The sequence below is a fragment of the Streptomyces sp. NPDC001941 genome (assembly GCF_040296945.1).
In the GTDB taxonomy this organism is placed as follows: Bacteria; Actinomycetota; Actinomycetes; order Streptomycetales; family Streptomycetaceae; genus Streptomyces.
Map to the genome: position 1 here is coordinate 1 of NZ_JBEOYE010000057.1, position 56681 is coordinate 56681.

Here is a 56681-nt window from a genome sequence, read left to right on the forward strand (position 1 = left end):
GGGCGGCCCGCAGGGATCTGCGGGCCGCCCCCTCCTCGTACGTCACGCGGGCGCGGGGCCGTACGGGAGGACGACTCCCGTACGGCCCCGCAGCCTTCGTGCCGTGCCGGCTACGCCGGGACGCTCGCCACGCCCGGAGCCAGGAACGGCTTGCCGTTCACGCGCTCCGAGACGCCCTCGCGGTCCAGGTACGGCGTGATGCCGCCCAGGTGGAAGGGCCAGCCCGCACCGGTGATCAGGCAGAGGTCGACGTCCTGCGCCTCGGCGACGACGCCCTCGTCCAGCATCAGGCCGATCTCCTGCGCCACCGCGTCGAGCACGCGGTCGCGCACCTGCTCCTCGGTCAGGACGGTGTCGCCCTGCTGGAGGAGCGCGGCGACCTCCGGGTCCAGCTCCGGCTTGCCGGAGTCGTAGACGTAGAAGCCGCGCTTGCCCGCCTTCACGACGGCCGCCAGGTTCGGGGAGACCGTGAAGCGGTCCGGGAAGGCCCGGTTGAGGGTCTCCGAGACGTGCAGGCCGATGGCCGGGCCGACCAGCTCGAGGAGCACCAGCGGCGACATCGGCAGGCCCAGCGGCTCGACGGCCTTCTCGGCCGTGGCGACCGGGGTGCCCTCGTCGATGACGTTCTGGATCTCGCCCATGAAGCGGGTCAGGATGCGGTTCACGACGAACGCCGGGGCGTCCTTGACCAGCACCGCGGTCTTCTTCAGCTTCTTGGCGACGCCGAACGCCGTGGCCAGCGCCGCGTCGTCGGTCTTCTCGCCGCGCACGATCTCCAGCAGCGGCAGGATCGCGACCGGGTTGAAGAAGTGGAAGCCGACGACCCGCTCGGGGTGCTTCAGCTTCGACGCCATCTCGGACACCGAGAGCGAGGAGGTGTTGGTGGCGAGGATCGCGTGCGCCGGGGCGACCGCCTCGACCTCGGCGAACACCTGCTGCTTGACGCCGATCTCCTCGAAGACGGCCTCGATGATGAAGTCGGCGTCGGAGAAGCCCTCGGCCTTGTCGAGGACGCCGGAGACCAGGGCCTTGAGGCGGTTGGCCTTGTCCTGGTTGACGCGGCCCTTGGCGAGCAGCTTCTCGATCTCGGCGTGCACGTAGCCCACGCCCTTGTCCACGCGCTCCTGGTCGATGTCGGTCAGCACGACCGGCACCTCGAGGCGGCGCAGGAACAGCAGGGCCAGCTGCGAGGCCATCAGGCCCGCGCCGACCACGCCGACCTTGGTGACCGGGCGCGCCAGGTTCTTGTCCGGGGCGCCGGCCGGGCGCTTGGCGCGCTTCTGCACCAGGTTGAAGGCGTAGATGCCGGAGCGCAGTTCGCCGCCCATGATCAGATCGGCGAGCGCGGTGTCCTCGGCGTCGAAGCCCTTCTGCAGGTCGCCGTCCTTGGCCGCGGCGATGATGTCCAGGGCGCGGTAGGCGGCCGGGGCCGCGCCGTGCACCTTGGAGTCCGCGACGAAGCGGCCCTTGGCGACGGCCTGGTCCCAGGCCTCGCCGCGGTCCACCTCGGGGCGCTCGACGGTGACGTCGCCGTTGAGGACCTTCGCGGTCCACAGCAGCGACTGCTCCAGGAAGTCCGCGCCCTCGAAGAGCGCGTCGGCGATGCCGAGCTCGAACACCTGGGCGCCCTTGAGCTGGCGGTTCTGGTTGAGCGAGTTCTCGATGATGACCTGGACGGCCTTCTCGGCGCCGATCAGGTTGGGCAGCACGGTGCAGCCGCCCCAGCCCGGTACCAGGCCGAGGAAGACCTCGGGCAGCGAGAAGGCGGGCAGCGCCTTGGAGACGGTGCGGTACGAGCAGTGCAGGCCGACCTCGACGCCGCCGCCCATCGCCGCGCCGTTGTAGTACGCGAAGGTGGGCACCGCGAGCGCGGAGAGGCGCTTGAAGACGTCGTGGCCGCCCTTGCCGATGGCCAGCGCGTCCTCGTGGCGGCCCAGGAGCTCCACGCCCTTGAGGTCGGCGCCGACGGCGAAGATGAACGGCTTGCCGGTGATGCCGACGCCGACGACCTTGCCGTCCGCGGCCTCCTTCTCCACCTGGTCGATCGCGGCGTTGAGGTTCGCGAGCGACTGGGGGCCGAAGGTGGTCGGCTTCGTGTGGTCGAAGCCGTTGTCCAGCGTGATCAGCGCGAACGTGCCCGCGCCGTACGGCAGGTCGAGGTGGCGGACGTGGGCGGTGGTGACGACCTCGTCCGGGAAGAGCGCGGCGGCGCCCTTCAACAGCTCGGCGGTGGTGCTCACTTGCCCTCCCAGTGGGGGTTCTCCCAGATGACCGTGGCGCCCATGCCGAAGCCGACGCACATGGTGGTGAGGCCGTAGCGGACCTCGGGCTGCTCCTCGAACTGCCGCGCCAGCTGCGTCATCAGGCGGACGCCGGACGAGGCGAGCGGGTGGCCGTAGGCGATGGCGCCGCCGTACTGGTTGACGCGCGCGTCGTCGTCGGCGATGCCGTAGTGCTCCAGGAACGCCAGCACCTGGACCGCGAAGGCCTCGTTGACCTCGAACAGACCGATGTCGCCGATGCCGAGGCCGGCCTTGGCGAGCGCCTTCTCGGTGGCCGGGATCGGGCCGTAGCCCATGACCTCCGGCTCGACGCCCGCGAAGGCGTAGGAGACGAGGCGCATCTTGACCGGGAGGTTGTTCTCCCGGGCGAACTCCTCGGAGGCGATGATCGAGGCGGTGGCGCCGTCGTTCAGGCCGGCCGCGTTGCCCGCGGTGACCCGGCCGTGCACGCGGAACGGCGTCTTGAGGTTCGCCAGGTTCTCCAGCGTGGTGCCCGGGCGCATCGGCTCGTCGGCGGTGACCAGGCCCCAGCCGGTCTCGCCGGCCTCGGGGTTGGTGCGGCGCACCGAGATCGGCACCAGGTCCTGCTGGATCTTGCCGTCGGCGTACGCCTTGGCGGCCTTCTCCTGCGAGCGCACGGCGTACTCGTCGGCGCGCTGCTTGGTGATCGTCGGGTAGCGGTCGTGCAGGTTCTCCGCCGTCATGCCCATGAACAGGGCCGACTCGTCGACCAGCTTCTCGGACACGAACCGCGGGTTGGGGTCGACGCCCTCGCCCATCGGGTGGCGGCCCATGTGCTCGACGCCGCCCGCGATGACGGCGTCGTAGGCGCCGAAGCCGATGGAGCCGGCCGCGGTGGTCACGGCGGTCAGCGCGCCGGCGCACATGCGGTCGATGGAGTAGCCCGGCACGGACTGGGGCAGGCCCGCCAGGATGCCCGCGGTGCGGCCCAGGGTCAGGCCCTGGTCGCCGATCTGCGTGGTCGCGGCGATGGCGACCTCGTCGATCTTCTTGGGGTCCAGGTCCGGGTTGCGGCGCAGCAGCTCCCGGATCGCCTTCACGACGAGGTCGTCGGCCCGGGTCTCGTGGTAGATGCCCTTCGGGCCCGCCTTGCCGAACGGGGTGCGGACGCCGTCGACGAAGACGACGTCCCTGACGGTACGAGGCACGATGGCTCTCCTCCAGGGTGCGGGATGGCACTGCTGCGAGCACGGGCGGCCGACACGGCTAAGCGCGCGCTCGGTCCCCATGCTACTTACGGGTAACCAGACTGCCCAGTCCCTACGCCGGGAGCGGCGAAGGTCACACCGCGAAACGGCCCGGAAAACCGCGAGAACCCCCGGCCACGACCGTGACCGGGGGTTCCGCGCCGGGTGTGTCACCCGGAGGTGGCGTACGAAGGTGTCGTACGGGCGTGTCGTACGGGCGTCAGGCCCGGGCCTCCAGGGCGCGGGTCAGCAGCGGGGTCACCTGCTCCACCTGCCAGGGGCGGGCGCCCAGCGCGGTCAGCGCCGCGGCCACCGCATCGGGCGTCCGCTCGGCCGGCGGCTCCCAGCACACCCGGCGCACCGAGTCCGGCGTGACCAGGTTCTCCTGGGGCAGGTTCAGCCGCTCCGCCAGCTCCGAGACCGCCGTGCGCGCGGCCGCGAGCCGGGCCGCCGCCTCGGGGTCCTTGTCCGCCCAGGCGCGCGGCGGCGGCGGGCCCTGCACCTGCTGGCCGGGCTGCGGCAGCTCCGCGTCGGACAGCGCCCTGGCCCGGTCCACGGCGGCCTGCCACTGCTCCAGCTGGCGCCGCCCCATGCGGTGCCCGAAGCCGGGCAGGGCGGTCAGCGCGTGCACGTTCGCCGGGACCGCGAGCGCGGCCTCCACGATCGCGGCGTCGCTGAGCACCTTGCCGGGGGAGACGTCGCGGCGCTGCGCCACCTTGTCGCGGGCCGTCCACAGCTCCCGTACGACCGCCATCTGACGGCGGCGGCGCACCTTGTGCATCCCGGAGGTGCGGCGCCAGGGGTCCTTGCGCGGCGGCGCGGGCGGGGCGGCGGCGATGGCGTCGAACTCCTGGTGGGCCCAGTCCAGTTTGCCCTGGCGGTCCAGCTCCTTCTCCAGCGCGTCGCGCAGGTCGACGAGGAGCTCGACGTCCAGCGCGGCGTAGCGCAGCCACGGCTCGGGCAGCGGGCGGGTGGACCAGTCCACCGCGGAGTGGCCCTTCTCCAGGGCGTAGCCGAGCACGGACTCGACCATGGCGCCCAGGCCCACGCGCGGGAAGCCCGCCAGCCGGCCGGCCAGCTCCGTGTCGAAGAGCCGGGACGGCACCATGCCTATCTCGCGCAGGCAGGGCAGGTCCTGGGTGGCGGCGTGCAGGATCCACTCGGTGTCGGCCAGCACCTCGCCCAGCGCGCTCAGGTCGGGGCAGCCGACCGGGTCGACCAGCGCCGTGCCCGCGCCGGCCCTGCGCAGCTGCACCAGGTAGGCGCGCTGGCCGTAGCGGTAGCCGGAGGCGCGCTCGGCGTCCACCGCGACGGGTCCGGTGCCGGCCGCGAACGCGGCCACGACGGAGGCGAGGGACTCCGCGTCGGCGACCACCGGCGGGATGCCCTCGCGGGGCTCCAGCAGGGGGATCGGCGCCGAAACGACGTCGTCCGGGGGAGCGCCCCCGGTGGTTCGCAGTGCTGTCTCTGCTGCGGTCTCTTGGGCGTCGGTCACATGTCAAGGGTATCTGTGAACGGCGGGGGCCCGCCGACGGAACGTTCCGTCGACGGGCCCCCGTGTTCCGTCAATCTTCTAGTGGATGATTCCCGTCCGCAGCGCGACGGCCACCATCCCGGCGCGGTCGCCCGTGCCGAGCTTGCGGGCGATGCGTGCGAGGTGGCTCTTCACGGTGAGCGCGGAGAGCCCCATCGAGACGCCGATGGCCTTGTTGGACTGGCCTTCGGCGACCAGCCGGAGCACCTCGACCTCACGGCCGGAGAGCTCGCGGTAGCCGCCCGGGTGGCTCGGGGCGCCGGGGGGACGGCGGTGCAGCCGGGCGGCCGCGGCGCCGATGGGGGCGGCGCCGGGACGGGTGGGGTGGCCGATGTTGGTACGGGTACCGGTGACGACGTAGCCCTTGACGCCTCCGGCGAGGGCGTTGCGTACCGCGCCGATGTCGTCGGCCGCCGACAGCGCCAGCCCGTTGGGCCAGCCCGCCGCGCGGGTCTCGGACAGAAGGGTCAGGCCACTGCCGTCGGGCAGGTGGACATCGGCCACGCAGATGTCGCGCGGGTTGCCGATGCGGGGACGCGCCTCCGCGACGGACGACGCCTCGATCACGTCACGCACTCCGAGGGCCCACAGGTGGCGGGTGACGGTGGAGCGGACGCGTGGGTCGGCCACGACGACCATGGCCGTCGGCTTGTTCGGGCGGTAGGCGACCAGGCTTGCGGGCTGCTCGAGGAGAACGGACACCAGGCCTCCTGGGAAGGTGCTGGACGGACCGGCTCGGGGGGAAGTAGCCGGGGCGAACCGTGCTGGACAGGTCACTGACCTCTTCGGCAGCTACCGCGTCCGCCTTTAGGGGAAGATCACGATTTGGTGAGTAACAATTCCGGCAATTCGGACACGCGATCGATCATCCTACGAGCGGGCTGATCGGCCGACGGCCATCCGGCCCCGGGATTGAGCCGATCCGGCCGCACCCGTACGGAGCCGCCGTCCGACCGTACGGCCGCCGCACCACGGCACCCGTACGGACCAACGCGGAACGGCCCGGGCTACACCTGCTGCGGCCCCCGGCGCTGCGGGAGCGACACCACGCCGCTCCCGGAGGCCTCCGGCGGCGACGGCGGCAGCCCCGCGACCTGGCACAGCAGGTCGCACCAGGCCGCCAGGTGCGCCCCGGTGTCCGGCACCCCGCCGAGGCCCTCGCGCGGTGTCCACGACGCCCTGATCTCGATCTGGGTCGCCGGACGCCGCTGGGAGAGTCCACCGAAGTAGTGAGAACCCGCGCGGGTGACGGTGCCGCTCGCCTCGCCGTACGTCAGTCCCCGTGCCTCCAGCGCCCCGGTCAGCCAGGACCAGCAGACCTCCGGCAGCAGCGGGTCCGCCGCCATCTCCGGCTCCAGCTCCGCGCGCACCAGCGTCACCAGCCGGAACGTGCCCTGCCAGGCGTCGTGCCCCGCCGGGTCGTGCAGCAGCACGAGCCGACCGTCCGCCAGATCCTCCTCGCCGTCCACCACTGCCGCCTCCAGCGCGTACGCGTGCGGCGCGAGGCGCTGCGGCGGGCGCGCCGGATCCACCTCGATCTCCGGGCGCAGCCGCGCCGCCCGCAGGGCGTCGACGGCCGACCGGAAGGCGCGCGGCACGTTGTCCCCCTGCGCGCTGCCGGTGCCGTCAGCGCCGTTGGAATGATCGGAAAAGTGTCCCTGAGCCGCAGCCATGCGGGGAAGAGTAGGCGCAACCGGGGCCGCGCGCGGGGAGGGACACCCGGGCCGGGCAAGCCGCTTTCCCGTACGTGCGAAGATTCAGGGCGTGAGTGCCAACGACAGCCCGCGCGGCCAGCAGACGAAGACGTACGAATCGGCCTTCCTCAAGGCCTGCAGGCGCGAGCCCGTGCCCCACACCCCGGTGTGGTTCATGCGGCAGGCGGGGCGCTCGCTGCCCGAGTACCTGAAGGTCCGCGAGGGCATCCCCATGCTCGAGTCGTGCATGCGGCCCGAACTGGTCACCGAGATCACCCTCCAGCCGGTCCGCCGCCACAAGGTCGACGCCGCCATCTACTTCAGCGACATCGTCGTCCCGCTCAAGGCCATCGGCATCGACCTCGACATCAAGCCCGGCGTCGGCCCCGTCGTCGCCGAGCCCATCCGCACCCGCGCCGACCTGGCCCGGCTGCGCGAGCTGACCCCCGAGGACGTCTCCTACGTCACCGAGGCCATCGGCATGCTCACCGGCGAGCTGGGCGAGACCCCGCTCATCGGCTTCGCCGGCGCCCCCTTCACCCTCGCCAGCTACCTGGTCGAGGGCGGCCCGTCGCGCAACCACGAGCACACCAAGGCCCTGATGTACGGCGACCCGCAGCTCTGGGCCGACCTGCTCGACCGCCTCGCCGACATCACCGCCGCCTTCCTCAAGGTGCAGATCGAGGCCGGCGCCTCCGCCGTCCAGCTCTTCGACTCCTGGGTCGGCGCGCTGGCCCCCGCGGACTACCGCCGCTCGGTGATGCCCGCCTCCACCAAGGTCTTCGACGCCGTCGCCTCCTACGGCGTGCCCCGCATCCACTTCGGCGTCGGCACCGGCGAACTCCTCGGCCTGATGGGCGAGGCGGGCGCGGACGTCGTCGGCGTCGACTGGCGCGTCCCGCTCGACGAGGCCGCCCGCCGCGTCGGCCCGGGCAAGGCCCTGCAGGGCAACCTCGACCCGGCCGTCCTCTTCTCCACCCCCGAGGCCGTCGCCGCCAAGACCGACGAGGTGCTGGACGCGGCGCGGGGCCTGGAGGGCCACGTCTTCAACCTGGGCCACGGCGTGCTGCCGACCACGGACCCCGACGCGCTCACCCGCCTCGTGGAGCACGTCCACACCCGCACCGCGCGCTGACGGCAGCGTCCGTACCCGGACGGCCCCCGCACCCGGCGACACCGGGGCGGGGGCCGTCCGCGTCCACCGGCCGGCCGCGCTACCAGCCCGCCTCGCGCACCTTCGACGTCGCCTTGCGGGCCGCCACCAGCACCGGGTCCCACACCGGCGAGAACGGCGGCGCGTACCCCAGGTCCAGCGCCGTCATCCGCTCCACCGTCATCCCCGCCGTCAGCGCCACCGCCGCCACGTCCACGCGCTTGGCCGCGCCGTCGCGGCCCACGATCTGCACCCCCAGCAGCCGGCCCGTGCGCCGCTCGGCCAGCATCTTCACCGTCATCGCGGCCGCCCCCGGGTAGTAGCCGGCCCGGCCGGTGGACTCGACCGTCGCCGTCACGTACCGCAGGCCCGCCTCCCGGGCGTCCCGCTCCAGCAGTCCCGTGCGCCCGATCTCCAGGTCGCACACCTTGCTGACCGCCGTGCCCACCACGCCGGGGAACGTCGCGTAGCCGCCGGCCGCGTTCGTACCGATCACCTGGCCGTGCTTGTTCGCGTGGGTGCCCAGCGGCACGTACCGCTCCCGGCCCGACACCAGGTCGAGGACCTCCACGCAGTCACCGCCCGCCCACACGTCCGTCAGCCCGCGCACCCGCATCGCCGTGTCGGTCAGCAGGCCGCCGGACGCGCCCAGCGGCAGCCCGGCGGCCCGCGCCAGCTCCGTGCGCGGCCGCACCCCGATGCCCAGGACCACCACGTCCGCCGGGAACTCCGCGTCCCCGGTCGCCACCGCCCGCACCCGCCCGTCCGCGCCGGTCAGGACCTTCGTCACCTCGGCGCCGACGACCACCTCGATGCCCATGCCCCGCATGCCCTCGCGCACCAGCCGGCCCATGTCCGGGTCGAGCGTGGACATCGGCTCCTCGCCCCGGGTCACCACGGTCACCTCGTAGCCGAGGCCGAGCAGCGCCTCGGCCATCTCCACGCCGATGTAGCCGCCGCCCACCACCACCGCCCGGCGCCCGGACGCGCTCCCCAGGCTCTCCAGCAGCGCCCGGCCGTCGTCCAGCGTGTGCACCCCGTGCACGCCCGGCGCGTCGATCCCCGGCAGCGCCGGGCGCACCGGCACCGCGCCGGTGGCCAGCACCAGCTTGTCGTAGCCGGTCCAGTACTCCCCGCCCGACTCCAGGTCGCGGGCGCGCACTCGCCGCCCCGCGACGTCCAGCTCCACCACCTCGGTGCGCATCCGCAGGTCGATCTCCCGCGCGCGGTGCTCCTCGGGCGTGCGGGCGATCAGCTTCTCGGGCCCGGCGACGTCGCCGCCCACCCAGTACGGGATGCCGCACGCCGAGTACGAGGTGTAGCCGCCCCGTTCGAAGGCCACGATCTCCAGCTCGTCGGGCCCCCGCGTCCTGCGGGCCTGCGACGCGGCGGACATGCCCGCCGCATCGCCCCCGATGACCACCAGTCGTTCTCTCATGCTCATGCGAACACGCTAAGCGGCCCGGGTGTTTCGCTCCCGCTCAGTCGTGCTCTCCCGGCGGGTTCCCCGGCGCGCCCGGCGCGCTTCCCCGAGGGTTCCCCGGCGCGCCCGGCGCGGGCCGCCGTGCCGCCACCCGGGGCCGTACCGCCCACCGCCACACCGCCCACACCAGCGCGGCCACGGCCAGCCACGGCGCGGCGGCCGCGAGGACGATCACCAGCCAGCGCAGGGCGTTCACCAGCGCGTGCCAGCCCCCGCCCAGCGCGTCCAGCACACCGGGACCGTCGTCCCCGGCGCGCGCCGGCGCGCCCTCCCGCTGGGTCAGTTCCAGCGTGATCGTCGCCAGGCCCGTCCGGTCCCGCAGCGCGGCCTGCTGGGCCAGCAGCGACTCCAGGTCCGCCTGACGGGTGCTCAACTGCCCCTCCAGGGTGACCACGTCACCGATCTCGGTGGCCCGCTCCATCAGCTTGCGCACCCGCTCCACGCTGGCCCGCTGGGTGGCGACCCGCGACTGGACGTCCACCACCTGGTCGGTGACGTCCTTGGCGTCCGCCTTGCGCGACAGCAGCCTGCCCGTGCCCGACAGCCGCGCCAGGGCCGTGTCGTACGACTCCTGGGGCACCCGCAGCACCAGGCGCGAGGTCACGTGCGAGGCGTCCAGGCGCTCCGTGGTCTCGTTCTCCACGCGCCCGCCCGCCCCCTCGGCCACCGAACGGGCCGTCGCCACCGCCCCGGTGACGTCCGCGACCTCCACCGAGAGCTCGGCGGTACGGATCACCTGCTGCGGCAGCCCCGGCTTCTTCGCCGCGCCGCCCGCCCCGCCCTTCGCGGCCCCCTCCGAGGCCGCCCCGGGAGCCGCCGCCCCCGCCGCGCCCCGGTCGTCCGCCTTCGCGGCGCCCTTGTCCGAGCCCCCCGTGCTGTCGTCCGCGCCGCCCGCCGCGCAGCCGCCCAGTGCCAGTGCGGCGGCCAGCAGCACCGCCGCCGCGCCCGTGTGTCCTCGTGCCCGCATAACCGTTCCCCCCGAGGTCGGTGACATGTGGTGCCTGTAGGACGCGGCGGCCCGCCGGGCGGGTCCCGGGCCCGGGTACCGAACCGATCACGGTCCGGACTCGTTCCGGCACCCCGGGCCCGATACGGGAGTTCCGGTGCGGTTTGAGAGAGTGGGCGCATGCACACACGCACCGGACACGTCGTCGTCATCGGGGGCGGCATCGCCGGCCTCGCCGCCGCGCACCGGCTCGTCGGCGCCGGACTGCGCGTGACCGTCCTGGAGGCCTCAGGACGGCTCGGCGGCAAGCTGCGCGCCGGGGAGATCGCCGGCGCCCCCGTCGACCTCGGCGCCGAGTCGATGCTGGCCCGCCGCCCCGAGGCCGTCGACCTCGCCCGCGCCGTCGGCCTCGGCGAGCGGCTCCAGGCCCCCGCCACCGCCACCGCGTCCGTGTGGACCCGCGGCGCCCTGCGCCCCATGCCCAAGGGCCACGTCATGGGCGTCCCCGGCGACCCCGCCGCGCTGGCCGGGCTGCTCTCCGAAGAGGGCCTCGCCCGCATCGCCCGCGAGCGCGAGCTGCCCCCCGGCGACCCCGGCGAGGACGTCGCCGTCGGCGCGTACGTCGCCGAACGCCTGGGCCGCGAGGTCGTCGACCGGCTCGTCGAACCGCTCCTCGGCGGCGTCTACGCGGGCGACGCCTACACGATCTCGATGCGCGCCGCCGTACCCCAGCTCCACGAGGCCGCCCGCACCCACGCCTCGCTCCTGGACGGCGTGCGCGACCTCCAGGAACGGGCCGCCGCCCGGCAGCAGACCGGCCCCGTCTTCATGGGCCTGGACGGCGGCGTCGGCACCCTGCCCGGCGCCGTCGCCGACGCCGTGCGCGCCGCGGGCGGCGAGATCCTCACCCGTACCCCCGTACGGGAGCTCACCCGCGCCGCCGACGGCTGGCGGGTGCGCACCGCCGAGCGCGTCATCGAGGCCGACGGCGTCGTCGTCGCCACCCCCGCCGGACCCGCCGCGCACCTGCTCGCCGCCGACGCCCCGGCCGCCGCCGCCGAACTCGGCCGCGTCGAGTACGCCTCCATGGCCCTGGTCACCCTCGCCTTCCGCCGCGAGGACACCGCAGCCCTGCCCGCCGGATCGGGCTTCCTGGTGCCGCCCGTCGACGGCCGCACCATCAAGGCGTCCACCTTCTCCGCCCAGAAGTGGGGCTGGGTCGCCGACCGCGCCCCCGGCCTGTTCCTGCTGCGCACCTCGGTGGGACGGCACGGCGAGACCGAGCAGCTCGGCCGCGACGACGCCGACCTCGTCGCCGTCTCCCTCGCCGACCTCCAGGACGCCACCGGCCTGTCCGCGCGGCCCGTCGCCACCGAGGTCACCCGCTGGGACGACGGCCTGCCGCAGTACCCCGTCGGCCACCTCGACCGCGTCACCCGCGTCCGCGACGCCGTCGGCAAGCTCCCCGGACTGCGCGTCTGCGGCGCCGCCTACGACGGCGTCGGCATCCCCGCGGTGGTCGCCAGCGCCCACCGCGCGGCCGACGAGATCATCGCCACGTCGAAAACCCCCCACCCTGGTGCGGGGCACCCTTCGTGACGGGCGAGAATGGGGGCATGAGTGCGCCCGAAAAGATTCCGAACGCCGGTAAGAAGGCGAAGGACCTCAACGAGGTCATCCGCTACACCCTGTGGTCTGTCTTCAAGCTGCGCGACGTCCTGCCCGAGGACCGGGCCGGCTGGGCCGACGAGGTCCAGGAGCTGTTCGACCAGCTCGCGGCCAAGGACGTCACCGTCCGCGGCACCTACGACGTCTCCGGCCTGCGCGCCGACGCCGACGTCATGATCTGGTGGCACGCCGAGACCTCGGACGAGCTGCAGGACGCGTACAACCTCTTCCGCCGCACCAAGCTGGGCCGCGCCCTGGAGCCGGTCTGGTCGAACATGGCGCTGCACCGCCCCGCCGAGTTCAACAAGTCGCACATTCCGGCCTTCCTGGCCGACGAGACGCCGCGCGACTACGTCAGCGTCTACCCCTTCGTGCGCTCCTACGACTGGTACCTGCTGCCCGACGAGGACCGCCGCCGCATGCTCGCCGACCACGGCAAGATGGCCCGCGGCTACCCCGACGTCCGCGCCAACACCGTCGCCTCGTTCTCGCTGGGCGACTACGAGTGGCTGCTGGCCTTCGAGGCCGACGAGCTGTACCGCATCGTCGACCTCATGCGCCACCTGCGCGCCTCCGAGGCCCGCATGCACGTGCGCGAGGAAGTCCCGTTCTACACCGGCCGCCGCAAGAGCGTCGCGGACCTGGTGGCGGGCCTGGCCTGACGGCCCAGCGACCTGGTGGCGAGCCCGACGCGGAGGTCGGACCCGCCACCCTCGACCCGGAAGATCAGACGACCGGCGGGAGCGCGGGCACTACGCCCGGCTCGACAACCGCCCGTCGCTCCAGCGACACCGGGTCCGGCTCCGGGTGCGGCGCGCACGCAGCGCGCCGCACCGGCGTCTTCCCGTGCAGCAGGTAGTCCTCCAGATAGCCGTTGACGCACGCGTTGGCGCCGCCACCGATCCCGTGGGTGCCCGCGTCCCGCTCCGTCACCAGGACCGACCCCTCGAGCCTGCGCTGCAGCTCCAGCGCCCCCTCGTACGGCGTCGCCGCGTCCCGCTCGGCCGCCAGGATCAGCGTCGTGGGCAGGGCGCCCTCCGCCGTGCGGATGTCCACCGGCCGCTGCCGGGGCGCCGGCCAGTACGCGCACGGCAGGTTCATCCACGCGTTGTCCCACGTCTCGAACGGCGCGGTCCGCGCGATCCGGGTGTTGTCCCGGTCCCACACCTTCCAGTCCGTCGGCCACGGCGCGTCGTTGCACTCCACGGCCGTGTACACCGCGTTGCCGTTCTCGTCGTCCCAGGCCGCCTCCGGCTGCGGGGACGCCTGGTCGACCAGCGGCTTGGGGTTGCCCCGCAGGTACTCCGACAGCGCCGTCGCCCGCTGCGCCCAGTAGTCGTCGTAGTAGCCCGCCTTGAGGAACGCGGCCTGCAGCTGGCCCGGTCCGACCTTGCCGCCGGCCGGCTGGTGCGCGAGCCGGGCGCGCACCCGCTCGTAGCTCTCCAGCACCTCACCGGGCGTGGCGCCCAGGTGGTAGACCTTGTCGTGCTTGGCCGTCCAGGCGCGGAAGTCCGCCCAGCGGCGCTCGAACGCCAGGTTCTGGTCCAGGTTGTTGCGGTACCAGATCTGGTCCGGGTCCGGGTTCACCGCCGAGTCGAACACCATCCGCCGCACGTGCCCCGGGAACAGCGTCGCGTACAGCGCCCCGAAGTACGTGCCGTAACTGGCGCCCATGTACGTCAGCTTCTTCTCGCCCAGCGCCGCCCGCAGCACGTCCAGGTCCCGGGCGTTGTTGAGCGAGGTGTAGTGCCGCAGCGCGGGCCCCGCGTCGCGCGCGCAGCCCTGCGCGTACGCCTTCGCCCGCGCGACGCGCTCCTTCTTGTACGACTCCGAGGGCTCCGCCGGAGCCTGGGTGGGCGCCTTCGCGAAGTCCGCCGGGTCCTGGCAGGACAGCGGCGCCGAGCGCCCCACCCCGCGCGGCGCGTAGCCCACGATGTCGTACGCCCGGGCGATCCGCTTCCACTCCGGCATCTCGGAGACCATCGGGAAGTACATCGAGGACGCCCCGGGACCACCGGGGTTGAAGACGAACGCGCCCTGCCGCTCGGCCGCCGGGCCCGACGCCCGCCGCCTGCTCACCGTCAGCTCGATGGTGCGCCCGTCCGGCTTCGCGTAGTCGAGCGGCACCTTCACCGTGCCGCACTCCACGGACGGGGGCAGCGCCTCGACCGCGGCGCACCGGCCGAAGGAGATCCCCGCGGCGCCCGCGCGCGACGCGGCCACGGCCGTGCCCCGCGTCTCCGCCGTCCTCGTGTCGAGGCTCCCGGCGGGGGCGGCGGTGAGTGCGGACAGGACCACCGAACCCAGGGTCCCGTACAGCGCTACTGCTCTCATCACGATCCCTTCGTGCACGTGCGCGCGGCGCAAGACCGCAGAACAAAGGGATACTTGGAGGCGCCCAGGGCGATGTAAAGGACCGCTGTGCGGTGTCGGGGGTCAATGACCCCGATGCACCGTACGACCACTCCTCAGAGCGGTCCGCAGCGCCGGGTCGTCGAGCACCCGTACGCCGCCGACGGCCAGCGCCGTCAGCGGATCGGCCACCTCGACGCGGGTCAGCAGCGACTGCCCGGCGGGGGAGGCCCAGCGGGTGTACGGATGGACCTCGATCCGGGCGACGACCAGGCAGCCCCCGGTCAGCACCAGCGGCAGCACGAACCACGCCAGGTCCGTGCCCCCGGGCCCCAGGCCCGCCGGCAGCAGCGCGCTCGCCAGGGCGAGCGCGGCCGTCAGCAGGGCCGCGCCGCGCACCGCGCGCACGCCCCGGGCCACCGAGCCGCGGGCGGCGTCGGGCACCGCGAGGCCCGCGGCGACCAGCCGGTCGGCCAGCAGGCGCACGGCGTCGGCGGCGGCCGTCGCGGAGCGCACGGCGGCTATCTCCGACTGGCCGCCGGGGCCGATGGCCCCGATCACCGAGCGCTCCAGGTCGTCGGTGCCCTCCGGGTCGACGACGGTGGCCCAGCCGGTGTGCGCGAGCAGCAGGCGGCGGCCCCGGTGCATGGTGACCAGCGCCAGGTCGGTGACCCGCAGCGGGCCGCCGGAGAGGAACGCGGCCTCGTAGCGGCTCAGTTCGCCCGGGGCGTGGAGGTCGTGCGTCCCGTGGGTCCGGTCGGCCCCGGCCGGGCGGGCCGGGTCCCCGGCGGCCGGCTGGGCGGCCTCGGCCGCGGCCAGGCACAGCCGCGCGCAGCTGACACCGGCCACCGCGCAGGAGACCAGCAGGAAGAGGATCCACACCATGCGCGGTGTTGTACGTGACACGGCACGGGGCGCGCCAGGGGATTTCCAGGATGTGGGACGGGCCCGGGCCGCCGGGGCCTCACGGCGTCCGGCTCGTCGGCGGCGGGCTGGTCACGGGCGTGTCGACGGGGGCCGGGCCGGTGGGACCCGGGCCGCCCGTGTCCGGGGCGATCGGGGCAGGGCCGGTCGGGTCCGGGCCGCCCGGGTCCTGGCCGGTGGGGGACGTCTCGTCCGGGGCGACCGGGGCGGCCGGGCGCGGTGTGGCGCCGGGCACGGGCGGCGGCGGGCCGCTCGGTGACGCGGTGGCGCTGTCCGCCGCGATCGCGTCGAAATCGACCAGGCCGGTGGCCTCCAGGACGTGGATGTGGTCGAGCACGGTGGTGTTGGCGTCGTCGGCGAGCTCGCGCACCAGCGTGTTGCGGGTGCTGTTGCGGACCTGCGCGACCAGCGCGAACACCTTGCCGTGCGCCGCGCGCAGCAGGTTGGCGAACTTGCGCTGGTAGTCGAGGCCGCTCGCGGCCGTCAGCTCCCGCAGCCAGCCCTGCTGCTGGGCGTTGGGCTGGTCGGGCAGCTCCATCCCCAGCCGCGCCGCCACCTCGCGCACCCGCGCGTCCAGGTACGCGTGCCCCTCCACCAGGTGCTCGCCCGCCACCGAGACCGCCCGGGTCGGCGCCCTGCCGATCGCCTGCTGGCCGGCCGGGACCTCCCAGAGGCCGGCCAGCCTGACCCGTACGACGAAGTCCCGGTCGGTGGCGGACAGCGGCCCCCACTCGGTCGGCACCGACCCGGCGGCCGGCTGGGCCCGCGGGGTCCCGGAGCGGTCGGCGTACGACCACAGGGGGAAGAGGACGGCGGCGATCGTGGCCACCAGGGCGACGGCTATCAGCCCGGATCCGGTGGCCCTGGCGGGCGTGGTGACGAAGCGCATGGGGTGCCTCCTGCGTGCGGCCCCGCACGCTAGCCCGCGGGGAGGCGCTCGCGCGGGCCGTTCCGCGAAGTGCCAGGAAGGCCCCTGTGGGCGTGGTCACGTTGGCCCCGAGCGCCCCTCGACCCACCGGTGGTGTTGGTACGTTGACGGGTTGCCCGGGGCCGGATGGCCCGGCGGCGGCCGACCTCCGCTCAGCCGCTGGAGCCCCCGCAGCTGGAGCTGGAACTCCCGCAGCTCGAACTCGAACTCCCGCAACTGGAACCGGAGCTGGAGCCGCCGCAACCGGACCCGCCGCAGCTGCTTCCGCCGCTACCACCACAACCACCGCTGCCGGAGGAGCAGTTCGACCCGCCGCCGCCCCCGCAGCCGGAGCCGCCCGGAGTGGACGAGGCGCACCAGGTCGCCGAGGCGTTGCAGGCGATCGGGGCGCCCGACGAGGACGACGACGTGGCCGCCGCCAGCGACGAGCGGCGGGCATCGCGGGTCACCAGCTGCGCGGCCGCCTGGAGTTGGGCCCGCAGCACCGGGTCGGGCAGGGCCCGCAGGCCGAACAGCGCCACGAGGTGCGCCGGATCGTGCGGCGCGGCCGGGTTCGGGACGGCGGTCGGGGCGCCGTGCACGCGCACGTACCCCTCGCGGTACTCCAGGACGGCGGCGCGCCCGGACGCCGAGATCCGCTTCCCGCCCGCCGCGGTGCACGCACCGGCGACCAGGAAGCCGACGAACAGGCCGGGGATCACCTTCAGCACGAACGGCACCGGGATGTCGTCCGCGGTGGCGTCCGCCAGGTCCACCACCGTCAGCACGACCGACACCACGGCCACCAGGACGTGGCACAGCAGCACGGTCGCACCGCGCCGCCGCAGCCGCCGCCCCACCGCGGGCGGGACCAGCAGCCCGCGCGCCGCGAGCCCGTCGCCGACCTCCTGCACCGCGGGGCCGCGCATCACCGCGAGCCGCAGGTGGTGCAGGGCCCCGCTCGGCGCGGCCGCGTGCTCGGCCAGCACGGCCCGCTCCACCGGCTCGCGGGCCGCGGCGCCCGGCCGGACCGACACGATGCCGGGGCCGCCGATCACCAGGCGGCCGTCGGAGTGCAGGGCGGCCAGTGCGGCGTCCACGACCCGGGCGGGCCCGCCCGTCAGGAAGGCGGCCTCCGCCACGTCGTGCACCCGGGCGCCCGGGCCCCGGCGCCGGGCCCGGCTCACCCCGGTGATCAGGAAGGCCGAGGTGGCCACGGCGTACGCGTACACGAGCAGCGCGAGCGTGTTCACGGCCGTCCACCCCCGCCCAGCGCGTCACGGGCGGCCCACACCAGGCGCCGGGCCCGGCCCGGCGGCCTCGCCCCGGCCCGCTCCTGCCACCAGCGGGTCAGCAGCCGCCGCGCCCGCGGGTCCGCGGGCCGCCCGGCGACCAGCAGGTGCTCGGCGAAGTCCAGGGCGTCGCGCCGGTAGCCGTCCCGCATCGGACGGGACCTGGCGTACGAGGAGAACGCGGACCGGTACGCGTCGCCGAGGATCTCCGGCAGCTCCGGCGCCACCTTGGCCACGACCCCGGCGCGCTTGGCGACCAGGGCGCGGGCCTGCACCCCCAGGCGCCGGGTGTCGAAGCCGCCGGGGGCGGGGGTGCCCGCGACCAGCGCGGACAACAGCGAGGTCTGCGCGAGCGCCAGCCGCTGCCGCGCGGCGGCGGTGTCGGCGGGGGTAGGGGAAGGGGCCGGGGCGAGGGCGGACGGCGCGGCGGCGGTGGGCATGGGCGCGCCCGACGCCCGGGCACCCGCGCCGACGAGGACGGGCGCGGTGTCGCGGACGCCGGACGACAGGCCGCCGCTGACGGGCGCGATGCCGTGGGTACGGCGTACGGCGTCATGGGTGACCGGTGACGTGTCACGCGTGCGGCGTGCCGCGTCAAGGGTGACCGGTGACATGTCACGCGTACGACGTGCCGCGTCACCGGTCACACGCCCCCGGCCGCCGTCGATCACGACTCCTCCGCCGTCCCCCAGCCGGGCGGTCTCGCGGATCACCCGCAGTTCGGACTCCAGCTCCGCGGCGGGCGGGAAGTCGTCGTCGCGCTCCAGGAGCACCCCCGGCGGGCACACCCGTGAGCGCAGCTCGGCGAGCACCCGCAGGACCGCGGGCGGCACCGGGTGCGCGTGCGTGTCGTGCCAGACGCCGTCCCGCTCGACACCGCCCGCCACGTGCACGTACGCGATCGCCTCCACCGGCAGCTCGGCCAGCGCCCGGGCCGGGTCCTCCCCCCGGTTGACGTGGTTGGTGTGCAGGTTCGCCACGTCGATCAGCAGCCGTACGCCGGTCCGCTCGACCAGCTCCGCCAGGAACTGGCCCTCCGTCAGCTGCTCGCCGGGCCAGTTGACCAGCGCGGCGATGTTCTCCAGGGCCAGCGGCACGGGCAGCGCGTCCTGGGCGATGCGCACGTTCTCGCACAGCACGTCCAGCGCGTCCCAGGTGCGCGGCACCGGCAGCAGGTGGCCCGCTTCGAGCCGCGGCGACGCGGTGAGCGGCCCCCCGCCCCGTACGAACGCGATGTGCTCGGTCACCAGCGGCGTCCCCAGCAGCTCCGCCTTCGCCGCGAGCTGCGCGAGCCGGTCCGCGTCGGGCCGGTCCGCGCCGCCCAGGCCGAGCGAGACGCCGTGCGGCACCACGGTCACGCCGCGCTCGCGCAGCGCGGCCAGCGGTGCGGGCAGGTGGTCGGCGCAGAGGTTCTCCGCGACCACCTCGACCCAGTCCAGGCCGGGCAGCGACGCCACGGCGTCCGCGATCTCCGGCCGCCAGCCGATCCCCACCCCGAGTCCGTGCGTGAGCTTCCCCATGTCCCCCTCCTCCGCGCCCCGATGTCAGGCGGTGCAGGGGTTGTCGCCCCGTCGCGAGGCGATGAACCCAGGGAGGGGGACGTTCAGAGGTTCATTTGAGGTTCCGCCGACCTCGCCGGGCCGATCGACGCGGTCCTACGGGCGCTCGGTGTGGATCGCCCCCGGCATCCCCGGCATCCCGGGCATGCCCGAGGTCCCTGACGTCTCCTGGTCGCCGGGGAGCGGTTCGGTGGAGGGCCGCGAGGTGAAGGACAGGTCGGACCGCGTCGGCTCGGCCGGGGTCGGGGACGCCGGGGCGCCGGGACCGGGCGGCGGGGGACCGGTGGGGCTCGCGGTGGCCGCGCCGGCGGCCTCGTTGGCGAGCGCGTCGAAGTCGACCAGGCCGGTCGCCTCCAGCATCGTGATGTGGTCGAGCACGGTCTGGTTGGCGTCGCTGGCGAGCTGGCGGATCAGGGTGTTGCGGGTGGTGTGGCGGACCTGGGCGATCGCGCCGAACACCTTGCCGTGCGCGTTGCGCAGCAGGTTGGCGAACTTGACCTCGTAGTCCCGTCCGCTCGCCGCCGTCAACTCCCGCAGCCAGCCCTGCTGTTGCTCATTGGGCTGGTTGGGCAGCTCCACCCCGAGCTTCGCCGCGGTCTCCCGGGCGCGCCGGTCGAGGTCGGTGTGGCCGACGACCAGGTGGTCGCCGGCCGCCTTGATCGCCTCGCTGGGCGCCCGCTCCAGGGCCTGCTGCCCGGCCGGCAGCTCCCAGAGCCCGGCCAGGCGCACCTTGACCAGCAGGTCGCGGTCGGCGGCCGAGAGCGGACCCCAGCGGGTGGGCACGGTGGAGGCGGCGAGGTTCGCCTGCCCGGTCCCGGACCGGTCGGCGTAGGACCACACCGGGAACGCGAGCGCCCCCACGGTGGCCAGCAGGGCCACCACGACGAGGACCGTACCGTTGACACGCCGCAACAAAACGCCTCCCGCGAACTCACGAACTCCCGCCCACCGCACGCGCCGTGCGTACCGGACAGTACGGCTCGCGGGGCGCCGGTGTTCAGAGTTGCCGGAGTCCGTGGAAGAGGCGTCGGCGGAGGGGCCGGCGGAGGGGTCGGCGTACCGGGACTACGCGGAGGGCCCTTCGCCGCCCACGTACTGCGACACCACCGTGCACGACCCGGGGGCGATCTCCGTGAAGCCCGCGTCCCTGACCACCGGCAGGCCGCTCGTCGTGAGCGAGGACCACTGGTCGCGGGCGGCCGTGCGCACCTCCAGCGGGAAGCCCGCCTCCCGCCACGCCTTGCGGGCGTCGTCCGGCAGCTCCCACCACAGCAGCTGCGCCCCGTGGCCGACCTGCGCCATCTCCTTGCCGGTGGACATCCGGAGATCCGGGTTCAGCCACAGCACGGCCTGCGCCGGAACGGGCGCCTCCGCGGGGCCGGTCTCCTCGGCGGGGCCGGGCGCCTGTGCCTCCGCGAGACCTGCCTCCCGCGCCTCCGCCGGGCCGGTCTCCCGCGCCTGGTCCGCCGGGCCTGCCGAGTCCTCCGGGCGCTCCGACTCCTCCGGCTCCTCCGGGTCGGTCAGCTCCGTGCCCGAGACCTGGAGCTTGGCCAGCTCCTTGGGCCAGCCGTCCAGCGGGACCGGAGGGAACACCCGCACCTGTGCGGTGTCACCGGTCACGGTGATACCGGGCAGCTCGGCGGCCCGCCGCCACTCCCCGCCCCTGGCCCGGCGCACCACCTTGCGGATCCGGGCGTCCTGCCAGTCCCGTACCGCCTCCGCCCACTCGCCCTCGCCCAGCGCACGGTCGTCGGACAGCATCACCAGGACCGCGCGCGCCGCCGTCCGCAGGGCGTCGGTGCGGGCGGGCGGTTCGGCCTTCTCGATGCGCACGACCAGCGGCAGGACGTACTGCGGGGCCTCGTCGCGCGCGGTGCGCTCGGTGCGGAACGGGCTGCCCGAGCCCTCGGGTGCGGTGTCGTTGCTGCTCACCCGGCCAGTCTGCCACCGCGGCCGCGCCGCCCCGGACCGGGCCCGCGCTCCCAGTGCCGGTCCCGTCGCCGTCCTTGGCAGAAGGACCCGTTCCGGGCGACGATGCCCCGCATGAAGAGCGATCTCTTTTCCACCGAACACCTCGCACAGCAGGCCACCGTCCCCGGGATGTCCCTGCAGAACGCCAAGTCGGTCAAGTACGCCGTGAACGGGGAGATGCACGCACGGCAGGGCGCCATGATCGCCTTCCGCGGCAACCTCCAGTTCGAGCGCAAGGGCCAGGGCATCGGCGGCATGCTCAAGCGCGCCGTCACCGGCGAGGGCCTGCCGCTGATGGCCGTGCGCGGCCAGGGCGAGGCGTGGTTCGCGCACGAGGCGCAGAACTGCTTCATCGTCGACATCGAGCAGGGCGACGCCCTCACCATCAACGGCCGCAACGTGCTCTGCTTCGACGCGACCCTCTCGTACGAGATAAAGACGGTGAAGGGCGCCGGGATGACCGGCGGCGGCCTCTTCAACAGCGTCTTCACGGGGTACGGCAAGCTCGCCGTGGTCTGCGAGGGCAACCCGATCGTCATCCCCGTCGCCCCGCAGTCCCCGGTCTTCGTCGACACCGACGCCGTCGTCGGCTGGAGCGCCCAGCTGCACACCTCCCTGCACCGCTCGCAGTCCGTCGGCTCGATGATCCGCGGCGGCTCCGGCGAGGCCGTGCAACTCAAGCTGGAGGGCGAGGGGTTCGTGATCGTACGGCCCAGCGAGCTCACTCCGCAGAAGGCCTCGGCCAACTGAGGCTGCACGGCGTCGGCCGCCGCTACGCCACCGGCGGGCCCTGGGTGCTGCGCGGCGTCGGCCTCACCGTGGAGCCCGGCACCCTGGTGCGCGTCGAGGGGCCCAACGGCGGTGGGAAGTCCACCCTGTTGAGGCTGCTCGCCGGTGTCGACGCGCCCACCGAGGGCCGGATCACCGGACGGCCGCGCACGGCGTACGTGCCCGAGCGGTTCCCCGCCGCCCTGCCCTTCACCGCCACCGGTTACCTGGTCCACCTCGGCCGGATCCACGGGCTGCGGCGGGGCGAGGCGGCGGCCCGGGCGGGGCGCTGGCTGGAGCGGTTCGGCGCGGCGGCCCACGCCCGCACCCCGCTCGCCGAACTGTCCAAGGGAAGCAGCCAGAAGATCGCCGTCGTCCAGGCCCTGCTCGCCGAGCCCGGGCTCCTGGTCCTGGACGAGGCCTGGACGGGCCTCGACGGTGCGGCCCGCGCGGAACTGGACCGGGCCGTGCGCGAGCGGGTCGCGGCGGGCGGCGCCGTCGTCTTCGTCGACCACGACCCGCGGCGCCTCGCCGGGGCGGCGGACCGGGTGCACGCGGTCGCGGACGGCCGGGTGGCGGCCCGGCGGGGAGCGGAGCCGGAGCCCCGGGTGCGGATCACGGCCTCGGGCGGGCGGCTGCCGCTGCCCGGGGACCTGCCGGGCGCGCCCTCGTACACCAGGGACGCCCGGGGGCAGCTGCTCCTCACGGTCGGCGCCCAGCACTCCGACGCGGTCCTGCGCGCCCTGCTCGCCGCCGAACCGCCGTGGAGCATCCGCCGCCTGGACACCGGGACGACCGCGCCCGGGCCCACCACCTCCGCTTCTGACTCCGTCGCGCCCGGGAGCGAGCGGTGACCGCGCTGCTCCGCTACCACCTGGCCCTGCTGCTGCGCTCGCAGCGCTGGCTGCCCCCGGCGCTGCTCTACACCGCCGCCGTGGCGGTCGGCGTGCAGGCGGGTGATCCGGTGCTCGGTTCGCTGGGCTTCGCGGTGGCGGGCCTGGTGCCCGCGACGGTGTGGCTCGTACGGATCTGCCTGGACCAGGAGCCGCCCGCCGCCCGCGCCGTCGTCGCCGCCGCTTCGGGGCGGTCCCGCGCCCATGTGGCCGCGGTGCTCGGTGCCGTGTGCTGCATGACATTGCTCGGTGCCATGGCAGTGTGCGCGGTCACCTGGCTCGGCGCGCCGGTGGACGACCACCGCGAGATCGCCGTCGCCCGGGTCCCGGCCGCGCTCGCCGGACTGCTCGCCGCGCTCGTCTGCGTCCTGGTCGGCGCCGCCGTCGGCACCCTGTGCGCCCGCCCCCTGGTACGGGCCCGCGGCTGGTCCGTCGCGACCGCGCTCGCGGGCGCCGTCCTCGCCCTGGTGGTGCCCGGCTCACCGGCCGGGGCCGCGGTCACGGACCTGGTCACCGGTTCGCGCGCGGGGACGGTCCCGCTGTCCTTGCTGCCCCTGGCCGGGGCCGTGGCCCTCGCGGCGGGGGCCCTTGCGGTGGCCTGCCGGGTGGGGGAGCGGCGCGGTGAGTAGGCTCGGCGGCATGGACGGAACGGAGCGGCGCGACGACGCGGACCGGGCGGGCGACGAGGACGGCTCGTACTGCGGTACGGGTCCGGGCGCACCGGCCGCCACCGGCGACGGGTCCGCCACCGGCCCCCGGGCGGAGTGCGTGCTGTGCCGGGAGCCGACCGAGTACCCGGAGTCGACCAGGGGGATCACGCTCTGCCCGGTCTGCGAGTGGCAGGAGGCCCAGCGCTCGGCCTGCTCGGGCTGAACGCCAGGCCCCGGGCCTTTCGTCGGCCTCAGGCCGGGTCAGGGAGTGCCCCCCTGGCTCAGTCCAGGCCGTCCGCCATCAGCTCGGACACCTTCACGAAGCGGTAACCGCGCGCCCGCAGCTGCGGGACCACCTTCTCGATCGCCTGCTCGGTCACCGGCGCGGCGCTGCGGGTGCAGTGCATCACCACCAGCGACCCCGGTTTCACGCCCGCGAGCACCTGCTCGGCGACCGCGTCCGGGTCCTTGGCGAACGCGTCGCCGCTCACCACGTCCCACTGCACCGCCGTGACCTTCGCGGGAGCCAGCGACTTCAGCGCCGCGTCGTCGTAACAGCCGCCGGGGAAGCGGAAGTACGGGACGACGTTGCGCGCGCCCGCCTTGCGGAAGGCGTCGAAGGCTCGGCGCACGTCCGCCGCCTGGTCCCGCTTCCGGATGACCGGCAGGCCGTAGCAGTCGGGCTTGAAGGAGTAGTGGCTGTAGGAGTGGTTGGCGATCTCGAAGTTGGGGTCGTTGCCGATCGCCTTGGCCTGGGCCGGGTACTCCTCGGCCCAGCGGCCGGTCATGAACACCGTCGAGGGCACCTTGAGCCGGCGCAGCGTGCCGATCAGCGACGGGTTGTCGAAGTGCTCGCCGCGCGCGGCCCGGGGGCCCTGGTCGGCGGTCATGTCGGCGTCGAAGGTCAGCGCCACTACCCGGGCCGCGGACTTGGGGCCGCGGGCGAAGACCGGGGTCAGGCCGCCGGGGCCGGGCGCCAGGGTGGGCGGGCGCCGGGTGGACGGGCCGGGGGAGGCGCCGGGCGCGGACGGCGTGGCGTCGGGGTGCCCGGCCGCCCTGGACGGTCCTGGCGCGTGCGCCGCCCCTTCGCGGGACGTGTCGGAGCCGCCCCCGCCGCAGCCGACGAGGACGGTGCCCAGAATCGCGAGCGCCGTCAGCTTTCGTACAGAAATGGTCACCCACGGAAAGTAGCCGATCACCGGCCCGGGTCCGTGCTCCGACCCCGCCCGCGCGGCAGGCGGGGCCGGACGCGGTCCCTCGGCGGACCGCGGCGCCCGCCGTCACACGGGCGCTCTCACGCGGTCCCCGTCACGCGGCGGCGACCAGCTTCATGTAGCGGGTCCAGTCCCACAGCGGACCGGGGTCGGTGTGGGTGGCGCCGGGCACCTCGCTGTGCCCGATGACGTGGGCGCGGGTGCGCGGGATCCCGTACCGGTCGCACACCGCGGCCGTCAGCAGGGCCGACTGACGGTACATCACATCGGTGAACCACTCGGGCTCGTCGACCCAGCCCTCGTGCTCGATGCCGATGCTCCGGGTGTTGTACGTCCAGTTGCCCGCGTGCCAGGCGATGTCCTTCTCGCGCACGAACTGGCCCACGTAGCCGTCGCCGGACGCCACCATGTAGTGCGAGGACACCTGGCGGGCCGGGTCCTGGAAGATCCGCATCGCGTCCTGGAACGTCTCCTGGGTGACGTGGATGACGACGTACTGGACCGGATGGGCGGCCGGGCGGTCGGAGACCGTGTAGTTGGACGTGGAGGCCGGGATCCAGTGGGTGGGCGGATAGTCCGCCGCCTGCGCCCGCCCGGTGGCGAGCGCCCCGAGGGCGGCGGTCGCGGCGCCCGCGGCGGCGCCGCGCAGCAGTCGGCGGCGCGAGGGTCTGGCGAGGTCCATGGGCACTCCCCGGGGTGCGGCGGGACCGACGTTCCTATCGCGCGCATGACAAGCCGTGCGGGACGAGCCGCGCGTGACGGGTCGTGCGAGACGGGTCGTGCATGACGAGTGCGGCGACGGGGCGGGCGTCGGCGGTGACGCGGCCCATGATGGGGGCGGCGCCACGGCCTTGCCAAGGTGCCGCGAGACATGCCAGAGGTGGGGCCAATGGCGGTGCCGGGGGGCGGGGAGAACCGCAGGTGGACGCGGTGCGGCCGGAGGCCCTGGCGGGACCTCCGGCCGCGCGGCGGACGTCGGGGCGGGGGAGTGCGGGCCGCGGGGCTCAGCCCTCGGAGAGCAGCCGGCGCCGGGACTCCTCGACGTCGAAGTCCGCCTTGGGGTACTGCGGGTCCATCGCCTCCAGGTGTTCGAGCAGCAGCTTGCTGATCGCCCAGTTGCGGTACCACTTGCGGTCCGAGGGGACCAGGTACCAGGGCGCGGCGTCCGTGGAGCAGCGCTCCAGCGCGATCTCGTACGCCTCCTGGTACGCGGGCCACAGGGCCCGCTCCTCGATGTCGCCCGGGTTGAACTTCCAGTGCTTGTCCGGGTTGTCGAGGCGTTCGAGGAGCCGGCGCCGCTGCTGCTCGTACGAGATGTGCAGGAAGACCTTGACCACGGTGACGCCGTCGTCGGCGAGGGACTTCTCGAAGCGGTTGATCTGGCCGTAGCGGCGGCCGAGCTGGGCGCGCGGGACCAGCTCGCGGACCCGGGCGATCAGCACGTCCTCGTAGTGCGAGCGGTCGAAGATGCCGATCTCGCCCGGGCGCGGCAGCTCCCGCATGATCCGCCACAGGAACGGGTGGTTCTGCTCCTCCGGCGTGGGCGCCTTGAAGGCCTTGATGCGGCAGCCGGAGGGGTTGAAGAGGCCGATCACGTGCTTGACCGTGCCGCCCTTGCCGCTGGTGTCCATGCCCTGCAGGACCAGCAGCAGGCGGCGGCGGTCGCCCGAGGTGCTGCCCGCGTACAGGCGCTCCTGGAGGTCGGCGAGGCGTTCGCCCATCCGGGCGGTGTCGGCGAGTGCGGCGGCCTTGTCGGAGGGCCCGGCCGGGGTGGCGTCGGCGGGGAAGGCGGACAGGTCGACGCGCTCGCCCTCGGGCACGCGCAGGACGTCGCGCAGCGGGCCGCCGGGCTTGGCCCCGCGCTTGCTCCCGGGCTCGGACCCGTGCTTGCCGCCGGTCTGGGCCTTGGCGCCGCCCTTGGCCTTGGCGGCTTCCTTGGCCTTCTCCGTGGCCTTGGCCGTGGACTTGTCCTTTGCCTTGCCCTTGGACGTGCTCCCGCCCCCGGACGCGGCCTTGTGCGCACCCTTGTCGTGCTTGGCCTTGTCGTCCTTCTTGGCCTTGGCCCCGCCCTTGCCGCCCTTGTCCTTCTTCGCCACCGCGCACCCCTTCCGGTCCGGTCCGTGGCACGATCCTGCGCCGGATCGGCCCGGCCCGCACCTCATCGGCGGCCGGGCCCGGACCGTCCGCGACGGCCCGGGCCCCGCCCCGCCCGGCGCTCAGGGCGCGGGCGCGCTCACTGCCAGGGGCCGGTGACCGCGAACGTCGTCCCCGGCGTGTAGCAGTTCACGTACATCGTGTCCCCGTCCGGCGAGAACGTGATCCCGGCGAACTCGCCCCACTCGGGCTCCTGCGGCGTCCCGATGTCCTGCGCGCCGCGCGCCATCGCGTACACCTCGCCCCGGGTGGTCAGGCCGAAGACGTGCTGCGCCCCGAGGCCGTCCTCGCACACCATCAGCCCGCCGCTCGGCGCCAGGCAGATGTTGTCCGGCGACTCGCCGGGCAGCCGCACGTCCGTGCTCGGGCCGAAGACGATCACCAGGGTCAGCCGTCGCCGGTGCGGCTCGTACTTCCACACCTGGCCGAAGTGGTCCGCCCCCGAGCCGTCGGCCAGGCGCGCGAAGCTGGACACGAAGTACACCGCGCCGCCGCCCCAGTAGCAGCCCTCCAGCTTCTGCGCGTGCGTGATCCCCTTGCGGCCGAAGTCCTGCTGGCGGATGGGCGTCTGACGGGCCATCGGGTCCGGCACCGGTACCCACTCGACGCCCTCGAAGACCGTCCCGGCCTCCTGCACCACCGACAGGTCCGGCACCCCCGGCACCCGCATGGCCTCCAGCTTCCCGCCCGCGCGCAGCGAACCCCGGCCGCACAGCGGCTTCTCGGGCAGGAAGCGGTAGAAGAGCCCGAACGGCCTGACGAAGGCGTCCTCCGTCTCGTACACCACCCCGCTGTGCGGGTCCACGGCGATCGCCTCGTGCGGGAAGCGGCCCATCGCGGTCAGCGGTACGGCGCCGGTGCGGTGCGGGTCGGCCGGGTCGACCTCGAAGATGAAGCCGTGGTCCTTCTCGTAGCCGTTGGTGCCCGCGGTGTCCTCGGTCTCCTCGCAGGTGAGCCAGGTGTGCCAAGGGGTGGGCCCGCCCGCGCAGTTGACGGCCGTACCGGCGACGCCGACGCGTTCGGAGAGCACCCGGTTGCGGGCGTCGAGTTCGAGGACCGTGCAGCCGCCCTTGGCGCCCGGGTCGTAGGTGAGCCCGGCGGTGTGCGGCACCGCGATCGCGGCGGTCACCCGGTTCTCGTGGTTGCGCACCAGACGGGTGCGGCCCCGCGGGCCGGGGAAGGCCCCCATGCCGTCGTGGTTGCTCGGCACCCGCCCCTCGCCGGAGCGCAGGGCGTCGCCCTCCCGGGAGAGCACGCGGTACGAGAATCCCCTCGGCAGGTCGAGCAGTCCGGCCGGGTCGGGCACCAGGGGCCCGTAGCCGGCCCGGCCGCGCGCGGCGGCCGCGGTACCGGCGAAGAGTTCGCTGAAGGCCCCCGCGAAGGCGATGCCGGCGACGGACGCGCCGGTGCGGGCCAGTAGTTGACGTCGTGTTGCGGACATGGTGAGGCAACTCCCTGTTGGCGGACAGGAGGACGTGATGTGCGGTGGAGACTCACGTCCCGTGAAACGTGACGTGGCCCGCATGATGTATCACGTGCGACACCCTGCGGGGAACGGGTTTACACGAGTAACTTCCCGAGGGGCGGGCCGCCCCTCGTGCCCGCCACCGCAGCACGAGGCGCCCCGCGACGCAAGAGGGCCCGTCCCGCGCGACGCGGAACGGGCCCCGGGAGCAGGGAGGTTCAGAGCAGCTCGGCCGTCAGCGTGATCGTCGTGCCCGACAGTGCCACGCTCACCGGGCAGTTCTTCTTCGCGTCCTCGGCCGCCGCGGCGAAGCCCTCCGCGTCCAGCCCCGGCACCTCGCCGCGCACGCTCAGGTGGATCCCGGTGATGCCCTCGCCCGGCTGGAAGGTGACGTCCGCCTTGGTCTCCAGGCGGGTGGGCGGCGTGCCCGCGCCCGCCAGGCCGTGCGAGAGCGCCATCGAGTAGCAGCTGGAGTGGGCCGCGGCGATCAGCTCCTCCGGGCTTGTCTTCCCGTTGGCCTGCTCGGCGCGCGAGGGCCAGGAGACCTGCTGGGAGCCGATGCCGGAGGAGTCGAACGAGACGGTCCCCGCGCCCTTGAGGAGGTCGCCCTCCCAGACGGTGTGGGCGGTACGGGTGGTGGCCATGGAGGTTCCCTTCCGAGTGGGTCCGACGTGCCGTCGGCTCGGCTCTCCAACCTACTGCGCCACCAGCCCCTTCGCGTCCCGGGCCAGGGCGGTCAGCCGGGAGATGGCCCGGAAGTACTTCTTGCGGTACCCGCCGTTCAGCATCTCGTCGCTGAACAGCTCGTCGAAGGGCAGCCCCGAGGCCAGCACCGGCACCTCGCGGTCGTACAGCCGGTCGGCGAGCACCACCAGGCGCAGCGCCGTGGACTGGTCCGGCACCGCCCGCACGTCGGTCAGGCAGACCGCCGCGAGGCCGTCGGTCAGCGCCCCGTACCGGCTGGGGTGCACGCGCGCGAGGTGGTCGAGGAGCGCCGGGAAGTCGTCCAGGGACGCCCCGGGCGTCGCGTACGCGGCCTTGGTGACCTGCTCGTCGGAGAACGGCGGCGGGGCCTCGGGCAGCCCCCGGTGCCGGTAGTCCTGGCCGTCGATGCGCAGCGCGCGGAAGTGCGCCGACAGGCCCTGGATCTCGCGCAGGAAGTCGGCGGCGGCGAACCGGCCCTCGCCGAGCTTGCCCGGCAGCGTGTTGGAGGTCGCGGCCAGCGCCACGCCCGCCTCGACCAGCTTGCCCAGCAGCGTGGAGACCAGGACGGTGTCGCCCGGGTCGTCCAGCTCGAACTCGTCGATGCACAGCAGCCGGTGCCCGCTGAGCGTGCGGACCGTCTGCTGGAAGCCCAGCGCGCCGACCAGGTTGGTCAGCTCCACGAAGGTGCCGAACGCCTTGAGCGCGGGCTCGGCCGGGGTGGCGTGCCACAGCGAGGCCAGCAGGTGGGTCTTGCCGACGCCGTACCCGCCGTCCAGGTAGACGCCGCGCGGCCCGCTGGGCGCGGCCTGCTTCCTGGCGAACCAGCGGCGCTTGCCGCCGCCCGCCGCGTGGGCGCCGCCCAGGCCGGCCGCGAAGGCGCCCAGGACCTGGACCGCCTCGGCCTGGCTGGGCTGGGAGGGATCGGGGACGTACGTCTCGAAGCGTACGGAGTCGAAGCGGGGCGGCGGCACCATCTCCGCGACCAGACGGTCTGCGGGGACGTGCGGCTCGCGGGCGCACAGGGACTGCGGGACCGCTTCGGTTATGGCACTGGTCGACACAGTCCCCAACTTTAAGCGCCGTGCCAGACTGCTCGGCATGCGAAGCCTGTTCCCTGTGACCGACCAGACAGCCGCGGCGACCGACGGGGAGTGGTCCCTGGGGGACCTGGCCGACCGGTACGCGTACCCCCGGGAGGGTGCCTGGCTGCGGGCGAACATGGTGTCCAGCCTGGACGGGGCGGCCCAGCACGAGGGCCGTTCGCAGCCGATCTCCTCCGACACGGACATGCGGATCTTCGGCACCCTCAGGGGGCTCGCGGACGTCGTCGTGGTCGGTGCGGAAACGGTACGCCTGGAGGGTTACCGCCCGGCACGCGCGCGTGACGCCTTCGCCGCGCGCCGGGCCGCCGCGGGCCAGGGCCCGGCCCCCGCGATCGCCGTGGTGACCGCCTCGCTGGACCTGGACTTCACGCTGCCGCTGTTCACCGAGCCGCTGGTGCCGACCCTGGTGGTCACCGGGGCGGCGGCGCCGCGGGAGCGGGTGCGGGCCGCCGAGAAGGCGGGCGCCCTGGTGGTCGTCGCCGGGGACGGGGCGGGCGCGGAGCCGGCCCGGGTGCGGGCGGAGCTGGCCGGGCGGGGCCTGGCGCGGCAGCTGACGGAGGGCGGCCCGCGGCTGCTCGGCCAGTTCGTCGCTGCCGGGGCGCTGGACGAGCTGTGCCTGACCGTCTCGCCGACGCTGACGGCCGGGGACGCGCAGCGGATCGCGGGCGGTCCTTCGCTCGCGGTTCCGGAGAGGTTCGCCCTCGCTTCGGTCCTGGAGGAGGACGGGTTCCTTTTCACCCGCTACCGTCGGATCTGACAATCGGCGGAATTAACCGTTCCGCTTAGCTCCCGCTGGGCACACTTACTCTCGCAGACCCCGTGGTGGCACGGGGAAGGATGGTTTCCTCAGAAGGGCTCCGAACGTGTTCACAAGCGTATTGATGATCGAGAAGCCCCTCACGTCCACCGACGTGGAGTTCGTCACCACCCTGCACGGCGACGAGCGCGTCTCCTTCATCGTGCTGATGCAGCCCCGCGGCGATCAGGCCGACCTGCTGCTGCGCGCGATCGACGACGTCGCCATGGGCGAGATCGGGGAAGCCGTACGGGAGGGCGAGGAGCCCGAGGGCCAGGACGCCAAGGCGCCCGCCGAGTCGGCCCTCGAACACTCCCTGGAGGCCCTGCGCGCGGCCGGCTGCGAGGCCGTCGGCCAGGTCGTGGAGGAGCACCCGCTGGACAAGCTCAAGGCCGTCGTGGACGAGGCGGAGGCCGACGAGGTGATCGTGCTGACCGCCCCGCACTACGTCGAGGAGTTCTTCCACCGCGACTGGGCCTCCCGGGCGCGCCACAAGGTCGGCGTCCCGGTGCTCAAGCTCTTCGCGCACAGCGAATAGGCTGGGGGCCCGCTCGCACGTCGCACCACTGGGAGAGACACGTATGGCACCCGGCATCCCCACCGCCATGGAACGGCCGCACTTCATCGGCATCGGCGGCGCCGGAATGTCGGGGATCGCCAAGATCCTCGCCCAGCGCGGCGCCCGGGTCGCGGGCAGCGACGCGCGCGACTCCGAGACCGCGGCCGCCCTGCGGGCCCTCGGCGTGACCGTCCACATCGGCCACGCCGCCGGCCACCTGGCGGACGACGCCAGCTGCGTCGTCGTCTCCAGCGCCATCCGCCCCGACAACCCGGAGCTGGCCCGCGCCACCGAGCTCGGCGTCCCGGTCGTCCACCGCTCCGACGCGCTGGCCTCCCTGATGGACGGCCTGTGCGCGATCGCGGTGGCCGGCACCCACGGCAAGACCACCACCACGTCGATGCTGGCCGTCGCCCTCACCGAGCTGGGCCTCGACCCCTCGTACGCGATCGGCGGCGACCTGGCGGGCCCCGGCACCAACGCCCGGCACGGCGAGGGCGAGGTCTTCGTCGCCGAGGCCGACGAGAGCGACCGCAGCTTCCAGAAGTACGACCCCGAGGTCGCCATCGTCCTCAACGTCGAGCTCGACCACCACGCCAACTACGCCTCCATGGACGAGATCTACGAGTCCTTCGAGGCGTTCGCGGCCAAGATCCGCCCCGGCGGCACCCTGGTCGTCGGCGAGCACTCCGGCGCCCGCGAGCTGGCCCGCCGCGTCGCGGGGGCCAAGGAGCTGGACGTCGTCACCGTCGGCGAGTCCGCCGGCTCCGACGTCCGCCTCACCCGCATCACCCCGCGCGGCATGACCAGCGAGGTCGCCGTCCTCATGGACGGCACCGAGCACGTCTTCACCGTCTCCGTGCCCGGCCGCCACTACGCCCACAACGCCGCCGCCGCGCTCGCCGCCGGCGCCCGCGCGGGCGTCGACCCGGCCGCCCTGGCCCCCGCCCTGACCGCCTACACCGGCGTCGGCCGCCGCCTCCAGCTCAAGGGCGAGGCCGCGGGCGTGCAGGTCATCGACTCGTACGCGCACCACCCCACCGAGATGACCGCCGACCTGGAGGCCATGCGCGGCGCCGCGGGGGACGCCCGCCGGCTGCTCGTCGTCTTCCAGCCGCACCTGTTCTCGCGCACCCAGGAGCTCGGCAAGGAGATGGGCGACGCGCTCGCCCTCGCCGACGCCTCCGTGGTGCTCGACATCTACCCGGCGCGCGAGGACCCGATCCCGGGCGTCACCAGCGAGGTCATCGTCGACGCGGCCCGCGCGGCGGGCGCCGTCGTCACGCCCGTGCACGACAAGGACACCGTCCCGGACGTGATCGCGGGAATGGCGCGCCCCGGCGACCTGGTTCTCACCATGGGGGCGGGCGACGTCACCGACCTCGGGCCGAGGATCCTGGCCCGGCTCGGCGGCTGACGGGCGCCGCGCCCGTGTCCCTGCCCGGTCAGACGAGGAGTGAGTGATGGCGTACGACATCGAGAAGCCGGACGAGCAGTGGCGCGCGGAACTCTCGCCGGAGGAGTACCACGTGCTGCGCGAGGCGGGCACCGAGCGCCCGTTCACCGGTGAGTACACGGACACCAGGACCAAGGGCGTGTACGCCTGCCGGGCCTGTGGCGCAGAGCTGTTCACCTCGAACGAGAAGTTCGAGTCGCACTGCGGCTGGCCGTCCTTCTTCGACCCGAAGGACAGCGACGCGGTCGAGCTGATCGAGGACCGCGCCCACGGCATGGTCCGCACCGAGGTCCGCTGCTCGCGCTGCGGCTCACACCTGGGCCACGTCTTCGCGGGCGAGGGCTACCCGACGCCCACGGACCAGCGGTACTGCATCAACTCGGTGTCGCTGAAGCTGGCGGCGGACGAGGGCTGAGGGGGCGGGGCCCCGCGGGCGGTCACGTCCCGGGGCGGTCGCGCCTCTGGAGTGGTCGCGTCTCCGGGGCGGTCGCACCCCGCTCCCGCGTCCCGGGAGGCGCCTCCCGCCTCAGGCGTCGGCGGGCTGCAGCAGGTCCCAGCGGTTGCCGTACAGGTCCTCGAAGACCGCGACCGAGCCGTACGGCTCGTGGCGCGGCTCCTCCAGGAAGCGCACTCCCGCCGCGAGCATGCGCGCGTGGTCGCCCGCGAAGTCCCCGGTGTGCAGGAAGAAGCCGACCCGGCCGCCGGTCTGCGCGCCGACGCTGGCCAGCTGCCGCTCGTCCTTGGCGCGCGCCAGGAGCAGGGCGCCCGCGCCGGGGGCCGCGCCGCGCGGTCGCACCACGACCCAGCGGGAGCCGTCGTCGCGCGCGGTGTCCTCGACCAGCTCGAAGCCGAGGGCGCCGGTGTAGAAGGCGATGGCCTCGTCGTAGTCACGGACGACGAGGGTGACCAGGGCGATGTACGACATGGGGCCGAGGTTATACGTATGACCAGGGCCCGGCAATTCCACCGCCCGCCCGTCGGCCGCCGGCGGGAGTGGCCCCGCGGCCCCGGTGGAACAATGCCCGCCATGGACCCCGAGCAGCTCGCCGGCCTCACCGCCCGCGCCCGCCGCCTGGCCACCGCGGACGGGCCCCCGGCCCGCCGCCTCCTGGGCCTGGCCGGGCCGCCCGGAGCGGGCAAGTCCACGCTCGCCGCCCACCTGGTCCACCGGCTCGACGGCCTCGCCGTGCTCGTCCCCATGGACGGCTTCCACCTCGCCCGGGCGGAACTCCTCCGGCTCGGGCGCGCCGACCGCAAGGGCGCCCCCGACACCTTCGACGCCGCCGGGTACGCCGCCCTGCTGCGCCGCCTGCGCGCCCCCGAGCCGGGCACCGTCGTCTACGCGCCCGCCTTCGACCGCGCCCTGGAGGAGCCGGTCGCCGGGAGCGTCCCCGTCCCTCCGGACGTCCCGCTCGTGGTCACCGAGGGGAACTACCTGCTGCACGACGACGGCCCCTGGGCGCCCGTGCGCGCCCTGCTCGACGAGATCTGGTACCTCGACCTCGACGACCGGGTCAGGGTCCCGCGCCTGGTCGAACGGCACGTCCGCTTCGGAAAGGACCGCGCGCACGCGCAGGCCTGGGTCGAGCGCTCCGACGAGGCCAACGCCCGCCTCGTCGCCCGCGGCCGGGAGCGGGCCGACCTGGTCGTCCCCGGGTAGCGCCACCGCCGCGCGGCGCCCGGTGGCCGCGGGGCCACCGGTGCGGGGGCGCGGGGGAGATCGGTACGCTCGGTGCGTACGGCCCGTGGCAGTGACGACGGAAGGCGGCGGACGTGGGGTTGTTCCGACGAGGGCCGAAGCGCGACGGCGCCGACGTGCCGCGCGACGCCGAATTCGGGTTCTTCTCCGAGGGCGAGGGCAGCCGGTTCCGCGCCCAGGTGCGGGAGGCGTTCGCCGAGTACGGCCTGGAAGTCACCGTCTACGCGGACATGGTCGCCGACAGCTCCGGGCGCCAGTTCGGCCTCGGCAACCTCGCGGCCGTCCTGCACAACGACGACCGCGGCCCGCGCGTGTGGCCCGAACTGGTCCGCCAGCACGTCGGCATGGTCCTGCGCACCATGGACGCGCCCTCCGCCCTCGACACCCTCCCGCCCGAGCAGATCCGGGCCCAGCTCTACCCCCGCGTCATCGGCGGCGAGGGCCTCAACCCGCAGACCTTCGGCTACGCGCGCGCGGTCGCCCCCGGGCTGTACGAGATCCTCGCCCTCGACCTGCCCGAGAGCGTCATGATGCTCACCGACGAGGCGCTCGAACCCCTCGGCGACCTCGGCGAGCTGCGCGAGCGCGCCCTGCACAACCTCCGGGCGCTGCCCGTCGAGGGGCACGAGACCGTCAAGGACGCCGACGGCATGCGCTTCGAGGTGGTGCTCGGCGACTCCTTCTACACCGCCAGCCGCGTCCTCGCCCTGGACGAGCTGGTCCGCCGGATCACCGGGCAGGAGCTGCCGCCCGACGGCGCGCTGGTCGCCATGCCCTTCCGCCACCAGCTCGCCTTCCACGTCATCCGCGACACCGGGGTCATCCCGAGCCTCAACGCCATGGCGTCCTTCGCCGCCTCCGGGTTCACCGACACGCCCGGCGCCATCAGCCCGTACGTCTACTGGTGGCGCGGCGGCACCCTGACCCAGCTCAGCGACCGCGACGAGGACGGCGACGGACTGCGGATCGTGGTGGGCGACGACTTCCAGGAGCTGCTGGAGCGCCTGGTCGCCGAGGGCGGACGCGGCGACTGAGGCAGGCGGCAGGCGCCCGGTCGCGGGCGGCCGTCCGCACGGGGGAGGATCACGGGGGAGGATGCTGTACGTCGCCGTCGCCGTCGCCGAACGTCACGGACCCCGGCGTCACGGCGCCGTACGCCGACGAGCGGAAGGAACCCGATGACCGGCCCCGCGACCCCCGCACCCTTCACCGCGGACGACTACCGCGCCCGCATGGACCGCGCCGCGCACGCCGCCGCCGACGCCGGGCTCGCCGGGGTCCTGGTCGCCCCGGGACCCGACCTGGTCCACCTCACCGGCTACCGGCCGACCGCGGTCACCGAGCGGCTCACCGTCCTCGTCCTCGCCGCCGGGCGCGACCCGGTCCTGGTCGTCCCGACCCTGGAGGCCCCCGACGCCGCCAAGGCACCCGGCGCCGGCGCGCTGACGCTGCGCGACTGGACCGACGGCACCGACCCGTACGCCGCCACCGCCCCGCTCCTGGACGCGGGCGGGCGCTTCGCGGTCAGCGACAACGCCTGGGCCATGCACCTGCTGGGCCTCCAGCGGGAGCTCCCCGGCACCTCGTACGCCGCGCTCACCGCCGTCCTCCCCATGCTCCGCGCCGTCAAGGACGCCCCCGAGCTGGCCAGGATCGAGGCGGCGGGCGCCGCGGCCGACGAGGCGTACGGCGAGATCGTGAAGGTGCGGTTCGCCGGGCGGGAGGAGAACGAGGTCGCCGCCGACCTCGCCGCGCTGCTCGTGCGCTTCGGCCACTCCCAGGTGGACTTCACCGTCGTCGGTTCCGGCCCCAACGGCGCCAACCCGCACCACGAGGCAGGGTCACGCGTGATCGAACACGGTGACATGGTGGTCCTCGACTTCGGCGGCCTCAAGCACGGCTACGGCTCCGACACCACCCGCACCGTGCACGTGGGCGAGCCCACCGAGGAGGAGCGGCGCGTCCACGACGTCGTGCGCGAGGCCCAGCAGGCCGGGTTCGAGGCGGTGCGGCCGGGCGCGGCGTGCCAGGACGTGGACCGGGCGGCCCGCGCGGTGATCGACGCGGCCGGGTACGGGGAGTACTTCATCCACCGCACCGGACACGGCATCGGGGTCACCACGCACGAGCCGCCGTACATGATCGAGGGCGAGGAGCAGCCGCTGGTGCCCGGGATGTGCTTCTCGATCGAGCCGGGGATCTATCTGCCGGGCCGCTTCGGCGTGCGGATCGAGGACATCGTCACGGTCACCGGGGACGGCGGCCGGCGCTTCAACAACACGGCGCGGGAGATGGCGATCGTGGAGTAGGGGGAGCAGTCCGGCCGGGGGACGAGCGGGGAGCGGTGTGCGGTGTGCGGTGCGTGAGGCCTGCGGTGCGTGACGTGTGAGGCATGACGCGTGGCGCGTGGCGCGTGACGCGTGGCGCGTGACATTTCACGCGCCACACCGCACATCTCACACGCCACAGATCACGCCTGACAGATCACGCCTCACAGATCACCCAGCACCACGCACCCCTGCGCGGGCACCGTCAGCACCCCGTCCTCGTCCGGCACCGACACCGGCTCCCAGGCGGCCAGTACCCGGACCTTGTGCGGGGCCTGGCCGCCGAGCGGCAGCCGGGCCGGGGCGTCGCCGAGGTTGACGGCGATCCGCAGGTCCCCGCGCCGGTACGCGATCCAGCGCGCCCCCTCGTCGTACGCCACCCGCACCGCCGCCAGGTCCGGGTCCGCCAGGTCGGGCTGGCCGCGGCGCAGCGCGATCAGTTCCCGGTACCAGCGCAGCAGCCGGGCGTGCGCGGGCCGGCCCGGCTCGCTCCAGTCCAGGCACGAGCGGTCCCGGGTCGCCGGGTCCTGCGGGTCGGGCACGTCCTCCTCCGCCCAGCCGTGCGAGGTGAACTCCCGCCGCCTGCCCCGGCGTACGGCCTCGGCGAGCTCCGGGTCGGTGTGGTCGGTGAAGTACTGCCAGGGCGTGCTCGCCCCCCACTCCTCGCCCATGAACAGCATCGGGGTGAAGGGCGAGGTGAGGACCAGGGCCGCCGCGCACGCCAGCAGGCCGGGGGAGAGGGTCTGGGAGAGGCGGTCGCCCTGCGCCCGGTTGCCGATCTGGTCGTGGGTCTGGGCGTAGCCGAGGAAGCGGTGCGCGGGCGTGCGGGTGCGGTCGACCGGGCGGCCGTGCGTGCGGCCCCGGAAGCTGGACCAGGTGCCGTCGTGGAAGAAGGCGTGCCCGAGCGTCTTGGCGAGCGCGCCGAGCGGCTCGCGCGCGAAGTCGGCGTAGTAGCCCTGGGACTCGCCGGTGAGGGCGGTGTGCAGGGCGTGGTGGAAGTCGTCGTTCCACTGGGCGTGCAGCCCGAGCCCCCCGGCGCCGCGCGGCGTGGTGGTGCGCGGGTCGCCCTGGTCCGACTCCGCGACCAGGAACAGCGGGCGCTCCACGTGGGCGCCCAGCGCGTCCACTTCGGTGGACAGCTCCTCCAGGAAGTGCAGCGCCCGGGTGTCGGCCAGGGCGTGCACGGCGTCCAGCCGGAGCCCGTCCAGGCGGTAGTCGCGCAGCCAGGCGAGGGCGCTGCCCAGGAGGTAGGCGCGCACCTCGTCGGAGCCGGGCGCGTCGAGGTTCACGGCGGCGCCCCACGGCGTGTGGTGGGTGTCCGTGAAGTAGGGCCCGAAGGCGGGCAGATGGTTGCCGGAGGGGCCCAGGTGGTTGTGGACCACGTCGAGCACGACCCCGAGTCCGAGGCCGTGCGCCGCGTCGACTAACCGCTTCAGCCCCTCGGGGCCGCCGTACGGTTCGTGGACCGCCCAGAGCGACACCCCGTCGTAGCCCCAGCCGTGCGTGCCCGGCACCGGGCAGACGGGCATCAGCTGGATGTGCGTGACGCCCAACTCGACCAGGTGGCCCAGGCGTTCGGCCGCCGCGTCGAAGGTGCCCTCGCGGGTGAAGGTGCCGGTGTGCAGCTCGTACAGCACCGCCCCCGGAAGCCCGCGCCCGGGCGGTGAGTACCGCCAGGCGTACGCGGTGTGGTCGACGACCGCGCTGGGGCCGTCCGGGCCGTCCGGCTGGCGCCGCGACCTCGGGTCGGGCAGCGGCGGGCCGTCGTCCAGGCGGAAGCCGTAGCGCGACCCGTCGGACGCGGGGGCCTCGCCGGTCCACCACCCGGGCCGTGACGCGTCGCGCGCCAACGCGTGATCCACACCGTCACATTGCAGTGTCACCCGGTCCTCGGCCCGTGGTGCCCACACCTCGAACAGCACTGGCGACCCCCTGGTCGGTCGTCGGCATCGCGCTCCCGTCGACCCCCATCAAACGGGGTGCGCGCCTCCGGCACCAGAGAGCCTCGCCGAAGGCGCGCGTCCGGCCCGCTGTCGGACGTACGCGTCCGGCCCGCTACCAGACGTAGTTGAGGGCCCGCTCGAAGTTCACGTACCCGGCCCGCGCGAACGCCTTCGCCATCGGCACGTTGCCCAGGTCCGTCGCCGCCCTGATCCGCGGCACGTCCTCGGCGGCCAGGATCCGGGTGCCCTCGGCCAGGATGTCGTCGATGTAGCCGTGGCCGCGGTGCGCGGGCACTACGCCGAGGTACGCGATGATCGGGTTGTAGTTGTTGCGCGCCGGCACCACGAAGCCCACCGGCTCGCCCGTGCCCGGGAGTTCGGCGATCCGCCACCACTCGCGCGGCGACGTGAAGAGCCCGAGTTCCTCGTCGTAGTGCTCCTCGGCCGAACGGCGCGCGGAGTACCCCGACTCCTGCTCGCTCACGGTGTGCGCGTCGAGCGAGCCCGACACGACCTGCTCCATCAGCACCAACAGGTCCTCGCGGTCCCGTACCTGACGGAACACCAGACGGTTCGTCGGCTCCGCCAGCGGGGTGCCCGGGCGCCACTCCAGGCGCAGCCGCTCCACCAGCAGGCGTCCGCCGCCGGCCTCGATCGCGTTCGTCCGGGTCTCCACGACCTCGCGGGCGGCCGGGTCCTCGCGCCAGTCCGGCGGTACGAACCGCCCGTACTCCGGTGGGGTCGTGCCCGCCGGGACCACCTGCGCGGCTGCCGTCTCCAGCAGCCGCCGGGCCACGTCGGCGCGCTCGGGCCCGGGCAGGGCGTCGTCGACGTCGAAGAAGTCCAGGGACTGCGGCGCGTCGCTGTCGGCCGAGGCCCACCAGGCGATGCGGGCGAGCACCTGCTCGCCCCGCAGGGCCAGCCACATCCACTCGGGGCGCCGGCGGCCCGCCGCGAGGTCATCGGCCAGTTCGTGATCAAGGACGTACGAGAGTCGCAGGAACAGGTCGAGTTCGTGCGGGCCCGCCAGCGGGCGAATCGTCACAGCGTCGTTCGCCGAGGCGTCGTGCGAGGTCAAAGTATTGGTCTCCCATAAATGTTCGAGTGCGCAGACCGTACCAGTGGCTGGTTCGCGAGGGCGCGGGAGTTTCCCCGGAGCGCGACATTCCGCCCGGAGCGGTGCGCGGCGGTGGCGACGAAAAGAACAAAACGCTCATCCCGGACGCCTGTTCGCGAGGGCGCGGAACCGTTCTCTTCTGGACACTCCGGGTCCCCCGGCCCGACAATCGCGTATGTGACGTCCTCCTACGAGCCCCACACCTACCCCGCGCGGCTCACCGACGCCCAGCGGGACCGGGTGCTCGACGTGCTCAGGGACGGCGTCGCCCAGGGCAGGCTCTCGCAGGACACTTTCGTGCGCCGCATGGAACTCGCGCTCGTCGCCCGCCACCCCGACCAACTCCTCGCGCTCACCGCCGACCTGCGCGAGGACGGCCGCTGGACCAGGCGGCTGTACGGGGCGGTGGAGCGGGCCTCCGCCTTCACCGCGGGCCTCGGCCGGGCCTGGCGCGCCGAGCGGCTCCCCAAGCTGCTGCTGCCCGAACCAGGCCCGTACCCCCTGCGGATCGGCCGCGACCCGTTCAACGGACTGCGCCTGAGCCACGAGACCGTCTCGCGCCGGCACGCCGAACTGAGCCTGCAGGGCGACCTGTGGGTCCTGCGCGACCTCGGCTCCACCAACGGCACGACCGTCAACGGCCACCGGGTCACCGGCGCCGTCCCCGTGCGCTCCGGCGACCTGGTCGCCTTCGGCCGCATGGGCTTCCGGCTCGCCTCCCGCTGAGCCCGCCGACCGCCAACTGCCCGGCCCCGGGCCGGGACCGCCAACCGGGTGGTCGCGGTTGAGCGCGCCCGGGCACGCGCCGATGCATCCAGCAGCGCAGTCGACCTGCTGCGCGCACGCGGATGCGAGGAACGGTGAGTCACATGGCCAGGACGGTCAGGACGGTACGGAACGCTCTGCTCGCGGTCGCCGCGGCGGGCGCCCTGCTCGCCCCGGGCGCCACGGTGGCCCAGGCGCGGGAGCAGGCGCCGCGCGCCTACCCCGGCGACTGGATGTACGTCGCGGTGATCCAGGGCGAGGAGGCCCTCGGCAACGTCAACGGCGCGCTGCTGCGCTGCCCCGACGGCAAGGGCGGGCACCCGCACGCCAAGGAGGCGTGCAAGGAGCTGAAGGCCGCGGAGGGCGACATCACGCGCATCAAGCCGCGCGACGGCGTCTGCCCGATGATCTACCGTCCGGTGACCGCGATGGCGTACGGGGTGTGGAACGGGCGCCGTGCGGTGTTCGCGAAGACCTTCCCCAACGAGTGCGTGATGAAGACGGCGACCCGGTCGGTCTTCGACGTGCGATGACGCGGTGAGGTGCTGACGCACTGACGTGCTGACGCGCTGAGCGGTGGGCACGGTGGGGCGCTGAGCGGTGTGCCCGGTGACATGTCACCGGGCACACACCACCGGTCACGCGCCACCGGTCACCCATCACCGGTGACACGGCCCGCCCCACCCGTGACGCGGCGGCCAGCGCCTCCCGGGCGCTCCCGCCCCGGGCACACACCACCGGTCACACACCACCGGTCACACAGCGCCGCGTCACCCGTTCGGCCCGCCCCGACTGCGTCCGCCCGTCCGCGGTGGTCGGCTGGTCCCGATGGACGTCGACCAGCCGGCGGGCATACGCACGGAGGCACCGCCGAGTCCGCTGGGCCTGGAGCCGGGGCGCGCCCCCAACGCGCTCTACCGGACCCTCCGCGAGGACTTCCCGCTCGCCTACGACGAGTCCCTGGGCGCCTGGCTGCTGAGCAGGTACGAGGACGTGGCCCCCGCGCTCGTCGACCCCCGCTTCACCCACGGGCACCGCCCCGGCGACGCGCCCTGCGCCGCCACCCACCAGGAGGTCCGCGGCGCCGGGCTGCGCGCCGCCGTCGAGCGCACCGCGCACGTCCTCGCCCAGCGGATAGCCGGGCGCGAACAGGTGGACCTGGTCGAGGAGTTCTGCCACTGGCTGCCCGTCGGGAGCGTCGCCGCCGCCGTCGGCGTGCCCTACCGCGACATGATGCGCCTGGTGCGCGGCCGGGCGGCCTCCGCGCTGGCCGGCACCTGCGGCGGACAGACCGCCGTCCGGGAGAAGGCCCTCGCCTCCTTCCTCGCCAACGTCCTCGACGACCCGGACCAGTTGGCGGCCCTGCGCGACGGACCCTCCGCACTGGTCGCCCGCGCCTGGACCGAGTCCCTGCGGCGCGACCCGCCCGTCCCCGTCGTCCTGCGGCGCACCGCGGCCGCGGTGCGCACCAGCGGCGGCACCGTCCCGGCGGGCGCGTCCGTCGCGCTGCTCATCGGCGCCGCCGGGCGGGACCCCGTGCGGTTCGCCGACCCGGACCGCTTCGACGTCCTGCGCGAGGACCCCGGGCAGCTCACCTTCGGCCCCGGCTTCTGCCCCGCCGTCGTGCTCGCGGGCCTGGAGGCGGAGTGCGGGCTGCGCGCGCTGCTCGACGCGATGCCCGCGCTCTGCTGGGCCGACGGGTTCCGCCCGGTGCACACCGGGGTCCTCACCCGAGCGCCGCGCTCCCTCCTGGTGCGTCCGCAGGGCCCGGCCGGTCCGCGCTGAGCAGCGCGACCGGGCCCGCCGACAGGAGCGCGTCGAGGTCGACCGTGCCACTGAACTCCCTTACCGCGCAGCCGGATTCGGCGGCCAGCACGTCGTACCAGGTGCCCGGGGGCAGCTCCAGGGCCGTCTCGCGCCAGCCGCCCGCCTCCGCCAGGCGCAGCGAGAGACGGGTGACCACCGTGACCACGGCGCCCGTGCGGCAGAAGGCCAGGCAGTGGTCCGCCGCCGGGCCGTGCGCGACCAGCGGGGCGTACGTGCCCGACTGGCCGAACACCTCCGGCTGCCGGCGGCGCAGCGCGAGGGCCGCCCGGGTCACCGCGTACTTGTCGTCGGCCGGAGCGGGCCGGTACGGCGCCCGGTTGTCCGGGTCGACCAGCGCTAGGTAGTGGCCCTCGGTGCCCTGGTAGAGGTCGGGGACGCCGGGCATCGTCAGGTGCAGCAGCGCCGCGCCGAGCGTGTTGGCCTCGATGTGCGGGGCCAGCTCCTGCGCCAGCCCGGCCGGCGCGTGCGGCGGGGGCCCGCACGGACCCGCCTCCACGAACGCGGTGACCGCCCGCTCGTACGCCTCGTCCGGCTCGGTCCAGCTGGTCAGCAGCGCCGCCTCGCGGACGGCCTTCAGCACGGCCGGCCCCAGCCGCCCCGGTGCCGGGTGCCCCAGGCCGAACGCCGTCTGCCAGGTCACCCAGGCCAGGTGCGGGTCGGGCGCTTCGACGTGTGACACGTCACGCAGCAGTGCCGCCCAGCGCTCCGGTGCCTGCGACAGGGCCGAGATCCGGGCCCGTACGTCGGCGCTGCGCTTGGTGTCGTGGGTGGACAGCGCCGTGCCGGTGGCCGGCCAGTCGCGGGCCAGCCGGGCGCAGTACGCGTGGAACTCCCGCGGCGACACCGCGGGGCGGCCCGGGTCGCCGCCCACCTCGTTCGCCGAGAGCAGCGGGGAGTAGCGGTAGAAGGCGGTGTCCTCCACGGACTTGGCCCGCAGCGCGGAGGCGGTCTGGGCGAAGCGCGCCCGGAACGCCGCGTGGTGCGGCCCGTCGCCGAGCGTCCCGAGTGCCATGTCACGTACGACGTCGACCGCCGCGGCCTCCTCCGGCACCGTGAACACCTCCCGGGCACGCGCCGCCGCCTCCGCGGTCAGGACGTCCTGCCCGCCGACCCGGTAGGGCCGGTAGACCGGGACCCGCACCAGCAGCTCGCGCACCGCCGTGCCCAGCGCCCAGGGCGCGTGGTCGCGCAGCGCGGGGTCCCCGGCGCAGACCCGGCCCGCCAGCCGCACCAGCGCGGACACCTCGGCGGCCAGCTCGTGGGTGACCACCTTGTACGCGGCCCGGCGCGCGGTCGCGTCCCAGTGGGCGCCCCGGTCGGCCGGGAGCAAGGTGAACTCGCGGTAGACGTCGGCCAGTTCCGCCGCGCCGAGCGGGTCGGTGAGGACGCCGTCGAGGTGGCGCAGGGCGTCGTAGCCGGTGGTCCCGGCGACCGGCCAGGCGGCGGGCAGGCGCTCGTCGCCGGTGAGGATCTTCTCCACCACCGTCCAGCAGGCCCCGCCGGTCGCCCCGTCGAGGTCGGTGAGGTAGCCCTCCGGGTCGGCGAGCCCGTCCGGGTGGTCGATCCGCAGCCCCTCCACCACGCCGTCGCGTACCAGCTCCACGATCTTGGCGTGGCTGCCCGCGAACACCTCGGGGTCCTCCACGCGGACCGCGATCAGGTCCGAAATGGTGAAGAAGCGACGGTAGTTGAGATCGGTGCGGGCCAGCCGCCACCAGCACAGCCGGTACCACTGGGCGTCCAGGAGCTCGGGCAGCGGCAGCTTCTCCGTGCCGGGGCGCAGCGGGAACGCGTGCTCCGCGTACCGCAACTCGTCGCCCTCGACGCGTAGTTCGTCCATGACTTCGCCGAGCCTGCCGCCCAGGAACGGCAGCAGCACCCGGCCGTCGCCGGCCTCCCAGTCGATGTCGAACCAGCGGGCGTACGGCGAGTCCGGGCCCTCGCGCAGCACCTCGCGCAGCGGGCGGTTGTGGCGGGGGGAGGCCGCCATGTGGTTGGGCACCAGGTCGACGACCAGGCCGAGGCCGTGGGCCCGGGCCGTCGCGGCGAGGGCCCGCAGGCCGTCCTCGCCGCCCAGTTCGCGCCGTACCGTCGTGTGGTCGGTGACGTCGTACCCGTGCGTCGAGCCCGGAACGGACTCCAGGACGGGGGACAGGTGCAGGTGCGAGACCCCGAGACCGGCCAGGCGCGGCACGGCCTCCTCGGCGGCCCGGAAGTCGAACCCCGGCTGGAGCTGGAGCCGGTAGGTGGCGTTGGGCGTCATGCGAACGTACGTACCCCGCATCGGGCCTTCTGTGTCATCGACCCATGCGTACGGTCACATGTGCCGCGTTACGTTCGCCCGATGCTCCGTATGTATCGCGAGGTGACGGCCCTGACCGGACCGGTGCTGCCGGTGGTGTCCTTCCTGGGGCGGCTGCCCACGGCGATGTGCCAGCTCGGGAGCCTGCTGCTGGTCGCCCAGACCAGCGGGAGCCTCGCCACCGCGGGGCTCGCGAGCGGTGCGCTGGCGGCCGGGCAGACGGTGGGCGGCCCGCTGCTCGGACGGGCGGCCGACCGGCGCGGACAGCGCGGTGTCGTCCTGGCCGCCGCGCTGGTCAACGCGGTCGCGGTGGCCGCGCTGGTGGCCGCCGCCCTGGCGCACGCGGCGACCGGCTGGCTGATGGCGCTGGGCGTCCTGGCCGGGGCGAGCGTGCCGCAGGTCGGCCCGCTGGCCCGGACCCGCTCGGTGGCCCTGGCCCGGCGCGCCGGGGCCGACGACCGCACCGTGGGCGCGGTGCTCTCCTTCGAGGGCACCCTCGACGAGGTCTCCTTCGTGCTCGGCCCGGCGCTGGTGGGGCTGGCGGCCACGGTGGCCCACCCGGCCGCCGCGCTGCTGGTGGCGGCGGTGCTGCTGGCCGGGTGCGGTACGGCGTTCGCCCTGCACCCCAGTGCCGCAACCGTACGACCGGTCACACGTGACATGTCACCGATGCACGAGCGCCTGCCCCGGTCCACCTACGCACTCCGGCTGACCATGGCCCTGCAGGGGGCGATGTTCGGGGCCTCCCAGGCCGGGATCACCGCCCTGACCGAGAGCCTCGGCCAGGAGTCCCAGGCGGGCCTGGTCTACGCGGCGATGGGCGTGATGAGTGCCGCCGCGGGGTTCGCCATGGCGGCCGTCCCCGAGCGCTTCGGGCTCACCTCCCGCTGGCGCGCCGCCACCGCCGGGCTGGTGCTGCTGTCCGCGCCGTTGCTGTTCGTCGACACGATGTGGTCGCTGTACGCGGCCGTGGTGGTGCTCGGCGTCGCGTACGCCCCGCACCTGATCACCGTCTTCGGGCTGACCGAACGGGTCGTGCCCGCGCGGCGGTTGGCCGAGTCCATGGCGTACCTGACGAGCGGGATCGTCGGCGGGCAGGCGCTGGCGCTGGCCGTGTCGGGGACGCTCGCCGACCGCGCCGGCGCCACGGCGGCGTTCGCGGTGGCGGTGGGGGCCGCGGTGGGGTGTGCGGTGCTGTCGTGGGTGGTGAGGGTGCGGGGCGGGGTGCCTCGTGGGGCGGAGGCCGTGCGGGTGGGGTGAGGGGGGTTCTGCCTCGCGGGTACGGGGCGGGGGTGCGGGCGGTCGTGGCGCGGGGCAGGGGTGCGGGCCCTCGTGGCGCGGGTCCTGGGGGTCCCCTACCCGCCCCTTCCCGAAAGCCTCCGGCGGCGAGAGGGGCGGGCTCCGTCCTCAAACGCCGGACGGGCTGGGAGGGAACGAGGCCTCTCGGCGGCAGCAGGCGGGCGCCCTCCTCAAGCGCCGGACGGGTGTGAAGGGGTAGTGGGATCCGGGCGGGCTTGAAGGGGCGGGTGTTACGTCGGGCGGCGGAGGACCGTCATGCTGCGGCCCGTCAGGGTGACCACGTCCCCCGCCGCCACCTTCGGGCCCTCCTCCGTGAGCGTGCCCGTCGGGCTGCCCGTGTCCACCACCACGTGCCACTGGCGGCCGTGGTTGACCGGCACCACGAAGTCGATCGGCTCGGCGCCCGCGTTGAACAGGAGCAGGAACGAGTCGTCCGAGATCCGCTCGCCGCGCGGGCCCGGCTCCGAGATGGCGCTGCCGTTGAGGAAGACCGACAGGGCCTTGGCGCTGGACGCCTGCCAGTCCTGCTGGGCCATCTCGTCGCCCTCGGGCGTGAACCACGCGATGTCCGACAGCTCGTCGTGCGTGCCCTCCACGGGCCTGCCGTGGAAGAAGCGACGTCGCCGGAAGACCGCGTGGTCGCGGCGCAGCCACACCATCGCCCGGGTGAAGGCGAGCAGGTCGCGGGCCTCCTCGTCCTCGCGGGACACCGCGGGGCCCTCGGTGTCGGGACCCGTCTCCTCCGTCCCGTACGACGCGGGCCAGCGCACCCAGGAGACCTCGTTGTCCTGGCAGTACGCGTTGTTGTTGCCGCCCTGGGTGCGGCCGAACTCGTCGCCGTGCGAGAGCATCGGAACGCCCTGCGACAGCAGCAGCGTGCCGATGAAGTTGCGCATCTGGCGGACCCTCAGGTCCCGTACCCCGGAGTCGTCCGTGGCGCCCTCGGCCCCGCAGTTCCAGGAGCGGTTGTGGCTCTCGCCGTCCTGGTTGTTCTCCCCGTTGGCCTCGTTGTGCTTCTCGTTGTACGAGACCAGGTCCCGCATCGTGAAGCCGTCGTGGCAGGTGACGAAGTTGACGGAGGCCAGCGGGCGGCGCCCGTCGTCCTGGTAGAGGTCGGAGGAGCCGGTGAGGCGGGAGGCGAACTCGGCGAGCGTGCGCGGCTCGCCGCGCCACAAGTCCCGTACGGTGTCGCGGTACTTGCCGTTCCACTCGGTCCACAGCGGCGGGAAGTTGCCGACCTGGTAGCCGCCCTCGCCCACGTCCCACGGCTCGGCGATCAGCTTCACCTGGCTGACCACCGGGTCCTGCTGGACGATGTCGAAGAACGCCGAGAGCCGGTCGACCTCGTGGAACTGCCGTGCCAGCGTGGCCGCGAGGTCGAAGCGGAAGCCGTCCACGTGCATCTCGGTGACCCAGTAGCGCAGCGAGTCCATGATCATCTGGAGTACGTGCGGGGACCGCATCAGCAGCGAGTTCCCGGTGCCCGTGGTGTCCATGTAGTACCGGGGGTCCTCGGTCAGCCGGTAGTACGAGGGGTTGTCCAGGCCCCGGAACGACAGGGTCGGGCCCAGGTGGTTGCCCTCGGCCGTGTGGTTGTAGACCACGTCCAGGATGACCTCGATGCCCGCCTCGTGCAGCGCGCGCACCGCCTGCTTGAACTCGAGGACCTGCTCGCCCCGGTCGCCCCAGGACGCGTAGGCGTTGTGCGGGGCGAAGAAGCCGATCGTGTTGTAGCCCCAGTAGTTGGCGAGGCCGGAGTCGACCAGTCGGTGGTCGTTGACGAACTGGTGAACCGGCATCAGTTCCAGTGCCGTGACGCCCAGTTGGGTCAGGTGCTCCAGGACCGCCGGGTGGGCGAGCGCCGCGTAGGTGCCGCGCATCTCCTTGGGCAGGCCCGGGTGCAGCATGGTCAGGCCCTTGACGTGGGCCTCGTAGATCACGGTGCGGTGGTAGTCGATCCTGGGCGGGCGGTCGTCGCCCCAGTCGAAGTAGGGGTTGACCACGACCGAAGTCATCGTGTGCGGGGCCGAGTCCAGGTCGTTGCGCGAGTCCGGGTCGCCGAAGTGGTACCCGTACACCGCCTCGTTCCAGTCGACGGACCCGGAGACCGCGAGCGCGTAGGGGTCGAGGAGCAGCTTGGCCGAGTTGCCGCGCTGGCCGGCCTCGGGCCGGTACGGGGCGTGGGCCCGGAAACCGTACCGCTGGCCCGGCATCACCCCCGGCAGGTACGCGTGGCGCACGAAGGCGTCCGTCTCGCGCAGTTCCACGGCGGTCTCGGAACCGTCGTCGTGCAGCAGGCAGAGCTCGATGCGGTGGGCGGCCTCCGAGAAGACCGCGAAGTTGGTTCCGGCGCCGTCGTACGTGGCGCCGAGGGGATACGCGTGACCGGGCCAGACCTGCATAGGCGAAATATTCCACTTCCGAGCAGGGAGCGGGTGGACATCTGTGCCAGATCCTCCCCGAAAGTGTGACAACCGCCTAGGACTTGGCTCCGTCCTACCGGGTGACCACAGGGAACGAGGGGGAACAGTGCACCGACTTGTGCGCCGCCACCTGGGAAAGCTGGTGGCGGGTACGGCCGTCGCGGTCACGGGTACCGCGGCGATGGTAGGAATCACCCTGCCCGACGAGGCGGGTGCGCATGCGCCCGCCACGCGGGCGGCCGGGATCCACGCGGCGGACGACGGGCCGGGGCCCGCGTCCGTGGCGCCCCTGGCGGCCGTGGGGGAGCGGGGCTCCGGCCTCGATCCGCTCACGGACGCCGAGGCCCGCCGGGCCGAGGCGCTCGCGAGGGCGGCGGACCGGGGGGACGCGCGGGACGTGGCGGGCGGGCGCGGCCCGCAGCGCCTGACCGTCGGCCTGGCCGACCCGGCCGGCCACGCGACCGAAGGCTCCGCCGCCCCAACGGGCGCCCGCCGCGCCGAAGTCCGGCTCTACGACTACACGTCCGACCAACTCCTGACCCGCACCGTCGACTTGACGACCGGCCGGGTCGAACGCACCACCGTCCAGCGCGGGGTGCAGCCCTCACCGCACCACGAGGAGCTGCGCGAGGCCCTCACCCTGATCCTCGCCTCGCCCCAGGGGTCCGGCCTGCGGGCCGCCTACCGGGACGCCACCGGACGGGCGCTGACCACGCCCGAACAGCTGTGGTTCAACGGCGAGATCTACCGCACCTACCGGGAGGCCCGCGTGCCGGCCGCGCTGGCGCGCTGCGGCGAGCACCGCTGCGTACGACTGGTGACCAAGGTGCGGAACGGGCCGTGGATCGAGCTGAGGGGCCTGGTCGTCGACCTCAGCGCCCGGACCGTCGTCCGTACGGCCTGACCCTCGGGCCCGATCCCGCACCGACCTCACAACTCCGCAGCCCCGCACGCTCGTACGAGTACGAGGGAGTCCGCCGACCATGCGCTTTTCCACGCCCCACGACCCCACGCCCCACGACCCCACCCGTCCCGGCACCACGGGCCCGCGCCCCCGGGAGCCCCGGCGCCGCCGCTCCCGCGTCCTGCTCGCCGTGGCCGCCCTCCTCGCCGCCCTCCCCGGAGCGGTCGCCGCGGCCCCGGACGCCCCCGCCGCGCCCCGCGCCCCCGCCGAGCCCGCCCCGGCCGACTGCGGCGCCGCGTACCGCATCGAACGGCAGCTGGACGGGGGCACCACCTGGCGCATGTGCTGGCGCTACGACAGCGACCACGGGCTCGTCCTGGGCGCCGTCTCCTACCAGCCCAAGGGCGAGTCCCGGCCGATCCGGGTCCTCGACAGCGCCAAGCTCGCCCAGATCCACGTCCCCTACGACGACGGCAACGCCGAGTACGACGACCTCACCGGCGCCGGATTCGGCTGGGGCCTGCAGTCACTGCGCCCCGAGGAGTGCCCCGGCGGCACCCTGATCCCCGTCCGGGTCCCCGACCAGGACCCGGTCAACGGCCTGTGCACCACGACACGCGCGCGCGGGCACGCGTACCGCCTGGCGAGCGACGAGGGCGACAAGGTCTGGCAGGCGCAGGCCACCGACCTGCTGGTCTACACGGTCAACAAGGTCGCCTGGTACGAGTACGTGACCGAGTGGCGGTTCACCGCCGAGGGCGCGATCGCGGCGAACGTCGGCGCCACCGGCAGCCTCGCCCCCGAGGACTACAACGGCGCCGACGGACGCGGCTGGCCCATCGGCAAGGGCGCGAAGGACTACGCCACGAGCCACGCCCACAACGTCTTCTGGAAGCTGGACTTCGCCCTGGACGGCTCGCGCCGCGGCCGGATCGAGCAGTACGACTCCAAGGTCACCCCGCCGCGCGGCAGCGGCAGTCCCACCGTGCGCACCACCCGCACGCCCGTCACCCGCGAACTGGCCGGTGACGCCACGACGATGCGCTGGTGGCGGGTGGTCAGCGAGCGCGGCACCAACACGGACGGCCATCCGCGCTCGTACGAGATCGTCCCCGGCAGCTCCGCGCGCCACGCGGGGCGCCCCTTCACCCGGCACGACGTCTACTTCACGCAGGCCCGCGCCTGCGAGCAGTTCGCCAGCGACAACATCCGCGACTGCGGCGCGCAGGGCGGCACCAGCGTCGACCGGTGGGTCAACGGCGAGCAGCTGGTGGAACCGGTCGTCTGGGTCAACATCGGCTTCCACCACATCGCCCGCGACGAGGACCAGCAGCCGATGCCGGTGCACTGGCAGGGCTTCCAGCTGGTCCCCAGGGACGTAACCGCTATGAATCCGCTCACTCCGGACGAACTGGCGGGGCACAACGGGCATCAGCAATCGGGCAGTTGAGGGAGGAGCCTGTGGATCCGGCTGCACCGCCGCCACCACCCGGAGTACCCTTCCTTGATCGTCGTCGGACGGGCGGGGCGTCACGGAGCAGAAGGCGGTGCGCGGGTGGGCTCGGGAGGGCTGGAGCTTCCCCCAGGCGGTGACACGGGACCCGAGGGCGGCGCCGCCGACCCCGACGACCTGCCGCCCGGAGCGGTGTCGCTGGCCCGGCCGATGGAGATCGGCGCCGAGCTCGACTGGGACGCGGACGCCTGGAGCGAGGTGCGCGTCCGCGCCCAGCGGGCCGGGCGCGCCTACCTCTGGCTCAACCTGGTCGAGCAGCGGCTGCGCGCCGTCGTCGCCGCCGTGCTGCGCCCGGTGTACGAACCGGTGCACGGCGACGACTGGGTGGTGGCCGCGGCCGGTCCCGCGGGCCACGAGTGGGTGCAGCGGGCGGTCGCGGTGCGCGAGGTCTCCCGCCGCAAGGGCTACCTCCTCGACCCCGCCGACGACAACGTCCTGAGCTTCCTCACCCTCCCGCAGCTGCGCGAGCTGATGGTCCAGCACTGGCCGTGCTTCGAGCCGTACGTGGACGAGCGCCGCGAGGTCGAACTCGCCCTGGACGAGCTGGAGGTGGCCCGCAACGTCGTCTCCCGCAACCGGGCCCTGACCCGCACCGTCCTGGACCAGGCCGAGCGGGCCTCGGCCCGGCTCCTGGAGATCCTGGGCAGCGGCGCGGGCGTGCCCTCGGCGCAGCGGCTGCCGGTGGACGCGGTGGAGGACCTGGTCGGCGACCGGTACGCGGACGTGGTGTCCGTGCACCCGGACCGGGTGCGGCTGCAGCGGCAGATCCCGGCGGAGGACCTCTTCGGCGGCGCGCGGCGGCTCGACGCGATCGGCATCGGCCTGAACCTGCTGGTGCAGAACTTCTCCGGCAGGCGGCTGGTCCGCCTCGCCGAGTCCGGCTGCCGGATACGGCTGCTCTTCCTGAACCCGGCCAGCAGCGCCGTCAAGCGCCGGGAGCGCGAACTGGGCCTGCGAAAGGGGGAGTTGAGCCGGTCGGTGGAGATGAACATCCTGCACATGCGGCGGGTGCGCTCCCGGCTGCGCGACCCCGGGGCCTTCGAGATCCACGTGTTCGACGAGACCCCCCGGTTCACCGCCTACCTGGTGGACGGCGACGGCGCGGACGGCGTCGCGGTCGTCCAGTCGTACCTGCGCAAGGCGCGCGGGATGGAGGCGCCGGTGCTGGTGCTGCGCGGCGGGGGGCGGCAGGTCGTGCGGGCGGGCGGGCAGCGCGGGGACGGGGAGCACGGGCTCTTCGAGACCTACCGCGAGGAGTTCGAGTCCATGTGGGGGGACTCCCGGCCGGTGTCCTGAACCGGGACGGTCGCGATGCGGGGTGCGTCGGCGCGCCGTGCCGTGGGTCGGTGTCCTGTGCGGCGGCGTCGCGTGGCGTGAGGTGGCCAGGACGAGGTGGGCGGCCGGGGCGTTGTCAGTGGTGCGTGGGAGGGTGGGAACCCACAGGGGGAGAGCACCACGAGCACCACTGAGGAGGGGCACGATGGCTTGGCACGGGGAGGCACTGGTCGGCTTCGACCTGGAGACGACCGGTACGGATCCGCTGCGGGCGCGGATCGTGACGGCCGCGATCGTCGGCGTGCGCGGCGAGGGGCCGGTGCGGCGGCGCGAATGGCTGGCCGACCCGGGGGTCCTGATTCCCGCGCAGGCCACGGAGATCCACGGCATCAGCAGCGAGCGGGCCGCCGCCGAGGGGCGGCCGGTGCGCGAGGTGGCCGACGAGCTGGCCGAGACGCTGACCGGGTACTGGCGCCAGGGGGTGCCGATCGTGGCGTACAACGCGTCCTTCGACCTGACGCTGCTCTCGGCGGAGCTGGAGCGGCACGGGCTGCCGTCGCTGGGCGAGCGGCTGGGCGGCAGGCCGATAGGCCCGGTCGTCGACCCGTACACGATCGACCGGGCCGTCGACCGCTATCGGCGGGGCAAGCGGACCCTGGAGGCGGTCTGCGCGGAGTACGGGGTGGTGCTGGACGGCGCGCACCAGGCCACCGCGGACGCGCTGGCGGCGGTCCGGGTGGCCGTGGCGATAGCCGAGCGCTACCCGTCGGTGGCCTCGCTGGCTCCGGACGAACTGCACGAGCAGCAGATCCGGTGGTACGCGGACTGGGCGGCGGACTTCCAGGGCTTCCTGCGGCGCAAGGGGGACGCGGACGCGGTGGTGGACCCGGCGTGGCCGGTGCGGGAACTGACGGCGGCGGAGGCCTGAGTCGGAGAGCCCGCTGCCGACTGGTCCCGGAAGGCCGGGGGTCCGCTGCTGACCGGTCCCGGAAGGCCGGGGGCTTGCTGCTGGCCGGTCCCGCAGCTGACCGGCCCCGGAGCCCGGCTCGCCGTGGAGCCCGGTCCGTCCTCGAAACCCGTCCCTCCTAGAAGGGGTACCAGCGCACCTCGGGGTCGTCGTCGCGCAGGGAGGCGACCCGGCGGCGGAACTCGGCCAGGGCTTTGGGGTTGACCGGGGCGTGCTGGGCCACCCAGGCGCAGCTCGCGGTCTCCCGGGCGCCCCGCAGCACCGCGCAGCCCTCCCATGCGCGGACGTCCCAGCCGTACGTCTCGGTGAACGCGTCGTGGGCCGCCGGGTCCAGGCCGTAGCGGTCCCGGGAGAGGGCCATGACCACCAGGTCGTGCTCGCGGAAGTCGGCGGAGAAGGTCTCCAGGTCGACCAGGACCGGGCCGTCGGGGCCGACCAGGACGTTGCGGGGGAGCGCGTCGCCGTGGATCGGGCCCGGTGCCAGGTGCGGGGTGAGGGCCGCCGCCGAGGCCGCGAAGCCGTCGCGGCGCTCGCGCAGGTAGGCGGCGTCCGCCGGGTCGACGGCGTCGCCGGCCAGCCGCAGCCAGCGCTCGACGCCGCCGAGCAGTTCGCGCGGGGGCAGGGCGAAGGGGGCGGCGGGCAGGGCGTGGACCCGGCGGAGCAGGGTGGCCAGGTCGCGGGGCTCGGCGGGGCGCTCGGGGTCGGGCAGCCGGTGCCAGAGGGTCACCGGGTGGCCGTCCACCAGCCGGGCGGCGGGCTCGGCGGCCCGTACAGCGGGGACGTCCGCGGCGGCGAGCCAGTCGGCGACGGCGAGTTCGCGCTCGGCACGGGACAGGAGCTCGGCGTCGCGGCCCACCTTGACCACCAGGTCGCCGTGGGCGAACACGGCGTTCTCGCCGAGCGAGAGGAGGGAGGCGTCGGCGGCGGGCAGGCCGGCGGCGGCCAGGACCGCGCGGGCGCGGGACTCGTCGAAGGCGGCGCTCTGGGGCACCTGGGGCACGTTCATGGGCACAGAGTCTTGCATCCGTGCAGGTTGGGCCGAGATCCGTGCGGCTTCCTTGACGAACCGACGGGCCGTCAGGACCATGACGATGCCACTACGACCACGCATTGGCCTTCAATTTCACATGGGGTGCAAAGGGGTCTCTTCCGTGACATTGGTGACCGCAACGGCGCGGTCCGGGAGGAAGGCGAGTCCTTCCGGCGGACCGGTGGACCACGGGGCCTGGTTCCTGGTGCTGCCCGCGCTCGTACCGATCCTGCTCCTCAGCGTGGGCCCGCTGCTCTACGGCATCGCGCTGGCCTTCACGGACGCGCAGTCCGGCCGCACCCAGGCCACGCAGTGGGTGGGCGTGCTGAACTTCCGGGACCTGCTGCACGACACGCTGTTCTGGGACTCGTTCCGGATCGGCCTGCTCTGGGCGGTCGGGGTGACCGTCCCGCAGTTCCTGCTCGCGCTCGGCCTGGCGCTGCTGCTCAACCAGGAGCTCCGGCTGCGCTGGCTGGCCCGGGCGCTGGCGATCGTCCCGTGGGCGATGCCGGAGGTGGTCGTCGGCATCATGTGGCGGCTCGTCTACAACCCGGACGCGGGCATCCTCAACGAGACCCTGCGCGACCTGGGCCTGGGCGACGGCCGGGACTGGCTGACCGGCCTGGCCACCGCGCTGCCCGCCGTGGTCCTCGTCGGCGTCTGGGCGGGCATGCCGCAGACCACCGTCGCCCTGCTCGCCGGACTGCAGAACACCCCGCGCGAGCTGCACGAGGCGGCGGCGCTGGACGGGGCGGGCGCCTGGCGCCGGTTCCGTACCGTCACCTGGCCCGCGATCAGGCCGGTCGCGCTGGCGATCTCGGCACTCAACTTCATCTGGAACTTCAACTCGTTCGCGCTGGTCTACGTGCTGACCAACGGGGGCCCCGGCGGGCGCACCCGGCTGCCGATGCTCTTCGCGTACGAGGAGGCCTTCCGCTACGGCCAGTTCGGGTACGCGGCGGCGATGGGCTGCGTGATGGTCGCCGTCATCTCCGTACTCCTGGCGCTGTACCTGGTCGGCCGGCTCAAGGGAGGCGATCAGTGATGGGCGCTCGCACCACGGGCACGGCGCGCGGCGGCTGGGACCGCACCGGCCGGGCGGGCCGGGCCGGGCAGTACCTGGCGCTCCTCGCCTACCTGGTCTTCCTGGCCTTCCCCTTCCTGTGGCTGATCTCCACGGCCTTCAAGCCCGCCCGCGAACTGGGCTCGCTGCACCCCACCTGGATCCCGCGCGACCCCACCCTGGACAACTTCCGGCAGGCCTTCGACGAGCAGCCGCTGCTGCGCGCCGCCGGGAACAGCCTGCTGGCGGCGGTCTGCGCGGCCGTGATCGCGGTGCTGATCGCCACGCCGATGGCGTACGTGATGGCGCGGCACCGGGGCAGGCTCGCGACGGCGGCGACCGGGTGGGTGGTGGTCAGCCAGGCGTTCCCGTTCGTGCTGGTGATCATCCCGCTGTTCCTGGTGCTCAAGAACCTCCAGCTGATCAACACCGTGCCGGGGCTGGTCCTGGTGTACGTGGTGTGGTCACTGCCCTTCGCGCTGTGGATGCTCACCGGCTACGTCCGGGCGGTGCCCGCCGAGCTGGAGGAGGCGGCGGCCGTGGACGGCGCGGGCCGGCTGCGCACCCTGGTGTCGGTCACCGCGCCGCTGCTCGCGCCCGGCATCGTGGCCACGGCGCTGTTCGCGTTCGTCACCGCGTGGAACGAGTTCTTCTTCGCGCTCGTCCTGCTCAAGTCTCCGGAGAAACAGACGTTGCCGGTCGTCCTGACGCACTTCCTCGGCGCGGAGGGCGTGGCCGACCTCGGCCCGCTGGCCGCGGCCGCCTTCCTGGCCACCCTGCCCTCCCTGGTGGTCTTCGCCGTGATCCAGAAGCGGATCACCGGCGGCATGCTGGCCGGGGCGGTGAAGAGCTGATGCGGCCGCGCAGGACGCTGGCGGCCGTGCTCGCGGCCGTGACCCTCGCCGCGCTCGGCGGCTGCTCCTCGGACGGCGGCGGGGGCGGCGACGGGCGGATCCGGCTGCGCTTCCAGTCGCTGGCCTGGCAGAAGGAGTCCGTCGAGGCGAACAAGCAGCTGGTGAAGGAGTGGAACGCGAGCCACCCGGACGTCCAGGTGGAGTACGTGCAGGGCAGCTGGGACAGCGTGCACGACCAGCTGCTGACCTCCTTCGAGGGCGGCGAGGCGCCGGACGTCATCCACGACGCCTCCGACGACCTGGCCGACTTCGCCAACGGCGGCTACCTGGCCGACCTGCGCCCCTACCTGTCCGCCCGGCTGCGGTCCGACATCCCGGAGCGCAGCTGGCGGACGGCGACGTTCGGGGAGGGGGTGTACGGGGTGCCGTTCCTCCAGGAACCCCGGGTGATCATGGCCAACAAGAAGCTCCTGGAGTCCGCCGGGGTGCGCGTCCCCACCCCGGACCGGCCCTGGACCTGGCCGGAGTTCCGCCAGGTCGCCAAGGACCTCACCGCGAAGATGGGCCGGGGGAAGTACGCGGTGGCCTGGCCGCTGAAGGAGCCGGTGTCGGTCACCCTCAACCTGGGCCTGTCCGC

51 protein-coding genes (1 of these 51 running past the window's edge) are annotated in these 56681 nt (G+C 74.2%); 25 read left to right on the top strand and 26 right to left on the bottom strand.

The genetic code is table 11. The features are described from left to right. Nucleotides 1-110: 110 nt before the first annotated feature. The 5 genes from ABT160_RS30705 to ABT160_RS30725 form a co-directional block, all read right to left on the bottom strand. Nucleotides 111-2240 carry a 3-hydroxyacyl-CoA dehydrogenase NAD-binding domain-containing protein gene (locus tag ABT160_RS30705; RefSeq protein WP_351651185.1) on the bottom strand — a complete coding sequence of 710 codons (2130 nt, stop codon included), beginning with the start codon at nt 2238-2240 and terminating at the stop codon, nt 111-113. Continuing rightward, nucleotides 2237-3451, bottom strand: coding sequence for a thiolase family protein (locus ABT160_RS30710; RefSeq protein ID WP_351651186.1), 1215 nt, complete (start codon nt 3449-3451; stop codon nt 2237-2239). Before ABT160_RS30710 ends, ABT160_RS30705 begins: the two co-directional genes overlap by 4 nt. A gap of 259 nt (nt 3452-3710) precedes the next feature. Then, nucleotides 3711-4985, bottom strand: a complete 1275-nt coding sequence (locus ABT160_RS30715; protein WP_351651187.1) for an HRDC domain-containing protein — start codon at nt 4983-4985, stop codon at nt 3711-3713. 78 nt (nt 4986-5063) lie between these two features. Further along, nucleotides 5064-5726: a LuxR C-terminal-related transcriptional regulator gene (locus ABT160_RS30720; protein ID WP_351651188.1), complete on the bottom strand. Its 663-nt coding sequence runs from the start codon at nt 5724-5726 to the stop codon at nt 5064-5066. A 305-nt stretch (nt 5727-6031) separates the two neighbouring features. Continuing rightward, a complete protein-coding gene (locus ABT160_RS30725) occupies nt 6032-6697 on the bottom strand; it encodes a DUF3000 domain-containing protein (RefSeq protein ID WP_351651189.1) in 666 nt (221 codons plus the stop codon). 91 nt (nt 6698-6788) lie between these two features. Between ABT160_RS30725 and hemE the strand changes: the two genes are divergently transcribed. Then, nucleotides 6789-7853: a uroporphyrinogen decarboxylase gene (gene hemE, locus ABT160_RS30730; RefSeq protein ID WP_351651190.1), complete on the top strand. Its 1065-nt coding sequence runs from the start codon at nt 6789-6791 to the stop codon at nt 7851-7853. A 79-nt stretch (nt 7854-7932) separates the two neighbouring features. Here hemE and ABT160_RS30735 read toward each other — a convergent pair whose 3' ends face one another. Together ABT160_RS30735 and ABT160_RS30740 are read right to left on the bottom strand one after the other, a co-directional pair. Continuing rightward, nucleotides 7933-9309 (bottom strand): FAD-dependent oxidoreductase, encoded by a 1377-nt coding sequence (locus ABT160_RS30735; RefSeq protein ID WP_351651235.1) that lies wholly within the window; start codon nt 9307-9309, stop codon nt 7933-7935. Nucleotides 9310-9352: 43 nt separating this feature from the next. Then, nucleotides 9353-10321, bottom strand: a complete 969-nt coding sequence (locus ABT160_RS30740; RefSeq protein WP_351651191.1) for a DUF4349 domain-containing protein — start codon at nt 10319-10321, stop codon at nt 9353-9355. A gap of 159 nt (nt 10322-10480) precedes the next feature. Here ABT160_RS30740 and hemG point away from each other — a divergent pair, with 159 nt between their 5' ends. Both hemG and hemQ read left to right on the top strand, forming a co-directional pair. Then, nucleotides 10481-11899 carry a protoporphyrinogen oxidase gene (gene hemG, locus ABT160_RS30745; protein WP_351651192.1) on the top strand — a complete coding sequence of 473 codons (1419 nt, stop codon included), beginning with the start codon at nt 10481-10483 and terminating at the stop codon, nt 11897-11899. Nucleotides 11900-11916: 17 nt separating this feature from the next. Continuing rightward, nucleotides 11917-12630 carry a hydrogen peroxide-dependent heme synthase gene (hemQ, locus tag ABT160_RS30750; protein ID WP_351651193.1) on the top strand — a complete coding sequence of 238 codons (714 nt, stop codon included), beginning with the start codon at nt 11917-11919 and terminating at the stop codon, nt 12628-12630. 64 nt (nt 12631-12694) lie between these two features. On the opposite strand, the gene ABT160_RS30755 is transcribed toward hemQ, so the two are convergent. The 7 genes from ABT160_RS30755 to ABT160_RS30785 all read right to left on the bottom strand — a co-directional run bounded on the left by ABT160_RS30755 (nt 12695) and on the right by ABT160_RS30785 (nt 20934). Beyond that, entirely contained in the window at nt 12695-14302 is a 1608-nt protein-coding gene (locus ABT160_RS30755) for an alpha/beta hydrolase (RefSeq protein WP_351651194.1), read from the bottom strand. 102 nt (nt 14303-14404) lie between these two features. Beyond that, nucleotides 14405-15205 (bottom strand): TIGR04222 domain-containing membrane protein, encoded by an 801-nt coding sequence (locus ABT160_RS30760; protein ID WP_351651195.1) that lies wholly within the window; start codon nt 15203-15205, stop codon nt 14405-14407. A 79-nt stretch (nt 15206-15284) separates the two neighbouring features. Continuing rightward, nucleotides 15285-16133, bottom strand: coding sequence for a DUF4142 domain-containing protein (locus ABT160_RS30765; RefSeq protein WP_351651196.1), 849 nt, complete (start codon nt 16131-16133; stop codon nt 15285-15287). A gap of 191 nt (nt 16134-16324) precedes the next feature. After that, a complete protein-coding gene (locus tag ABT160_RS30770; RefSeq protein WP_351651197.1) occupies nt 16325-17404 on the bottom strand; it encodes a TIGR04222 domain-containing membrane protein in 1080 nt (359 codons plus the stop codon). Then, nucleotides 17401-18963, bottom strand: a complete 1563-nt coding sequence (locus ABT160_RS30775; protein ID WP_351651198.1) for an MbnB/TglH/ChrH family RiPP precursor modification enzyme — start codon at nt 18961-18963, stop codon at nt 17401-17403. Before ABT160_RS30775 ends, ABT160_RS30770 begins: the two co-directional genes overlap by 4 nt. 135 nt (nt 18964-19098) lie before the next feature. Further along, nucleotides 19099-19914, bottom strand: coding sequence for a DUF4142 domain-containing protein (locus tag ABT160_RS30780; RefSeq protein ID WP_351651199.1), 816 nt, complete (start codon nt 19912-19914; stop codon nt 19099-19101). Nucleotides 19915-20067: 153 nt separating this feature from the next. After that, nucleotides 20068-20934 carry a peptidyl-tRNA hydrolase gene (locus tag ABT160_RS30785; RefSeq protein WP_351651200.1) on the bottom strand — a complete coding sequence of 289 codons (867 nt, stop codon included), beginning with the start codon at nt 20932-20934 and terminating at the stop codon, nt 20068-20070. Between the two features lie 111 nt (nt 20935-21045). Here ABT160_RS30785 and ABT160_RS30790 point away from each other — a divergent pair, with 111 nt between their 5' ends. The 4 genes from ABT160_RS30790 to ABT160_RS30805 are packed head-to-tail and all read left to right on the top strand — an operon-like array spanning nt 21046 to nt 23507. Next, nucleotides 21046-21723, top strand: coding sequence for an AIM24 family protein (locus ABT160_RS30790; protein ID WP_351651201.1), 678 nt, complete (start codon nt 21046-21048; stop codon nt 21721-21723). Then, a complete protein-coding gene (locus tag ABT160_RS30795; RefSeq protein WP_351651236.1) occupies nt 21720-22595 on the top strand; it encodes an ATP-binding cassette domain-containing protein in 876 nt (291 codons plus the stop codon). Before ABT160_RS30790 ends, ABT160_RS30795 begins: the two co-directional genes overlap by 4 nt. Then, nucleotides 22592-23263, top strand: coding sequence for an ABC transporter (locus ABT160_RS30800; RefSeq protein WP_351651202.1), 672 nt, complete (start codon nt 22592-22594; stop codon nt 23261-23263). The genes ABT160_RS30795 and ABT160_RS30800 overlap by 4 nt, the downstream gene beginning before the upstream one ends. Nucleotides 23264-23273: 10 nt before the next feature. Next, the gene (locus ABT160_RS30805) at nt 23274-23507 is read left to right on the top strand and encodes a hypothetical protein (protein WP_351651203.1); all 234 of its coding nucleotides are present in this window, start codon (nt 23274-23276) and stop codon (nt 23505-23507) included. Nucleotides 23508-23565: 58 nt separating this feature from the next. Here ABT160_RS30805 and ABT160_RS30810 read toward each other — a convergent pair whose 3' ends face one another. From ABT160_RS30810 to zapE, 6 genes are all read right to left on the bottom strand, one after another. Further along, the gene (locus tag ABT160_RS30810) at nt 23566-24462 is read right to left on the bottom strand and encodes a polysaccharide deacetylase family protein (protein ID WP_351651204.1); all 897 of its coding nucleotides are present in this window, start codon (nt 24460-24462) and stop codon (nt 23566-23568) included. A gap of 130 nt (nt 24463-24592) precedes the next feature. Further along, a complete protein-coding gene (locus tag ABT160_RS30815; RefSeq protein ID WP_351651205.1) occupies nt 24593-25180 on the bottom strand; it encodes an N-acetylmuramoyl-L-alanine amidase in 588 nt (195 codons plus the stop codon). A 322-nt stretch (nt 25181-25502) separates the two neighbouring features. Then, nucleotides 25503-26336: a PPK2 family polyphosphate kinase gene (locus tag ABT160_RS30820; protein ID WP_351651237.1), complete on the bottom strand. Its 834-nt coding sequence runs from the start codon at nt 26334-26336 to the stop codon at nt 25503-25505. A 395-nt stretch (nt 26337-26731) separates the two neighbouring features. Further along, nucleotides 26732-28093, bottom strand: a complete 1362-nt coding sequence (locus ABT160_RS30825) for an alkaline phosphatase PhoX (protein ID WP_351651206.1) — start codon at nt 28091-28093, stop codon at nt 26732-26734. A gap of 242 nt (nt 28094-28335) precedes the next feature. Beyond that, entirely contained in the window at nt 28336-28761 is a 426-nt protein-coding gene (locus tag ABT160_RS30830) for an OsmC family protein (protein WP_351651207.1), read from the bottom strand. Between the two features lie 51 nt (nt 28762-28812). Beyond that, complete coding sequence (gene zapE, locus ABT160_RS30835; protein ID WP_351651208.1) at nt 28813-29922, bottom strand: cell division protein ZapE; 1110 nt, start codon at nt 29920-29922, stop codon at nt 28813-28815. Between zapE and ABT160_RS30840 the strand changes: the two genes are divergently transcribed. The 4 genes from ABT160_RS30840 (at nt 29921) to msrB (ending at nt 33151) form a co-directional block, all read left to right on the top strand. After that, nucleotides 29921-30682, top strand: coding sequence for a pyrimidine reductase family protein (locus ABT160_RS30840; protein ID WP_351651209.1), 762 nt, complete (start codon nt 29921-29923; stop codon nt 30680-30682). The genes zapE and ABT160_RS30840 overlap by 2 nt on opposite strands. Nucleotides 30683-30788: 106 nt before the next feature. Beyond that, entirely contained in the window at nt 30789-31259 is a 471-nt protein-coding gene (locus ABT160_RS30845) for an indole-3-glycerol phosphate synthase (RefSeq protein WP_351651210.1), read from the top strand. Between the two features lie 43 nt (nt 31260-31302). Continuing rightward, nucleotides 31303-32697, top strand: a complete 1395-nt coding sequence (murC, locus tag ABT160_RS30850; RefSeq protein ID WP_351651211.1) for a UDP-N-acetylmuramate--L-alanine ligase — start codon at nt 31303-31305, stop codon at nt 32695-32697. Nucleotides 32698-32743: 46 nt separating this feature from the next. Then, nucleotides 32744-33151 carry a peptide-methionine (R)-S-oxide reductase MsrB gene (msrB, locus tag ABT160_RS30855; protein ID WP_351651212.1) on the top strand — a complete coding sequence of 136 codons (408 nt, stop codon included), beginning with the start codon at nt 32744-32746 and terminating at the stop codon, nt 33149-33151. 111 nt (nt 33152-33262) lie between these two features. Here msrB and ABT160_RS30860 read toward each other — a convergent pair whose 3' ends face one another. After that, nucleotides 33263-33661 (bottom strand): VOC family protein, encoded by a 399-nt coding sequence (locus ABT160_RS30860; protein ID WP_351651213.1) that lies wholly within the window; start codon nt 33659-33661, stop codon nt 33263-33265. Between the two features lie 93 nt (nt 33662-33754). Between ABT160_RS30860 and ABT160_RS30865 the strand changes: the two genes are divergently transcribed. From ABT160_RS30865 to ABT160_RS30875, 3 genes are all read left to right on the top strand, one after another. Then, nucleotides 33755-34396 carry a nucleoside/nucleotide kinase family protein gene (locus tag ABT160_RS30865; protein WP_351651214.1) on the top strand — a complete coding sequence of 214 codons (642 nt, stop codon included), beginning with the start codon at nt 33755-33757 and terminating at the stop codon, nt 34394-34396. Between the two features lie 113 nt (nt 34397-34509). Next, on the top strand, nt 34510-35469 hold the full coding sequence (locus ABT160_RS30870; RefSeq protein ID WP_351651215.1) for a DUF1444 domain-containing protein: 960 nt from the start codon (nt 34510-34512) through the stop codon (nt 35467-35469). A gap of 144 nt (nt 35470-35613) precedes the next feature. Continuing rightward, nucleotides 35614-36744 (top strand): M24 family metallopeptidase, encoded by a 1131-nt coding sequence (locus tag ABT160_RS30875; RefSeq protein ID WP_351651216.1) that lies wholly within the window; start codon nt 35614-35616, stop codon nt 36742-36744. Nucleotides 36745-36926: 182 nt separating this feature from the next. On the opposite strand, the gene treZ is transcribed toward ABT160_RS30875, so the two are convergent. Both treZ and ABT160_RS30885 read right to left on the bottom strand, forming a co-directional pair. Continuing rightward, nucleotides 36927-38684, bottom strand: coding sequence for a malto-oligosyltrehalose trehalohydrolase (treZ, locus tag ABT160_RS30880; protein WP_351651217.1), 1758 nt, complete (start codon nt 38682-38684; stop codon nt 36927-36929). Between the two features lie 133 nt (nt 38685-38817). After that, complete coding sequence (locus tag ABT160_RS30885; RefSeq protein ID WP_351651218.1) at nt 38818-39783, bottom strand: GNAT family N-acetyltransferase; 966 nt, start codon at nt 39781-39783, stop codon at nt 38818-38820. 216 nt (nt 39784-39999) lie between these two features. On the opposite strand from ABT160_RS30885, the gene ABT160_RS30890 reads away from it, so the two are divergent. From ABT160_RS30890 to ABT160_RS30900, 3 genes are all read left to right on the top strand, one after another. Continuing rightward, a complete protein-coding gene (locus ABT160_RS30890; protein WP_351651219.1) occupies nt 40000-40548 on the top strand; it encodes an FHA domain-containing protein in 549 nt (182 codons plus the stop codon). A 143-nt stretch (nt 40549-40691) separates the two neighbouring features. Continuing rightward, a complete protein-coding gene (locus ABT160_RS30895) occupies nt 40692-41120 on the top strand; it encodes an SSI family serine proteinase inhibitor (RefSeq protein WP_351651220.1) in 429 nt (142 codons plus the stop codon). Nucleotides 41121-41415: 295 nt separating this feature from the next. Next, nucleotides 41416-42372 carry a cytochrome P450 gene (locus ABT160_RS30900; protein ID WP_351651221.1) on the top strand — a complete coding sequence of 319 codons (957 nt, stop codon included), beginning with the start codon at nt 41416-41418 and terminating at the stop codon, nt 42370-42372. On the opposite strand, the gene treY is transcribed toward ABT160_RS30900, so the two are convergent. Further along, entirely contained in the window at nt 42314-44677 is a 2364-nt protein-coding gene (gene treY / locus ABT160_RS30905; protein ID WP_351651222.1) for a malto-oligosyltrehalose synthase, read from the bottom strand. The two genes, ABT160_RS30900 and treY, sit on opposite strands and share 59 nt — an antisense overlap. A gap of 90 nt (nt 44678-44767) precedes the next feature. On the opposite strand from treY, the gene ABT160_RS30910 reads away from it, so the two are divergent. Beyond that, the gene (locus ABT160_RS30910) at nt 44768-45976 is read left to right on the top strand and encodes an MFS transporter (RefSeq protein ID WP_351651238.1); all 1209 of its coding nucleotides are present in this window, start codon (nt 44768-44770) and stop codon (nt 45974-45976) included. Nucleotides 45977-46245: 269 nt separating this feature from the next. Here the strand turns inward: ABT160_RS30910 and glgX are convergent, their stop codons facing one another. After that, nucleotides 46246-48417, bottom strand: coding sequence for a glycogen debranching protein GlgX (gene glgX, locus ABT160_RS30915; protein WP_351651223.1), 2172 nt, complete (start codon nt 48415-48417; stop codon nt 46246-46248). 202 nt (nt 48418-48619) lie between these two features. Here glgX and ABT160_RS30920 point away from each other — a divergent pair, with 202 nt between their 5' ends. The 4 genes from ABT160_RS30920 to ABT160_RS30935 all read left to right on the top strand — a co-directional run bounded on the left by ABT160_RS30920 (nt 48620) and on the right by ABT160_RS30935 (nt 53058). Further along, entirely contained in the window at nt 48620-49342 is a 723-nt protein-coding gene (locus tag ABT160_RS30920; protein ID WP_351651224.1) for a Tat pathway signal sequence domain protein, read from the top strand. A gap of 79 nt (nt 49343-49421) precedes the next feature. Continuing rightward, on the top strand, nt 49422-50792 hold the full coding sequence (locus ABT160_RS30925) for a copper amine oxidase (RefSeq protein ID WP_351651225.1): 1371 nt from the start codon (nt 49422-49424) through the stop codon (nt 50790-50792). A 105-nt stretch (nt 50793-50897) separates the two neighbouring features. Further along, nucleotides 50898-52151 carry a DUF5919 domain-containing protein gene (locus tag ABT160_RS30930; protein WP_351651226.1) on the top strand — a complete coding sequence of 418 codons (1254 nt, stop codon included), beginning with the start codon at nt 50898-50900 and terminating at the stop codon, nt 52149-52151. A gap of 184 nt (nt 52152-52335) precedes the next feature. After that, entirely contained in the window at nt 52336-53058 is a 723-nt protein-coding gene (locus ABT160_RS30935; protein ID WP_351651227.1) for a 3'-5' exonuclease, read from the top strand. Nucleotides 53059-53215: 157 nt separating this feature from the next. Here the strand turns inward: ABT160_RS30935 and ABT160_RS30940 are convergent, their stop codons facing one another. Beyond that, the gene (locus ABT160_RS30940) at nt 53216-54103 is read right to left on the bottom strand and encodes a phosphotransferase enzyme family protein (RefSeq protein WP_351651228.1); all 888 of its coding nucleotides are present in this window, start codon (nt 54101-54103) and stop codon (nt 53216-53218) included. Between the two features lie 145 nt (nt 54104-54248). Between ABT160_RS30940 and ABT160_RS30945 the strand changes: the two genes are divergently transcribed. The 3 genes in view from ABT160_RS30945 to ABT160_RS30955 are tightly spaced (each overlapping or abutting the next) and all read left to right on the top strand, a layout consistent with a single transcriptional unit that may run on beyond the window. After that, on the top strand, nt 54249-55172 hold the full coding sequence (locus ABT160_RS30945) for a carbohydrate ABC transporter permease (protein WP_502984332.1): 924 nt from the start codon (nt 54249-54251) through the stop codon (nt 55170-55172). Then, nucleotides 55172-56044, top strand: a complete 873-nt coding sequence (locus ABT160_RS30950) for a carbohydrate ABC transporter permease (RefSeq protein ID WP_351651229.1) — start codon at nt 55172-55174, stop codon at nt 56042-56044. The genes ABT160_RS30945 and ABT160_RS30950 overlap by 1 nt, the downstream gene beginning before the upstream one ends. After that, nucleotides 56044-56681, top strand: the 5' end (the start) of a protein-coding gene (locus ABT160_RS30955; protein ID WP_351651230.1) for an ABC transporter substrate-binding protein. The gene runs 667 nt beyond the window's last position; 638 of the gene's 1305 nt are visible here — the first part of the coding sequence; it begins with the start codon at nt 56044-56046; its stop codon lies off the right edge, out of view. Before ABT160_RS30950 ends, ABT160_RS30955 begins: the two co-directional genes overlap by 1 nt.

Excerpts from the sequence above, each read along its gene's own strand:
- hemQ (WP_351651193.1), top strand. The coding sequence starts at position 11,917 with ATGAGTGCGCCCGAAAAGATTCCGAACGCCGGTAAGAAGGCGAAGGAC.
- ABT160_RS30920 (WP_351651224.1), top strand. The coding sequence starts at position 48,620 with ATGGTAGGAATCACCCTGCCCGACGAGGCGGGTGCGCATGCGCCCGCC.
- ABT160_RS30860 (WP_351651213.1), bottom strand. The coding sequence starts at position 33,661 with ATGTCGTACATCGCCCTGGTCACCCTCGTCGTCCGTGACTACGACGAG.
- ABT160_RS30775 (WP_351651198.1), bottom strand. The coding sequence starts at position 18,963 with ATGGGGAAGCTCACGCACGGACTCGGGGTGGGGATCGGCTGGCGGCCG.
- ABT160_RS30900 (WP_351651221.1), top strand. The coding sequence starts at position 41,416 with ATGGACGTCGACCAGCCGGCGGGCATACGCACGGAGGCACCGCCGAGT.
- ABT160_RS30940 (WP_351651228.1), bottom strand. The coding sequence starts at position 54,103 with ATGAACGTGCCCCAGGTGCCCCAGAGCGCCGCCTTCGACGAGTCCCGC.
- glgX (WP_351651223.1), bottom strand. The coding sequence starts at position 48,417 with ATGCAGGTCTGGCCCGGTCACGCGTATCCCCTCGGCGCCACGTACGAC.
- hemG (WP_351651192.1), top strand. The coding sequence starts at position 10,481 with ATGCACACACGCACCGGACACGTCGTCGTCATCGGGGGCGGCATCGCC.
- ABT160_RS30875 (WP_351651216.1), top strand. The coding sequence starts at position 35,614 with ATGACCGGCCCCGCGACCCCCGCACCCTTCACCGCGGACGACTACCGC.
- treY (WP_351651222.1), bottom strand. The coding sequence starts at position 44,677 with ATGACGCCCAACGCCACCTACCGGCTCCAGCTCCAGCCGGGGTTCGAC.
- ABT160_RS30895 (WP_351651220.1), top strand. The coding sequence starts at position 40,692 with ATGGCCAGGACGGTCAGGACGGTACGGAACGCTCTGCTCGCGGTCGCC.
- ABT160_RS30950 (WP_351651229.1), top strand. The coding sequence starts at position 55,172 with ATGGGCGCTCGCACCACGGGCACGGCGCGCGGCGGCTGGGACCGCACC.
- ABT160_RS30760 (WP_351651195.1), bottom strand. The coding sequence starts at position 15,205 with ATGGTGTGGATCCTCTTCCTGCTGGTCTCCTGCGCGGTGGCCGGTGTC.
- zapE (WP_351651208.1), bottom strand. The coding sequence starts at position 29,922 with ATGCCGAGCAGTCTGGCACGGCGCTTAAAGTTGGGGACTGTGTCGACC.
- msrB (WP_351651212.1), top strand. The coding sequence starts at position 32,744 with ATGGCGTACGACATCGAGAAGCCGGACGAGCAGTGGCGCGCGGAACTC.
- ABT160_RS30740 (WP_351651191.1), bottom strand. The coding sequence starts at position 10,321 with ATGCGGGCACGAGGACACACGGGCGCGGCGGCGGTGCTGCTGGCCGCC.
- ABT160_RS30910 (WP_351651238.1), top strand. The coding sequence starts at position 44,768 with ATGTATCGCGAGGTGACGGCCCTGACCGGACCGGTGCTGCCGGTGGTG.
- ABT160_RS30735 (WP_351651235.1), bottom strand. The coding sequence starts at position 9,309 with ATGAGAGAACGACTGGTGGTCATCGGGGGCGATGCGGCGGGCATGTCC.
- ABT160_RS30830 (WP_351651207.1), bottom strand. The coding sequence starts at position 28,761 with ATGGCCACCACCCGTACCGCCCACACCGTCTGGGAGGGCGACCTCCTC.
- ABT160_RS30755 (WP_351651194.1), bottom strand. The coding sequence starts at position 14,302 with ATGAGAGCAGTAGCGCTGTACGGGACCCTGGGTTCGGTGGTCCTGTCC.
- ABT160_RS30765 (WP_351651196.1), bottom strand. The coding sequence starts at position 16,133 with ATGCGCTTCGTCACCACGCCCGCCAGGGCCACCGGATCCGGGCTGATA.
- ABT160_RS30805 (WP_351651203.1), top strand. The coding sequence starts at position 23,274 with ATGGACGGAACGGAGCGGCGCGACGACGCGGACCGGGCGGGCGACGAG.
- ABT160_RS30825 (WP_351651206.1), bottom strand. The coding sequence starts at position 28,093 with ATGTCCGCAACACGACGTCAACTACTGGCCCGCACCGGCGCGTCCGTC.
- ABT160_RS30935 (WP_351651227.1), top strand. The coding sequence starts at position 52,336 with ATGGCTTGGCACGGGGAGGCACTGGTCGGCTTCGACCTGGAGACGACC.
- ABT160_RS30815 (WP_351651205.1), bottom strand. The coding sequence starts at position 25,180 with ATGGACCTCGCCAGACCCTCGCGCCGCCGACTGCTGCGCGGCGCCGCC.
- ABT160_RS30865 (WP_351651214.1), top strand. The coding sequence starts at position 33,755 with ATGCCCGCCATGGACCCCGAGCAGCTCGCCGGCCTCACCGCCCGCGCC.
- ABT160_RS30790 (WP_351651201.1), top strand. The coding sequence starts at position 21,046 with ATGAAGAGCGATCTCTTTTCCACCGAACACCTCGCACAGCAGGCCACC.
- murC (WP_351651211.1), top strand. The coding sequence starts at position 31,303 with ATGGCACCCGGCATCCCCACCGCCATGGAACGGCCGCACTTCATCGGC.
- ABT160_RS30725 (WP_351651189.1), bottom strand. The coding sequence starts at position 6,697 with ATGGCTGCGGCTCAGGGACACTTTTCCGATCATTCCAACGGCGCTGAC.
- ABT160_RS30840 (WP_351651209.1), top strand. The coding sequence starts at position 29,921 with ATGCGAAGCCTGTTCCCTGTGACCGACCAGACAGCCGCGGCGACCGAC.
- ABT160_RS30925 (WP_351651225.1), top strand. The coding sequence starts at position 49,422 with ATGCGCTTTTCCACGCCCCACGACCCCACGCCCCACGACCCCACCCGT.